This is a genomic window from uncultured Arthrobacter sp. (genome assembly GCF_964021775.1).
Taxonomy (GTDB): domain Bacteria; phylum Actinomycetota; class Actinomycetes; order Actinomycetales; family Micrococcaceae; genus Arthrobacter.
Genome location: NZ_CAXHZI010000007.1, coordinates 1 through 57,671, shown reverse-complemented (window position 1 = coordinate 57,671; position 57,671 = coordinate 1). Strand labels below are relative to the sequence as shown.

Annotated in this window: 46 protein-coding genes and 1 tRNA gene (1 of these 47 running past the window's edge); 25 read left to right on the top strand and 22 right to left on the bottom strand. The window is 66.3% G+C overall.

Translation table 11 applies throughout. From position 1 onward, the window contains the following. A protein-coding gene (locus ABIN76_RS08975; protein ID WP_346959365.1) for a Na+/H+ antiporter subunit A crosses the window boundary here: on the bottom strand, positions 1 to 1,193 show its 5' end (the start). The gene continues 1,843 nt to the left of window position 1, outside the view; the window shows 1,193 of its 3,036 coding nt (coding positions 1-1,193); it begins with the start codon at positions 1,191 to 1,193; its stop codon lies beyond the left edge, outside the window. A 157-nt stretch (positions 1,194 to 1,350) separates the two neighbouring features. Between ABIN76_RS08975 and ABIN76_RS08970 the strand changes: the two genes are divergently transcribed. Genes ABIN76_RS08970 through ABIN76_RS08960 form a run of 3 tightly spaced genes read left to right on the top strand, consistent with a single transcriptional unit; the run spans position 1,351 to position 4,476 of the window. Continuing rightward, positions 1,351 to 2,751, top strand: a complete 1,401-nt coding sequence (locus ABIN76_RS08970; RefSeq protein ID WP_346959364.1) for an MFS transporter — start codon at positions 1,351 to 1,353, stop codon at positions 2,749 to 2,751. Between the two features lie 40 nt (positions 2,752 to 2,791). After that, entirely contained in the window at positions 2,792 to 3,274 is a 483-nt protein-coding gene (locus ABIN76_RS08965) for a cation:proton antiporter regulatory subunit (RefSeq protein WP_346959363.1), read from the top strand. A 5-nt stretch (positions 3,275 to 3,279) separates the two neighbouring features. Beyond that, positions 3,280 to 4,476 carry a cation:proton antiporter gene (locus tag ABIN76_RS08960; protein WP_346959362.1) on the top strand — a complete coding sequence of 399 codons (1,197 nt, stop codon included), beginning with the start codon at positions 3,280 to 3,282 and terminating at the stop codon, positions 4,474 to 4,476. A gap of 19 nt (positions 4,477 to 4,495) precedes the next feature. On the opposite strand, the gene dcd is transcribed toward ABIN76_RS08960, so the two are convergent. From dcd to ABIN76_RS08935, 5 genes are all read right to left on the bottom strand, one after another. Then, the gene (gene dcd / locus ABIN76_RS08955) at positions 4,496 to 5,071 is read right to left on the bottom strand and encodes a dCTP deaminase (protein ID WP_346959361.1); all 576 of its coding nucleotides are present in this window, start codon (positions 5,069 to 5,071) and stop codon (positions 4,496 to 4,498) included. Positions 5,072 to 5,137: 66 nt separating this feature from the next. After that, positions 5,138 to 5,584 carry an SRPBCC family protein gene (locus ABIN76_RS08950; protein ID WP_346959360.1) on the bottom strand — a complete coding sequence of 149 codons (447 nt, stop codon included), beginning with the start codon at positions 5,582 to 5,584 and terminating at the stop codon, positions 5,138 to 5,140. 166 nt (positions 5,585 to 5,750) lie between these two features. Next, a complete protein-coding gene (locus ABIN76_RS08945; protein ID WP_346959359.1) occupies positions 5,751 to 7,199 on the bottom strand; it encodes a polysaccharide biosynthesis tyrosine autokinase in 1,449 nt (482 codons plus the stop codon). A gap of 54 nt (positions 7,200 to 7,253) precedes the next feature. Further along, complete coding sequence (locus ABIN76_RS08940; protein WP_346959358.1) at positions 7,254 to 7,979, bottom strand: hypothetical protein; 726 nt, start codon at positions 7,977 to 7,979, stop codon at positions 7,254 to 7,256. 31 nt (positions 7,980 to 8,010) lie between these two features. Continuing rightward, positions 8,011 to 10,935, bottom strand: a complete 2,925-nt coding sequence (locus ABIN76_RS08935; protein ID WP_346959357.1) for a LamG-like jellyroll fold domain-containing protein — start codon at positions 10,933 to 10,935, stop codon at positions 8,011 to 8,013. Between the two features lie 438 nt (positions 10,936 to 11,373). Between ABIN76_RS08935 and ABIN76_RS08930 the strand changes: the two genes are divergently transcribed. Next, positions 11,374 to 11,826 carry an adenylyltransferase/cytidyltransferase family protein gene (locus tag ABIN76_RS08930; RefSeq protein ID WP_346959356.1) on the top strand — a complete coding sequence of 151 codons (453 nt, stop codon included), beginning with the start codon at positions 11,374 to 11,376 and terminating at the stop codon, positions 11,824 to 11,826. 49 nt (positions 11,827 to 11,875) lie between these two features. After that, positions 11,876 to 13,309, top strand: a complete 1,434-nt coding sequence (locus tag ABIN76_RS08925; protein WP_346959355.1) for a glycerophosphodiester phosphodiesterase family protein — start codon at positions 11,876 to 11,878, stop codon at positions 13,307 to 13,309. 78 nt (positions 13,310 to 13,387) lie between these two features. Here the strand turns inward: ABIN76_RS08925 and ABIN76_RS08920 are convergent, their stop codons facing one another. The 5 genes from ABIN76_RS08920 to ABIN76_RS08900 are packed head-to-tail and all read right to left on the bottom strand — an operon-like array spanning position 13,388 to position 18,851. After that, positions 13,388 to 14,674, bottom strand: coding sequence for a hypothetical protein (locus ABIN76_RS08920; protein WP_346959354.1), 1,287 nt, complete (start codon positions 14,672 to 14,674; stop codon positions 13,388 to 13,390). Beyond that, complete coding sequence (locus ABIN76_RS08915) at positions 14,675 to 15,433, bottom strand: CDP-alcohol phosphatidyltransferase family protein (RefSeq protein ID WP_346959353.1); 759 nt, start codon at positions 15,431 to 15,433, stop codon at positions 14,675 to 14,677. Continuing rightward, positions 15,430 to 16,872, bottom strand: a complete 1,443-nt coding sequence (locus ABIN76_RS08910; protein ID WP_346959352.1) for an O-antigen polymerase — start codon at positions 16,870 to 16,872, stop codon at positions 15,430 to 15,432. Before ABIN76_RS08910 ends, ABIN76_RS08915 begins: the two co-directional genes overlap by 4 nt. Further along, the gene (locus ABIN76_RS08905) at positions 16,856 to 18,010 is read right to left on the bottom strand and encodes a glycosyltransferase family 4 protein (protein WP_346959351.1); all 1,155 of its coding nucleotides are present in this window, start codon (positions 18,008 to 18,010) and stop codon (positions 16,856 to 16,858) included. The genes ABIN76_RS08910 and ABIN76_RS08905 overlap by 17 nt, the downstream gene beginning before the upstream one ends. Further along, positions 18,003 to 18,851 (bottom strand): glycosyltransferase family 2 protein, encoded by an 849-nt coding sequence (locus tag ABIN76_RS08900; protein WP_346959350.1) that lies wholly within the window; start codon positions 18,849 to 18,851, stop codon positions 18,003 to 18,005. Before ABIN76_RS08900 ends, ABIN76_RS08905 begins: the two co-directional genes overlap by 8 nt. A gap of 41 nt (positions 18,852 to 18,892) precedes the next feature. On the opposite strand from ABIN76_RS08900, the gene ABIN76_RS08895 reads away from it, so the two are divergent. After that, on the top strand, positions 18,893 to 19,675 hold the full coding sequence (locus ABIN76_RS08895) for an SGNH/GDSL hydrolase family protein (protein WP_346959349.1): 783 nt from the start codon (positions 18,893 to 18,895) through the stop codon (positions 19,673 to 19,675). Positions 19,676 to 19,689: 14 nt separating this feature from the next. On the opposite strand, the gene ABIN76_RS08890 is transcribed toward ABIN76_RS08895, so the two are convergent. From ABIN76_RS08890 to ABIN76_RS08880, 3 genes are all read right to left on the bottom strand, one after another. Then, complete coding sequence (locus ABIN76_RS08890) at positions 19,690 to 20,247, bottom strand: acetyltransferase (protein ID WP_346959348.1); 558 nt, start codon at positions 20,245 to 20,247, stop codon at positions 19,690 to 19,692. Positions 20,248 to 20,444: 197 nt separating this feature from the next. Further along, complete coding sequence (locus ABIN76_RS08885; protein ID WP_346959347.1) at positions 20,445 to 22,064, bottom strand: sugar transferase; 1,620 nt, start codon at positions 22,062 to 22,064, stop codon at positions 20,445 to 20,447. 313 nt (positions 22,065 to 22,377) lie between these two features. Further along, positions 22,378 to 23,859 (bottom strand): GMC oxidoreductase, encoded by a 1,482-nt coding sequence (locus tag ABIN76_RS08880; RefSeq protein ID WP_346959346.1) that lies wholly within the window; start codon positions 23,857 to 23,859, stop codon positions 22,378 to 22,380. Positions 23,860 to 24,053: 194 nt separating this feature from the next. On the opposite strand from ABIN76_RS08880, the gene ABIN76_RS08875 reads away from it, so the two are divergent. The 3 genes from ABIN76_RS08875 (at position 24,054) to ABIN76_RS08865 (ending at position 25,542) form a co-directional block, all read left to right on the top strand. Then, positions 24,054 to 24,127, top strand: a tRNA-Gly gene (locus tag ABIN76_RS08875). Between the two features lie 108 nt (positions 24,128 to 24,235). After that, on the top strand, positions 24,236 to 24,385 hold the full coding sequence (locus tag ABIN76_RS08870; RefSeq protein WP_186372181.1) for a hypothetical protein: 150 nt from the start codon (positions 24,236 to 24,238) through the stop codon (positions 24,383 to 24,385). After that, positions 24,382 to 25,542, top strand: coding sequence for a N(5)-(carboxyethyl)ornithine synthase (locus ABIN76_RS08865; RefSeq protein ID WP_346959345.1), 1,161 nt, complete (start codon positions 24,382 to 24,384; stop codon positions 25,540 to 25,542). Before ABIN76_RS08870 ends, ABIN76_RS08865 begins: the two co-directional genes overlap by 4 nt. Before the next feature lie 109 nt (positions 25,543 to 25,651). Here ABIN76_RS08865 and ABIN76_RS08860 read toward each other — a convergent pair whose 3' ends face one another. Further along, positions 25,652 to 26,932 carry an MFS transporter gene (locus ABIN76_RS08860; protein WP_346959431.1) on the bottom strand — a complete coding sequence of 427 codons (1,281 nt, stop codon included), beginning with the start codon at positions 26,930 to 26,932 and terminating at the stop codon, positions 25,652 to 25,654. Between the two features lie 242 nt (positions 26,933 to 27,174). On the opposite strand from ABIN76_RS08860, the gene ABIN76_RS08855 reads away from it, so the two are divergent. After that, positions 27,175 to 28,029: a LysR substrate-binding domain-containing protein gene (locus ABIN76_RS08855; protein ID WP_346959344.1), complete on the top strand. Its 855-nt coding sequence runs from the start codon at positions 27,175 to 27,177 to the stop codon at positions 28,027 to 28,029. Between the two features lie 219 nt (positions 28,030 to 28,248). Beyond that, a complete protein-coding gene (locus tag ABIN76_RS08850) occupies positions 28,249 to 28,605 on the top strand; it encodes a hypothetical protein (RefSeq protein ID WP_346959343.1) in 357 nt (118 codons plus the stop codon). 164 nt (positions 28,606 to 28,769) lie between these two features. Here the strand turns inward: ABIN76_RS08850 and ABIN76_RS08845 are convergent, their stop codons facing one another. Both ABIN76_RS08845 and ABIN76_RS08840 read right to left on the bottom strand, forming a co-directional pair. Further along, complete coding sequence (locus tag ABIN76_RS08845) at positions 28,770 to 32,327, bottom strand: bifunctional proline dehydrogenase/L-glutamate gamma-semialdehyde dehydrogenase (protein ID WP_346959342.1); 3,558 nt, start codon at positions 32,325 to 32,327, stop codon at positions 28,770 to 28,772. Positions 32,328 to 32,640: 313 nt separating this feature from the next. Beyond that, the gene (locus tag ABIN76_RS08840; RefSeq protein ID WP_346959430.1) at positions 32,641 to 34,104 is read right to left on the bottom strand and encodes an amino acid permease; all 1,464 of its coding nucleotides are present in this window, start codon (positions 34,102 to 34,104) and stop codon (positions 32,641 to 32,643) included. A gap of 142 nt (positions 34,105 to 34,246) precedes the next feature. Here ABIN76_RS08840 and ABIN76_RS08835 point away from each other — a divergent pair, with 142 nt between their 5' ends. The 3 genes from ABIN76_RS08835 (at position 34,247) to ABIN76_RS08825 (ending at position 36,719) form a co-directional block, all read left to right on the top strand. Then, positions 34,247 to 35,155: a LysR substrate-binding domain-containing protein gene (locus tag ABIN76_RS08835; RefSeq protein ID WP_346959341.1), complete on the top strand. Its 909-nt coding sequence runs from the start codon at positions 34,247 to 34,249 to the stop codon at positions 35,153 to 35,155. Between the two features lie 65 nt (positions 35,156 to 35,220). Next, positions 35,221 to 35,649, top strand: a complete 429-nt coding sequence (gene panD, locus ABIN76_RS08830; RefSeq protein ID WP_346959340.1) for an aspartate 1-decarboxylase — start codon at positions 35,221 to 35,223, stop codon at positions 35,647 to 35,649. A gap of 143 nt (positions 35,650 to 35,792) precedes the next feature. Continuing rightward, positions 35,793 to 36,719 (top strand): AEC family transporter, encoded by a 927-nt coding sequence (locus tag ABIN76_RS08825; protein ID WP_346959339.1) that lies wholly within the window; start codon positions 35,793 to 35,795, stop codon positions 36,717 to 36,719. A 57-nt stretch (positions 36,720 to 36,776) separates the two neighbouring features. Here ABIN76_RS08825 and ABIN76_RS08820 read toward each other — a convergent pair whose 3' ends face one another. Further along, entirely contained in the window at positions 36,777 to 38,990 is a 2,214-nt protein-coding gene (locus tag ABIN76_RS08820; protein ID WP_346959338.1) for a discoidin domain-containing protein, read from the bottom strand. Positions 38,991 to 39,299: 309 nt separating this feature from the next. Here ABIN76_RS08820 and ABIN76_RS08815 point away from each other — a divergent pair, with 309 nt between their 5' ends. After that, a complete protein-coding gene (locus ABIN76_RS08815; protein ID WP_346959337.1) occupies positions 39,300 to 40,328 on the top strand; it encodes a DUF1524 domain-containing protein in 1,029 nt (342 codons plus the stop codon). A 12-nt stretch (positions 40,329 to 40,340) separates the two neighbouring features. On the opposite strand, the gene ABIN76_RS08810 is transcribed toward ABIN76_RS08815, so the two are convergent. Next, positions 40,341 to 41,330 (bottom strand): LLM class flavin-dependent oxidoreductase, encoded by a 990-nt coding sequence (locus tag ABIN76_RS08810; protein WP_346959336.1) that lies wholly within the window; start codon positions 41,328 to 41,330, stop codon positions 40,341 to 40,343. Between the two features lie 180 nt (positions 41,331 to 41,510). Here ABIN76_RS08810 and ABIN76_RS08805 point away from each other — a divergent pair, with 180 nt between their 5' ends. From ABIN76_RS08805 to ABIN76_RS08760, 10 genes are all read left to right on the top strand, one after another. Then, entirely contained in the window at positions 41,511 to 42,380 is an 870-nt protein-coding gene (locus ABIN76_RS08805; RefSeq protein ID WP_346959335.1) for an aldo/keto reductase, read from the top strand. A 59-nt stretch (positions 42,381 to 42,439) separates the two neighbouring features. Continuing rightward, positions 42,440 to 43,141 carry a type 1 glutamine amidotransferase domain-containing protein gene (locus tag ABIN76_RS08800; protein WP_346959334.1) on the top strand — a complete coding sequence of 234 codons (702 nt, stop codon included), beginning with the start codon at positions 42,440 to 42,442 and terminating at the stop codon, positions 43,139 to 43,141. 86 nt (positions 43,142 to 43,227) lie between these two features. Next, complete coding sequence (locus tag ABIN76_RS08795) at positions 43,228 to 44,925, top strand: helicase HerA-like domain-containing protein (RefSeq protein WP_346959333.1); 1,698 nt, start codon at positions 43,228 to 43,230, stop codon at positions 44,923 to 44,925. Between the two features lie 129 nt (positions 44,926 to 45,054). Continuing rightward, complete coding sequence (locus ABIN76_RS08790) at positions 45,055 to 46,047, top strand: hypothetical protein (protein ID WP_346959332.1); 993 nt, start codon at positions 45,055 to 45,057, stop codon at positions 46,045 to 46,047. A gap of 340 nt (positions 46,048 to 46,387) precedes the next feature. Continuing rightward, positions 46,388 to 47,872: a fumarylacetoacetate hydrolase family protein gene (locus ABIN76_RS08785; RefSeq protein ID WP_346959331.1), complete on the top strand. Its 1,485-nt coding sequence runs from the start codon at positions 46,388 to 46,390 to the stop codon at positions 47,870 to 47,872. After that, positions 47,869 to 48,549: a GntR family transcriptional regulator gene (locus ABIN76_RS08780; RefSeq protein WP_346959330.1), complete on the top strand. Its 681-nt coding sequence runs from the start codon at positions 47,869 to 47,871 to the stop codon at positions 48,547 to 48,549. The genes ABIN76_RS08785 and ABIN76_RS08780 overlap by 4 nt, the downstream gene beginning before the upstream one ends. Before the next feature lie 10 nt (positions 48,550 to 48,559). After that, positions 48,560 to 50,074 carry a 5-carboxymethyl-2-hydroxymuconate semialdehyde dehydrogenase gene (gene hpaE / locus ABIN76_RS08775; RefSeq protein WP_346959329.1) on the top strand — a complete coding sequence of 505 codons (1,515 nt, stop codon included), beginning with the start codon at positions 48,560 to 48,562 and terminating at the stop codon, positions 50,072 to 50,074. 35 nt (positions 50,075 to 50,109) lie between these two features. Beyond that, positions 50,110 to 51,216, top strand: a complete 1,107-nt coding sequence (hpaD, locus tag ABIN76_RS08770; RefSeq protein WP_346959328.1) for a 3,4-dihydroxyphenylacetate 2,3-dioxygenase — start codon at positions 50,110 to 50,112, stop codon at positions 51,214 to 51,216. Between the two features lie 2 nt (positions 51,217 to 51,218). Beyond that, on the top strand, positions 51,219 to 52,004 hold the full coding sequence (gene hpaH, locus ABIN76_RS08765; protein WP_346959327.1) for a 2-oxo-hept-4-ene-1,7-dioate hydratase: 786 nt from the start codon (positions 51,219 to 51,221) through the stop codon (positions 52,002 to 52,004). Beyond that, positions 51,989 to 52,810: an HpcH/HpaI aldolase/citrate lyase family protein gene (locus ABIN76_RS08760; protein WP_346959326.1), complete on the top strand. Its 822-nt coding sequence runs from the start codon at positions 51,989 to 51,991 to the stop codon at positions 52,808 to 52,810. The genes hpaH and ABIN76_RS08760 overlap by 16 nt, the downstream gene beginning before the upstream one ends. Positions 52,811 to 52,839: 29 nt before the next feature. Here the strand turns inward: ABIN76_RS08760 and ABIN76_RS08755 are convergent, their stop codons facing one another. The 3 genes from ABIN76_RS08755 to ABIN76_RS08745 all read right to left on the bottom strand — a co-directional run bounded on the left by ABIN76_RS08755 (position 52,840) and on the right by ABIN76_RS08745 (position 57,373). Further along, positions 52,840 to 54,822, bottom strand: a complete 1,983-nt coding sequence (locus tag ABIN76_RS08755; RefSeq protein WP_346959325.1) for an NHL domain-containing thioredoxin family protein — start codon at positions 54,820 to 54,822, stop codon at positions 52,840 to 52,842. Continuing rightward, positions 54,822 to 56,831, bottom strand: coding sequence for a cytochrome c oxidase assembly protein (locus ABIN76_RS08750; RefSeq protein ID WP_346959429.1), 2,010 nt, complete (start codon positions 56,829 to 56,831; stop codon positions 54,822 to 54,824). Before ABIN76_RS08750 ends, ABIN76_RS08755 begins: the two co-directional genes overlap by 1 nt. Before the next feature lie 254 nt (positions 56,832 to 57,085). Then, positions 57,086 to 57,373, bottom strand: coding sequence for an HU family DNA-binding protein (locus ABIN76_RS08745; RefSeq protein WP_011776355.1), 288 nt, complete (start codon positions 57,371 to 57,373; stop codon positions 57,086 to 57,088). Positions 57,374 to 57,671: the final 298 nt, after the last annotated feature.

Sequence of the window (57,671 nt, the reverse complement as noted above, 5' to 3'; positions counted from 1 at the left end):
AAGACCGACTCCTTCGCCACGAAGCCTGCCAGCGGGGGGACCCCGGCCATCGACGCCGCCCCGATCGCCGCCACCACGGCGAGGGCCCGAGAGGACCGGTACACGCCGGAGAGCTTGCGGATGTCGCGGGTCCCCGCCTGGTGGTCGATGATGCCGACCACCAGGAACAGCGTGGCTTTGAAGAGACCGTGGGCCAGCAGCAGCGCGAGGCCGGCGAGCGCGGCGTCCGGCTTGCCGAGCCCCACCACCATGGTCAGGAAGCCCAGCTGGCTGACCGTGCCGTAGGCGAGGATGAGCTTGATGTCGGTCTGGCGCAGGGCCCGGTACCCGCCCACCAGCATGGTGGCCAGGCCCAGGCCCAGCACCACCGGGAGCCAGAACGCCGTCTCGGCGAAGCCGGGGGCGAGCCGCGCCACGAGGTAGATGCCGGCCTTCACCATGGCGGCGGCGTGCAGGTAGGCGCTCACCGGCGTCGGGGCGGCCATCGCCCCGGGGAGCCAGAAATGGAACGGGACCAGGGCTGACTTGGTGATCGCCCCCACCAGGACCAGCACGACGGCGGCCGCCACCGAGTCCGCGGCCGGCCCGGCCACCAGCTCCGGCGCCCGCTGCAGGAGGGACGAGATCCGGTAGGTTCCCGCCGTGGAGCCGAGCATAATCAGCCCCACCAGCATGGCGAGGCCGCCGGCCGTGGTGACAATAAGCGCCTGCAGCGCCGAACGCCGGGCGGACAAGCGGGTGCGGGCGTAGCCGATCAGCAGGTAGGACAGCACCGTGGTCAGTTCCCAGAAAATGAACATCAGGAGCAGGTCATCGGCGGTGACCAGGCCGAACATGGCGCCGGCGAAGGCCAGCAGCTGCGCGCCGAAGCCGCCCAGGTAGCTGTCCTTGTTCTTGAAGTAGCGGGCGCAGTAGACCAGGACCAGCGCTCCGACCCCCAGGACCAGCAGCGACATGACCCAGGCCAGGGCATCCATCCGGAACGCCAGCTCAAGGCCAAGGTCCGGGATCCACGGCAGGGTCACCGCGGTGGAACCGGGGTCCGAATAGACCGCGCCGTGCTGCAGGAGCAGCCAGATGAACGATCCTGCCGGCACCGCGGCCAGTGCGAAGAACGCGTTCCTGCCCAGCCTGCGGAAGAGGAACGGCGCCACAGCAGCCACCGCGAAGTGCACGGCAAGGACTGTGATCACTGGAATCTCCGCAACGTTAGGAATTCGATTATCAAGAGTTGGAGCAGGCGGCGCATTGGTTAGGTTCGGTCCGGACAGTTTACCAAGCGTGCACAAATTGTTTTTGGCGGAACCGTTTCTTCGTCGGCTGCGCGCCGCGGACGGATAACATCAGGCTATGAATTCCGCCACCGCCGCCGAGGCCATGCGCCCGGGCTCCGAACTTGAGTCCGGCAACCATGCCACCGGCAAGGGCCGCATCCTGGCCTGGGCCGCCTGGGACTGGGGTTCCGCAGCCTTCAACGCGGTCATGACCACGTTCGTCTTTACCGTGTACCTGACCTCCCAGGCCTTCGGCGGGGAAGATGCAGCCTCCGCGGTCCTCGGCTCCGCGCTGGCCATCGCCGGGGCCGCCATCGCATTGCTGGCGCCGGTCACGGGTCAGCGCTCGGACACGGGAGGCCGGCGCAAACTCTGGCTGGGGGTCAACACCGCCGCCGTCGCGCTCCTGACCGGCCTGTGCTTCTTCGTCTTCCCCCGGCCGGAGTTCCTGCTCCTCGGGGTGACGCTGATCGCGCTGGGCAACGTGTTCTTCGAATTCGCCGGCGTCAACTACAACGCCATGCTGGCCCAGATTTCCACCCCCGCGAACATCGGAAAAATCAGCGGGTTCGGCTGGGCCGCGGGCTATCTCGGCGGCATCGTGGCGCTGCTGATCGTGCTGCAGCTCTTCGTCCAGCCCAGCATCGACTGGTTCGGCGCCTCCACCGAGGACAGCCTGAACATCCGCCTCGTGGCGGTCTTCTCCGCACTGTGGTTCCTGGTGTTTGCGCTTCCGGTGATGTTCGCCGTCCCGGAAGTGCCCAAGGCCCGGCAGTCCGGGCTGGGGTTCTTCGCGTCCTACGGCCTGCTGGTCCGCCGCATCCGGGCGATCTACCGGACCAGCCCGCACACCATTTACTTCCTGCTGGCCAGCGCCATCTTCCGTGACGGGCTCGCCGCGGTGTTTACCTTCGGCGGGATCATCGCCGCCGGCACCTTCGGCTTCGAACTCAAGCAGGTGATCTTCTTCGCCATCTTCGGCAACGTCGTCGCCGCCGTCGGCGCCCTGCTCGGCGGTTTCCTGGACGACAGGATCGGACCGAAGGCGGTCATTATCGGCTCACTGATCGGTCTGCTCGGCGCTGGAACCGTGCTCCTGGTCCTGGGAAACGGTAATTATTCCTTCTTCGGCATGCAGTGGGCGGGCAGCACGACGTTCTGGGTGTTCGGCCTGTTCCTGTGCCTCTTTGTGGGCCCGGCGCAGTCCTCGTCCCGCGCCTATCTGGCCCGGCTGGCCCCGCACGGCGAATCGGGCGAGCTTTTCGGCCTCTACGCGACCACGGGCCGGGCCGTCAGTTTCTTGGCACCGGCGCTTTTCACCTTGTGCATCACGGTCGCGACTCCCCTTGTGGCCGCCGGCGAAGCGCAGCGCTGGGGCATCCTTGGCATCATGGTTGTCCTGCTGGCCGGGCTGCTGGTGATGCTGCCCGTCAAACCGCCGGGAAAGACGGAAATCGCCGTGGTTCCCGAGGCCTGAACCTGCCCCCAAAATCCGGCCAGCCCACTAGGCTGGAGGCATGAACGTGGATGAGACAGACCTTCCCGGCCTGGGCCGACGTAAGGACTTCATGACCGCCTCGGGACGCCGGATCGGCGTCGTCGAGTACCGCGAAGGCCAGACCGAGCTGATCGTCTCGACCTGGGACGATCCGGACACCTGTCAGGCCTCCATCCCGCTGACCGCCGACGAGGCTGCGGCCCTTGGCAACCTGCTTGGCGGGCAGCGCCTGGCCATGCAGCTCTCCGAAGCGCACCGGGAAGTGCCCGGAATCGTCACCCGGCAGTTCTCCATAGCCCCGGATTCGCCCTTCCAGAACCAGCCCATGGGCAAGGCCTGCATCCGGACCCGCAGCGGCGCCTCGATCGTGGCCATTATGCGGGAGGGTGAGGTGCTTCCCTCCCCGGGGCCCGACGTCGTCCTGCACCCGGGGGACCTCCTCGTTGCGGTAGGCACGCAAGAAGGCCTGGACACGGCAGCCAGCATCCTGCGCAACGGATAAGCCGCATGGATCCGCTCGCCCTGACCCTCATCGAACTGGGGGCCGTCGTGTTCTGCCTTGGCCTGCTGGCCAGGCTGGCCGGGCGGATCGGCATGTCCCCCATCCCGCTATACCTGATCGGCGGCTTGTTCTTCGGCGCGGGCGGGCTGGTCAAGCTCGAGGGCATGCACGAGTTCGCACATCTCTCCAGTGAGATCGGCGTCATCCTCCTCCTACTTATGCTCGGGTTGGAATATACGGCGGCCGAACTCGTCACCGGCCTGCGCCGCTCCTGGCAGGCCGGCGTCTTGGATCTCGTGCTGAACTTCGTGCCGGGCGCGGCCCTGGCGCTGATGCTGGGCTGGGGCGTTGTGGGGGCGATGGTCATGGGCGGGGTCACCTACATCTCTTCCTCCGGGATCGCCGCGAAGGTCATCACCGACCTGGGCCGGATCGGCAACCGGGAGACTCCGGTGATCCTGTCCATCCTGGTGTTCGAGGACCTGGCTATGGCGGTGTACCTGCCCGTCCTGACGGCCACCCTCGCCGGAGTCAGCTTCCTGGTGGGGCTGCAGACGGTGGGGATTTCCCTGGCCGTCGTGACGCTTGTGCTCGTGGTGGCGCTGCGCCACGGCCACCACGTGTCCAAGGCCGTGCACAGCGAAAATTCAGAGGTGTTCCTGCTGAACCTGCTGGGCGCGGCGCTGCTGGTCGCCGGGCTGGCGGCCGCCATGCAGGTTTCCGCGGCCGTCGGCGCGTTTATGCTCGGGATCGCGATCTCCGGCGCCACCGCCCACAGCGCGACGCGGATCCTTGAACCCCTGCGCGACCTTTTCGCCGCGATCTTCTTCGTGGTCTTCGGCCTCAACACCGATCCATCGTCCATCCCGCCGGTACTTGGCTGGGCCCTGGTCCTGGCCGTACTGACAGCCGCCACCAAGATGATCACCGGAATCTGGGCCGCCAAGCGGGCCGGGATCGCGCTGCCCGGACGCTTCCGCGCCGGCGCGGCACTGATTGCCCGCGGCGAATTCTCCATTGTGATCGCCGGGCTCGCGGTGGCGTCAGGCGTGGTGCCCCGCGATCTCGCCGCGCTGGCCACCGCCTATGTGCTGATCATGGCTGTCATGGGTCCGCTGGCGGCCCGCTTTGTGGAGCCCATCGTGCGAATGCTCCGCCGCCCGGCCCGGCGGACCGCGCTCCCGGTCCGGCCGGTCGGCTAGGCCCCCGCCACCTGCCGGGCTAAACCTCGGTGCGGTGGAAGTTCAGGTGGCTGCGGCTCGCCGTCGGGCCGCGCTGGCCCTGGTAGCGGTTGCCGTACTCGCCGGACCCGTAAGGGTGCTCGGCCGCGGACGTCAGGCGGAAAAAGCACAACTGCCCGATCTTCATGCCCGGCCACAGCTTGATCGGCAGGGTGGCCATGTTGGAGAGTTCCAGCGTGACGTGGCCGGAGAATCCCGGATCGATGAAACCCGCCGTCGAATGCGTCAGCAGGCCCAGCCGGCCCAGCGAGGACTTCCCCTCCAGCCGCGCCGCGATGTCGTCCGGCAGCGTCACGGTTTCGTAGGTGGAGCCCAGCACGAACTCGCCCGGGTGCAGGATGAACGGCTCGCCGGCGTCGACCTCCACCAGGCGGGTCAGCTCGGGCTGGTCCTCGGACGGGTCGATATGGGCGTACTTGTGGTTGTCGAAAAGCCGGAAGAATCGGTCAATCCGGACGTCCACCGACGACGGCTGAACCATGTCAGGGTCGAACGGCTCCAGCACAATGCGCCGGGAATCGATTTCGGTACGAATGTCGCGGTCAGAGATCAGCACAGCATCAAAAATACCCCAGTAATGGCCGGCCGGTACGCCTGGGCCCAGTGTTACTGCCGCAACGCCCTAAGCTGCCGCCAGCCGGTGCTCCAGGACGGACTTGAGACGCTCCAGCTGGGCGACCTGCGCCTTCATCGCCCGGCGCACCTTGGGATAGGCCAGGAGCGCGGCACCTGCAGGCCGGTACCGGAGGGCAAAACGGACGCGGGTACTGCAGCCCTCCGTGCTGAGGTAGTAACCGCCGTGCGGGCGGGCCGGGCCGGTAATGACCTGGAATTGGATCTCGGCTCCGGGCCGTGCCGCGGTGAGTTCGAAGTCCGCATCCGCCGGCCGCCGCCCTGACCCGGCAAACAGCGGGCGGTAGACGGCCCCCATGGAGCAGGCAACCCCGGAGACCAGTTCGACGCCGCGGACTCCGTCCCGCCAGGACGGCAGGTTCCCCGGGTCCAGCAGGAAATTGTAGACACTCAACGCGTCGCGGTGAATCACGACTTCGTACTCTGCAAAGGCCACGGAAATCCTCGCTTGGCGGACGGCTGATGGACGTAGCCCGTTCCCCGGAGACTGCAGCTAACCACTTCAGGGTATCCAGCAAGGCCCGCCACACGTCCCTGTGTGGCGGGCCTTTACCGAAGAGTTACCGACGCCGGCTGCGGCGGCCGTCTTCTTTGGGGCCTCCTTAGATTTCCACACTGACGACGTCGCCCCGGCGGACGTGCGCGGGCCGCCCGGATCCCTCCGCGTCGCGGGTGCGCACGGGCGGAATGGTTTCGGGATGCTGGGCGCCGTAGCCGGCAACGTACGCCGTATTGGCATCCGGACCCCGCCGCGGGATCCTGTTCTGGACCACCCCAAGGATGTTGGCATCGACGAAATTCAGCTGGTCGATGGCCTTGGCCAGGCTGTGCTGGCTCACCCTCTTCGTTCCGACTACCAGCAGTACGCTGTCGGTGCTTCTCGTCAGCACACTGGCGTCGGTGACCGGGAGGATTGGCGGGGCGTCCACGATGATGAGGTCGAACTTCAGCTGCAGCTCCTCCAGGAGACGGCTCATGGCTGCCGAGCCGAGCAGTTCGCTGGGGTTGGGAGGCAGCGGTCCCGAGGCGAGGAGCGCCAGGCCGTCGTCGGACCAGTACTGGATGCTGTCGTCGAGGCTGGAGGAACCGACCAGCACCGTAGTGAGGCCGACTCCCCCCTCGATGCCGGTCGCCGCGGCCACCGAGGGAAGACGCAGGTCGGCGTCCACCAGAATGACCTTTTGGCCACCTTTGGCAACCGTTACAGCAAGGTTCAGGGCAACCGTGCTCTTCCCCTCGCCGGCCGACGCCGACGTCACAACGATTGAGCGCATCGGCCGGTTGACACCGGCGAACTGCAGGTTGGTCCGGAGTTTCCGGAACGCTTCCGCTCCCGTGCCGGCCAATACGGACGGTGCAGCACCCGGCAGACGGCCAGCAGCCTGCTCAGTGATCCCGGCAAGAAGCGGCAGGTCGGTCATCTTGCGCAGATCCGATTCGGTCCTGATGTTGCGATCCAGGACATGTCGCAGCACCGCCGCCCCGATGCCCGCAGCCAGCCCGTACAGCAGGCCCAGCGCCAGGTCCAGCTTCACGTTGGGGCTGGACGGCTCGGTCGGCGTGCTGGCGTGATCCACCGGGCTAAGCCGCACCGGGGTCGGCGTTCCATTGGTCGGCCGTTCCAGGTCCGCCACCGCCGTCATGAGGCTTGCCGCGACGGCGTTGGCAATTTCCGCGCTCCGCTGGGCGGACCTGTCGCGGGCTTCGATGTCGATGATTACGGTGTTGCGCGCCGTTGACGCCTTGATCTTGGCGGCCAGGGCCTCCGGTGTCGTGCCGAGATTAAGCTTGTCGATGACCGGCTGGAGAACGGTCGGTTTCGAAGTGACGTCAACGTACGACTGGACGCGGGCCAGCGCGAAGACGCTGCCCTGCTGAAGTTCCGCCGACGTTGCCGAGTTCTGCGTCGAGACAAAAAGACTGGTCGACGCCGTGTAGGACGTGGGAGTCAGCAAAGAGGCCGTGCCCGCGACTATGGTTCCCAGCAGCGCCAGGACTGTGATCAGACGCCAGCTGCGGCGCAGTATGAGCAGTTGTTCACGGACGTCCATTGCGGGTCCTTCCCCAGGTGGCGGTCGCTGCAGTCATCACGAATCGGCGCGGTTTCATGCCGCCAGCCAGGTGTAACAGCCATCCGATAGCACCCGGACCGCGCCGGCGGGAACGGTCACGGCAGAGCCTCCGTTGGACTCCGCGATGGTATTGCCCGCGGCGTCATAGGCAGCCAGCGTACAGCTGGGGGACGGGTTCCAGGCCTCGTACTTGCCTACGGAAATCGACCCGCCGCCTTCCTTGGGCGCCGGGGCGCCGATGGTGAAACTGCCGTCGGTGAAACCACGACGCGCGGCCTCGAGTTGAGGCTGAAGGCCGGGGCAAAGCTCGGCAATCGCGTCCACCTCCTCGCTGTCCTGCTCCTCGATCAGGTGGGAAACCACGGCCTTCGGGTCCTTGACCTTTACCGTTTCAAGTTGGGCGCAGCGCTCCTGACCGACCTGCAGGACAGCGTTCGGATCTGTGCCCTTGGGGACCCTGGAGGCGAGATAGCGTTTCTCCGCCGGGGCGAAGGTGGGCGCGGGCGCTGCCTGCGCAGCACCGGACGGCGCGGCCGGAGCGGCAGGGGCCGCTGTCTTGGCGGCTCCGGCCGCGGGACCCGGGGCGGAGGAGCCCTTCGGACCAGCACCCGAAGGCTCCGCAGCCGGGGCCGACGACGCCGGAGCACCGGCGGACGAGGAGAGGGGACGTGGACTTTCCGGGGCGGTGCAACCGGCGGCCGCGAAAACCGCGGCCGCCAGAAGCACCATTCCCAGGGGTTTTGAGAGACCGTTATTCATGGGATGTTTTCTTTCGAGAGCTTTTTCTGGATTAGGCGTTGGGCTCGAACTTCAAGACCAGTGCCGGACGCTTGGCCACCGAGGCTTCCCGCGAGAAGAACCACATGTTGTCTGTTCCCTGGCTCTGCATCGAGAAGTTGATGTCCCCGGCGAGGGCTGCCGAGATGGCGTTCGGGTCGAGGTCGATTGAGTAAGACGCGTTCGGGAGGGTCGGACCGCTGAGTGTCCCCAGCAGGGTGCTGCTGGTTTGCGGGCGGTTGTTGTAGGTTGTCGTCGCCTCTGACCAGTCTCCAGCCATCGCTACCGTCTGCTGCGGATCGGTGGAGCCGGCAAACGAATCAGAGGTGGTGGAGAACTTCAGCGACGCCGACACCAGATGCTGGCCCGCGGGGACCTCCGCCGTCGCGTTGAACCTCATGTAGGTGATATAGGCCAAGGTGCCCCTCGTCGCCAGGGTCGTGTAGGACCCCGCCGTCGTATTAGGAGCGCCCGCATTGACGTAGGTATCCGCGGTCGGGGTCAATGTAAGCGTTACTGGCTCCGGCGCCGGAACCACCGTTGCAGAGGCTTCGTTGGACGGACCGCTGACGTTGCCGGCCGCGTCGGCTGCGAGCACCTGGTAGTAGGACGTTCCGGCCGGTCGGCCGGCGTCAGTCCAGCTCAGCGTGCTCCCGTCCACGGTCGCGACGAGGGTGCCTGCTGATGCCGTGAAGCCGCTGGTGCCGGAACGGTGGACCTGATATCCGGTCACCCCGACGTTGTCGGTGGTCGCGTTCCAGGAAACCGCCACGTCGCTTGCGGCGGCAGTGGCCGATACCCCGGTGACGGCCGCCGGCGCCTGCGTGTCGGGAACCGGCTGTCCGATCCCCTTCCCGAGCTCGTAGTGGTCGGTGACCTGCGTTGCCGACAGCACCGTCGGGTAGACAGCGAATTCATCGATGGAGCCTGCAAAGTAGTTGCTCCGAGGCCGCAGCGGCCAGGAGTTCAACTGGTCGCCGCCGACCTTCCACGAGCCCCAGTAGCTCTGGGCCGTCGTCTGGTTGGGCAACACCCCGATCTGGCTGCCATCAACGTAGAGTCGCATTCCGTCGCTTCCCTGGGTCGCCACCGCGTGGTGCCAGGCGTTGTCGTTGTAGGGCAGCGCTGTGGTGACGGTCTTGGTTCCGTTGGTGTAAACCCCGAAGATCAGCGTGCCCGCGTTGGTCATATACAGGTTGCGGTCATAGCTTGAGCTGAGCCCGGGATTGGTGCCGTGCCGGTTCGGCTGGCCATTGCCAAAGCCGAAGATCTTCCCGCCCTGGGTAGTGTTCGTCTTGAACCACACTTCGGCGCTGTAAACTTCCGGAGCGTTTCCACGGAGCTGGCCGTAGGCGAAGGCGCTCGTGCCATTGAAGGTCGTCGACTTGCTGGTGTCATTCACGATTGCTCCGGAGTCGCCGGCGAAGACCGGTCCCCCGTAGCTCAGTTCCAGGTTGTTCCCCGGTGAGCTGTCGGCACCAACTGTTGGGCCGGCATTGTCCAACCGCCAGAACGTGGTGGCCCCTGCCCCCAGCACGGCTGCCGGGTACGCAGCGTTGCTTCGGGCCGTCGTCACGGAAACTGACGCCGAGAGCGGGCCGGTATTGGTGCCGTCTGTTGCCCGGATGCGGTAGCTGTACTGCGTTCCCGGGACTGCCGTCTTGTCGGTGAAGGACACCTGGCCGGTGGACCACCAGAGCGAACTGCCTGGCACCGTACCAAGCGGGGCCGATGAGCCGTTGCGGTAGACGCTGTAGGTGAGCTCGGAGTCGTCGTTGTCCAGGCTGGCACGCCACCGGATCTGGTTTTCGCCGGTCGCCAGGCTCGCCGCGCTGACGTTGCTGGGCGCCGAGGGTGCCACTGTTCCCGGGCCGGGGCCGAACCTCGTCAGGCCCTGCTGGGCCTTTCCGTTGGTCGTGGTGAACTCACCGGCAACCCACAGCACGTCGCCCGAACCCTTGGTCGTGTGGACCAGCGCGCGCGGGCCGATGCCTTCACCGATTCCCTCGTTGGTATCCGGGCTCCAGCCCAGCTGGGGGGCCGGGTTGTCCACGCTCTGAGCTGTCAGATGCTGCCGCTCACCGTCAGCCATCTCGTTCATGGAGGAGCAGTCGTGCTGGTGGTTCGCAGCATACAGAACACGGTTGTAGACGTCGACGGCCTGCGTGGCGCCGAGGCAGGTGTCCCGCCAGACCTGGTCATAGGTATCCAGGCTGAACCGGGCCCGGCCGTCGAAGACGCCGCCGCCCGTGCCCTCATTGCCGATATAGAAGCTTTGTCCGTCGTCAACGATGGATTTGGTGAATGACGTGCGGTAGATGAAATTGCTACCGTACGTCCGTACATTTGCCCCGCTGGTCGCATCCACGACCGCGATCGACTGGGACGCGACACCGTTAACGTTCGCGAAATCGCCGCCGAGAATGGCGACGTTGCGGCCCGCCGGAACGTCCAGGGCGCGGGCTGACGCGTCAACGGCAGGCGCCCAGGGAAGGAGCGCACCGTTGCGGTCCATCGCCGCGTAACGGGTGCGGGCCTCGGAGCCCACGGACTGGAAGTCCCCGCCAAAGTAGACGGCGGAGTCGGTGGCCGCGATGGTCCGGACCGTGGCCGAAACGACAGCCGGCCGGAAAGTCGTGTCTACGGTGCAGTCCGGAAGCCTGACGGCGGCAATGCGGGTGGTGTTAACCCCGTTGATCGCCCCGAAGAGCCCGCCCACATAGAGTCGGCTGCCGTCCGGCGTGACAGCCAGGGCACGGACGGTTGTTCCGCTGCCGCCGGTGACGGATAACGCGCAGGAGGTCGGGTCGCCCGTGTAGGCGTCGAAAGCCGCGAAGTTCACGGCGTTCCGGGACTGGGTGCTCCCGGCGGCGGTGCCGGGGGGCCGGATCTGGGTGAAGGTGCCGCCGGCGTAGACGACGCCGTTTGACTCTGCCATGGTCCAGGCGACGCCGTTGGTCTGCCAGGTCGGAAGGTCGTTGGCGGAAAAGGCGACTCCGGGGGAAAGAGCGAGTGCGGAGCTGCCGGTTGCTATGAGTGGGGCCGCAGCGAGAGCAATGCCCGCTAGGACGGCTGGAATTTTTTGACGCATGGAGGTCCCCCGTACGTAATCATGAGCTTCAGAGCTGAAACTACAAAGATCAAATCAGCTAAGCCCAAGTGCTGGAACGGTTGCTCCTACTAGGTTTTCCGGCCTCCCTACCTGTCTTACTAAGCCTGCTACCTGCTTTGTCCGATCGCCTACGCGTTTCTCCCTCAAAAGCTTTCCGTTGGGCAATAACACCTCCAGCATGGAAATCGGGGGGACCAGCCCAGCGCCTTGACGGCCGGCAGGTGCCTGTCACCTATTCGGCATCCGTGAAGAATCGAGCCCGTCATGACTGTTCGCATTGGCTACGCATCAGGGGTCTACGACCTTTTCCACGTCGGGCATCTCAACTTGCTCAAACACGCACGGTTACACTGCGACTTTCTGATCGCCGGGGTGGCCTCTACGGAGACCACGCTCCTCATGAAGAACCGGGAGCCCGTCGTTCCTCTGCATGAGCGCCTGGAAATTGTCCGGAATATCCGTATTGTCGATGAGGTAGTCGTAGACAATTACATGGACAAAACAGATGCGTGGCGTGCCGTTGGCTTCAACGTGATTTTCAAGGGCGACGATTGGCGCGGAACCGAAAAGGGGAACCGGCTGGAGGCCGGCATGCGGTCGCTCGGGGTGGAGGTCGTGTATTTTCCGTACACCGTGCACACGTCCAGCACCTTGCTGCGCCGGGCCCTGAACCTCCTTGAAAATGGCCTTGAGGACAACGAGTCCTTGAAGGCGTGAGATGCGCTCACTTAGATCCCCGGGTCCGGCGGGACATTCCTTGGAGAGCATGACGGAGTATTCCGGAGTCCTTTCCCGCCGCAACGCCCTCATCCTGGGCGCTTCAGGGTTGTTCCTTGCAGGCTGCACCCCTGCCCGACCGGCTGCAGAGGCTCCCCCGGTTCACACTGTGGCCAGTCTTTTTGCCCAGGACCGGTTCCTCGTTGCCCACCGGGGCTCGGGCGATAACTGGCCGGAACACACAATGCAGGCGTATGCGCAGTCGGCACAACTCGGCGTCTCCGCGCTGGAGGTCTCGGTGAACTCGACACGGGACGGGGTGCTTGTCTGCCATCACGACCAGGGCACGCTGCGGTCTACCGGGCTGGACAGGAAGATCGCAGAGCTGGACTATGCCGAGCTGGGCGGTCTTCGTGTTGATGCCCGCGCTTGGCTGGGCCCGGCAACGCCCCTGGAGCCTATTCCAAAGCTACGGGAAGTCCTCGACCGCTTTGCCGCCTCGCATGTCATTTTCATCGAGGATAAACAAGGCACCAACACCGACTCGTTGCTCGACCTTATGGACAGCTACCCGGATTCAACCGAGCATTTTGTGTGGAAACAGCCAGCGTCGGCCCTTCAGGTCAAGGCAGCTGCCAAACGCGGCTACAAGACGTGGGGGTATTTCATGCCCGACGCCATACCCCGGCTGGCCGAACTGGCCGACAGGTTCGACTATCTGGGCGTCTTCTACACGTCGGACGACGCGACCATCAGCCGGGTGGTGGCCTACGGCAAACCGGTCCTTTGCTGGGAGATCCACACCCGCGCGGCACGCGACCGTGTTACCGGTCTTGGCGTCCAGGGCCTGATGTGCTCGAATGTGCCCTACCTTATGTCCTCCGAGGCCGCCGAAACCCGCGACCGGTTCTCGACCGGCACTCGGGCTGCAGGTGACCTGCCGTGGACCATCGAAAAGGGCTGGAATGCCCAGCCGGTCATCGATGCTGCATCCGCTTCCGTGCTGCTGGCCTCAGACCAAAACTTTAGCTACCGGCTGGGATCAATGGGTCCCATCAAAAGGGAAGTCCACACCCTGGCCTTTGAAATGTGCTGGCCAACAGAGCTCCCGTCGGACCAGCTTCACGCCGGAATTGCCTTCGGGCAGCAGGATGACACTCCTTATCGCGTCCTGGTGCCGAGTACCGTCGGTGGCTATCATCTGATCATTCGGCCCGGCGGGGAGCTGGTCCTCTACCGCCGCGACCCTGGAACTCCGGCGGGGACCCGTCTTCAGTCGATCATGACGGCTCCTGTCCGCGCCGGGGAGTGGATACGGTTTGCGGTGGAGGTAACTCCGGCGTCCGTCCGGTTCTCCCGGCTAGATGGGGCCGGTTGGTCCGGAATGACGATGGACCGAGAATACCGCGGAGGCTACTTCAGCCTATGCAAGGATTACCCGGATCCTGTTCCGGTGCAGTTCCGGAACATCCGGGTCAGTTGAAGGGTCACTGCGGGGTCAAAAGCGCACCGTTCCTCGCCCCGCCCGGCAGCCAGAAAGCTGGCCGGAAGTCAGTGAGCGTCAGCGGCGGGCCGCAGCTCCGGCTCCGCGCAGGGGGGTCTCGGCGGGCCGCGCGGAGGACGAACCCGGCTGCTCCGGCGTCTCTGTCCGGGTCTTACGCGTCCACACGGCCGTGGCAACCACGCCGGCCACCGCGGCGACGGCAACCGCAAGGGTGAATGCCCACGCAGCTGCGCGGGTCCCGCCGGCATACGCGAGAGCCAATGGCAGCGCCAGGGTCAGAAGGGCCAGGGCCGCGCGCATGAACGTGGAGAGCCGGTTGGCTTGCACGGACCGGTAGTAGGCGAGCAAGACGGTATAGGGAACCATGGCCACGTATTGCAAGAAGTACGGCAGCCGGAGTTCCGAGGCAGAGTGCCAGGTGTCGCCCAACAGGAGGGATCCGACGGGGGCCGGCAAGAGCATCACCACTACACCCCAGATGCCAGCCAATGCCGCCACCACCATCAAAGTTTCGATCAGCCGCCGCCGGAACAACGTTGTGCCCCTGGAGCGGACCAGTTCAGGAATGACGGCCATCTTGATCGCGGAGAAGGCGGTATTAAGCGGCGAGAAGAGCAATTGCGCAGCCCGAAGCGCGCCCACACCTGCGGCCCCCAGTGGGATCGCCAGTAAGTACAGCACAACAAGGTTCGACGCGTTGAGGGCGGAGAACTCGCCCAAGTAGCGCCACCCGGGGTTGCGGTTTGCCCTCAACCAGCTCCGCCCGGCTCGGGGCGAGGGCAGGGCACCCGCCAGGAGGAGGCCCACAGCCAATGCGAAGGCCGCCCCGCCGCCCCAGCACAGCACCACAGCCCACACCGACCCGGTGTTAAGGGCCACGATCCCCATCGACGCGATCGACACGACGGCCCAGACGCCGTCGATCCACAAGGCCTGCCAAGGGCGGCCCTCGCAGATAAACAGGTACCTGAGGGTGTCCTGGACGAGCACGAACGGGAGGCAGCCGGCGATCATGAGCCAGAGGAGCTTGGAACTTTCGTCTGCCAGAACGGCGCCCACGAGCAACAACGGCAGGAGGGCGGCGGCTGTCAGCACGCTGGCACCTAAGACTGCGCTCCGCCCCTTGGAATCGAGAACGCCGGCGGTCGAATATCTGACCAGCAGCGTCTCTCCAATGAGTGCGCGCTGGGCGCCGAGGAACAGGAGCAAACCGGCGTAGCCAAGGGAGAAGTGGCCGAACTCGCCAGCGGTCGCCACGTTGGCCGTAATGGCCACCGCAACGAAGTTTGAAATACTGGATACGGCCTGATCGCCGATGGCTACGTATCTACCGAACCGTCCCATCTAGCCCATCCTCGCGAGGGTGCGGTAGAACTTTGCCATGTAGGCTGCGGCGAACAGGCAGTGACACAGCGCCAAGGCCGCGTAGCATGGCAGGAAGATGGCCGTCCACGGCGCCGCGATCATCACTAGACAGGTCGTGCCGTAGTCGACAGGCAACGTCAGGACTGACCGCACCAGCGTCTTCCGGCTGCCCGGCCTGCCGCCCGGCCGGCTCGGCGTCGACTGACGGTTCAATTGGTCAAAGAGCGCGCCCGCGAAGAAGATGGCGGAATTTGCGAACAGGAAACTCCCGCACAGAACGGCCAACGCCAGGGGCAGGATCTCCGTAGCGCGAAGAAGAAAACAAAATACGGCTCCGTGGAGCAGGACTATGCGCCCGCTGTCGAGCACATGATCCAGCCACTCGCCCAGCTTGGAACTGCGCCCCTGAAGCCGGGCTAGCTGGCCGTCCGCTGAGTCGAGGATGAAGCCTCCGGCGAGAGCGACCCCAGCCAAGGCGAACTCCGCTCCGGATCCGGCGCCGAAGGCAAGCCATAGCAGAGCACCATAGGTGAGGGCCGCACCGGCGAATGTTACATGGTTCGGCCGGAACGGAGTGTTCCTCAGAGCAGCGGCGATGACCCGCCCCGCGGGCCGGTTGATGTAAAGGGTGTACAGCGGCACGCCCTTTTTGGTCTTCTGCGCCAGCCTCAACTCCCGGAAGGACTGCGCGAAATCCAGCTTCCCCGGGCTCGCATTTTCCAGCTTGTTCGCGGTCATGTGCTTTCACCAGGCTTTCGTTTGACGGTCCCGCTGAGGTAGGCGATGGCTAGGGCAAGGATCATGAGCCGGCCCATCGACTGCAGCAGGGAGCCCCGCAGCAGGATGAACATGTAACCGGAGAAGATCGAGACGCCGAGGTAGCCAACCGATCCGGCGGACAACGCCTTCGCTCCGAAGCCGGAGTCGAGTCGTCTGCATAACAGCCCCAGGGCAACGAAGGTGACAACCACCCCGGCCACTCCGAAATTGATCCACGCCTCAGCCCACAGGGGGGAGGACAGATTAACGTTTACGCTACTCATCCACATGCCTACTTCGACCCCGCTGTCCAGCGGCTTGGACGGCCAGATGACCCGTGGCACCCAAAACAGCAAGGCCCCCAAGAACTGGTTTCCCCAGGTAAGCCCTTCGTCCCGGACAAACCCGATGGTATTGGCAAGCATGCTGAATTGGTCATAGTCCTTGGTGGAAATCATTCGCCAAACGGAGTCGCTTTGCACCATGGCACCAGCACCGGCCGCTCGACGGGTGATGTCACTCAAGGGGAAAAGAAAAATCGCCGCCACAATCCCACCGATCACCGCGAGGTTGAAGAGGGACTTGCGGGACGCGATCAGAGGCATAACCAGGCCGAAGATTACCGCCAGGGACCAGTACCGCGAGTTGGAGATCGGGTTGTTGATAACCAGATTGACCACAACCAGCGCCACTATCAGGGCAGCGTCGAGCAGGTTCAGGGAGCTGCGAAGCACCCGTAATGCATGGACGTAGAAAACGAGGCCCACGAGGCAGGTCACTGACCCGAACGCGGAGACGATGGCACGGACGGCCTGCCCGCTGTCCGGGCTCAACTGATCGAGGGCTTGGCCAGCTTCCTGGCGGCTGGTGAAGAAAACGCCAATACCGCCCACCTGAGCGACATAGGCCAACCCTCCTACGAGGGCCGCCGAGGCAAAAATCCGCAGGGCGTCCATGCTGCGCAGGTTGCGCAGTTGAAGCGGACGCCCGATATCCCGGGAGATCCTCAGATGGTATGCCAAGTCGAAACTGAGGCAGCCGAGTAGGACCACCGCGGTCGTGGTGTGCAACGTGGCGTCGTCGACTTGGACGGCCAGAATGTTGGACGCCCCGGTGGACAGTTGAGCGAGCGGGACCACGCCGAGACAGATATACACGAACATCCAAAAGACGCCGGCCACCGGACGCACCGGATCCTTCCAGAGGATTGCGCTTATCCGGAAGGCCGAGTACAGCAGCGTGGTATACCGGATCAGGAACTCGGCATCGCTGTAGCGAGCTTCGGACGTGGCACGGAGGACCAGCGGAATGGCGACGGCGAAGCACAGGAACGCTACGATGGCGAGCCCTGCCCGGGTGCCTGTCCTCGTTCCAGCCGGTAGCTGGACGCCGCTCCGGAGGTCAGCTCCGGCCGGCATCGATTGCCTCCGCGTAAAAGTCGATGAGGCGTTCGGCGAGGGATTCCGCCGACCACAGGCGCGAATGCAGTTCGCGCGCCCGTTTGCTCAAGCCGTGCCGTAGCCCGGCATCTGCCTCTACTGCAGCCATGGCCGACTTGAACTCCGATACCACAGGCTCGGCGATAACGGCAGCTTCTGCCTGCGCGAGGCTCGCGGAAAGGCCGCATTCGGATGTGAGGATGATGGGCGTTCCAACGCCCGCGGCCTCGATGATGACCATCGGGTAGGGTTCGTGGCGCGCCGGGAGGACGACGGCCGTGGCCCGGGCCAGCGCCTTCCGAACCTCGGACTCGGTCAGTTCACCCGGGAGCTCGAACCGGTCCTTGAACCCGGAGGCATCGATCAAGGCCCGCACGGCACCCAGCTCGCCCTGGTCGGGCCCCGCGACCACAAAACGCGCCTGCGATCCTTCCCGCAGGAGTGCAATAGCCGCCGCTACGAAAACCGTGGGCTGTTTCCGTGGCGCGAGCCTCGATACGAACAAGAATGTTGCTTCCTCCGGGTCCTCCCACTCCGCACCAGGGTTTCCCGTGGCGTTCACCACCCGGCGCATCCTCGTCCGTGGCACACCCAGGGATTCCAGGTTCCGTTCTTCCGCCTCAGTTAAGGTCAGCCACAACCGCGGCGCCCTGATTGCCCGGCTGAAAATGAGCGAGTCGAATAGGCGCAGACTGCGCGAAGCGGGGGCCGCAAGCATGCCGTGCGCCTGCGCGATGACAGGAACAGCGGCCCGGCCGAGAAGGACTGCACTTAGGGTGGTGATGAAATCGCGGCAGAGGTGAAGCTGGACGATGTCCGCCTGCCGGCCCTGGTTCCAGACATACCTGACCATGCCCACCCCGATTGGAAGCTTGAGGCGGGCACCTCGGTAGGGCCGGCGCACTCGAAAGATCTTTTCGCATGATTCGGGGCGCGCCGCTGGGGGAATCCCATACCAACCCCCAACGAGTTCTACGGTCGCGCCGAGGCGGGCAAGCGCGGCACTTTGCATCCGCGCAACTGCCCAGACTCCGCCCGCCAGGGCTCCGGGGCCCGCGAGGCCGCCGACCTGGAGCACGTTCAAGGGCAAGCGCGCTGGCGCTGACAGCTCAGACATTGTCAGCCAACCGCCAACCGCTTCGCTTGAGCTCTCGCGTCTTCAGTCCGATCTGCCAGTAATAAGTGGCAAGCGCGATGGCATAATCGAACCCCGCTCGTCCGTCCAGGAAACCCCGCCGGACGATGTAGCTGTAGAGCCAGAACGCCACCGGCTTGAAGGGTACAACGTCAAAGCGCTGGCCCTGCCCACTCTTGAAGGAGCGGACAGTGCGCATCATCTCCGGGTCCGCGTGGATGTACGCCTCCCAATCGGAGTACTTGTTGTGCCGGTCGAACCAGGTGCGCACGGGATCCAAATCATGGTGGGCGAGCAGGCCCACGGTCCGGCCGACCTCCCCGTCAGAAGCGGGCTGATAGTGCACTTCCAATTCCGTGATCACCGGAAGTTTCATCAATCCGGTGTCCTTGTATTCGTTGTAGCCCCGTTTCAACAACGTGCGCTTCACAACTTGGTGGCCGTGCCTCAGCTCCCGGCCGGCAAAATGGTAGGAAATCGGAATGTCGAAGGCCACCCGCTGCTCAGACGGATCCGAGACGATTGCGGCAATTTCAGCAATCAGCTCCTCGCTCGGGTACTCGTCCGCATCCAGGAAGAGTATCCACGGATTGCGGGTCGGTGCGTGCTCAAGCTGCCACTGCTTCTTCTGCGGAAACTCACCGTTCCAGCTGAAGTTGATCACCGTCGCCCCGCTGGCCCGGGCAAGCTCCGCCGTACGGTCGCTGCTGTTGGAGTCAACGACGATGACCTCGTCGAAGCCGCTGAGCGCCGCCACGCACTTCTCAATGCTCGCTTCTTCATTTTTCGTCTGAATCAGGACCGAAACTGGTATCTTCTGCATGCACTTCCCCCTCAGGAGTGGATTGCCCGTAGTATTTGGAAATGGATTTTCTGAAGCGCAGAAACCGGAACAGAACGTCCTTCCCATTTCGTTACGCGAAGGAATTGGGCTTTGGTCTGCTGGCTCTGGCGGCGATTGTCATTGTCGTTCTCGCGCTGACCCAGCGAGACAAGGCCGCAAGCGCGCCCCCGGTGCCTTCCGTGTCCGCCCCACAGGCCAGCCGCGGCACGGTGCCGAACATCGACATCATCGGCGACTCGTACGTGGCAGGTTCCGACCAGGGTGGCTACGGTGCCGCCAACTGGACCAAGATCGTCGGCTCCCGCTTTTATGCCGAAGCCCGTCCCGTCGACATGAATGTGATCGCCCATGCCGGAGCCGGTTACATCGTCAGGGGACCTGAGAAAGTCACCTTTACCGAAGCAGCGACGACCAGCCTCCGCTCGACAGCCGATTTGGTGGTCGTCTTTGGGAGCAGGAACGACGGCAGACAGGACCCGGCCAACATGAAGGCAGCGGCCACCGAGCTTTTCAGCGAGATCCGTGACCGCGCCCCGCAGGCGAAGTTGATTGTGGTGGGCCCGGCGTGGGTGGATGACAAGGTGCCAGATTTCATCGTTGCAGATAGCCAGGCCCTCGCTGGTGCCGCTGCTGCGGCTGGCGTGCCGTTCGTGAATCCGTTGAGCGAGGGCTGGTTTTTCGGCGCCGACGCCAAGTACATCGGCGCCGACGGCGTTCAGCCCACCGACGCCGGCCACGAGTACCTCGCCGGAAAGATGTACAAATTGATTTCCGCGAACCTGGCCGCCATGGCTGCCCCCTAGGGTGGATTGCGCCATCACCAGGCGTCGTCTTCCCGGAATCGCTCCCTGGTTACGGCGGGTCGCGTCTGTTGTCCATAAACGGCGTTCGCAGGAACCGCTCCCCGGACGACCGTCAGGGGCTCAACCACGGCCGACCGGCCGATGTGGGCGCCGCCCAGGACCATGCAGCGTGAGGTCACCCACGCGCCGTCGTCGATATGCACCGGGCTCGTGATCAGACCCATATCTGTACGCGCCCGGTGGCTACCTGTGGTGATGAAGCACTCCTGCGAAACCACAACATCGGAGCCAATGAAAACATCGTCCTGGTTGTGGAACCAGACTCCTTCGCCGATCCAGCACCCGGAGCCGATGTGCAGCTTCCACGGAAGGCAGACGCGGGTGCGGGGCCGGAAAGTGACGCCCGGGCCGATCTCCGCCCCGAACGCGCGCAGCGCCGCGACCCTGAGCCTCGAACTTATCTGCCAGGGATTGCTGACAAGCAGCAGTTCACAGGCTCGCCACGCATAGACCACCGCTCGGGGCCTGTCCCAGGCCTCGCCCGCCCCCGGTGCCTGGGCCAGGTCGATCACAGGTGGTTGCCTTCGGCTGGTGCCGGGAACCGGAGATGGACGGGCAGTCATCAGGCCACCCCCTCCGGCGTCCGGGGCAGCCTCTGCCCAGCGGCGGCGGCCTGCGCCGCCCAATCCCCGGGAAACCCACTAGCCCCCGAAACAAGTGTGGTCATTGTCTTGCCTCTCGCATTCGTGTATCAGAGACCTTCAAATTTTTAGTAGGCACCCACGGGTTTGAAGAGCATCTTGGCGGTACGCCAGATGATGATCAGGTCCCCGGCCAGGGACCAGTTCTCGACGTAGTACAAGTCCAAGCGGACACTGTCCTGCCAGTCCAGCTCGGACCGGCCGTTAATCTGCCACATGCCCGTCAGCCCCGGCTTGATGTAGAGCCGCCGGAGGGCCCTGTTCTGGTATTTGTCGACCTCCCGCTGCAGGGGAGGCCGTGGACCGACTAGGCTCATGTCGCCCTTGAGGACGTTCCAGAACTGCGGCAGTTCGTCCAGGGAGTGCTTGCGCATCCACCGGCCGACATTGGTGACCCGCGGATCGTTCTGCATCTTGAACAGCACCCCCGCGCCCTCATTCTGTTCCAATAACCCCGCCAAATCGTCTTCCGCTGTCTCAACCATTGACCGGAACTTCAGCATGAGGAACTTTTGACCGCCGCGGCCCACCCGTTCCTGCCGGAAGATCACGGGGCCGGGGCTGTCCCGTTTGATCAGGACCCCGAGGAAAACGAACACCGGGAGTAGTGCCACCAAGGCGGCAGCCGCCATGACGACGTCGAATATTCTTTTCAAGGCATGTTTCGCACCGGAGTATTGCGGCAGCTCCACGTGCATGAGCGGAAGCCCCTCGACGGGCCGGGAATGGATTCGCGGGCCGGCCACGTTCGTGAGGCCGGTGGTCAAGATCAGCTGGGTGGAAGACTGCTCCAGCTTCCACCCCAGCCGTTGGATATAACGGCCGCCGCCCTTCATGGGCCCGGCAACGACGACTGCGTCGGCATCCACCGCGGCAACTGCCGCGACGACGCTCCGTTCGTCGCCAACCACCTCGAACACCTTTCCGCCCTGGGCGAAGCCGCCGGGACCGCGCGCGCCGGCAAGCGCGACGCCGACCACCTTGTAGGCGGCACCCGACTTTTTTTCAATCTGGCTGACGACGTAACGGACGTCGTTCGGCTTACCGAGCACGATTACGCGGGAAAGATAGTGCCCGTGGAGCCGTTGCTGGGTCAACCACTGCCGCAGGATCCAGCGTGCCGCCAGCAGTCCAAACAGCCCGGTGGGGAGGGCCAAAGCAAAGAATCCCCGGGCAACGTCGATGTCCAGAACAAAGCAAAGCAATGCGATGAGTCCCAGCAGCATTGCACTGGCGCTCACGACGCGCTTGTATTCGTCGATGCCTATGCCCACGATCCGCGTATCCCGGCTCTTATACAGGCCCAGTACAAGCATCCAAGCTGCAGCGATGGCTGCGGAAATGTGGAGGTACTCGAGTCGGAACCCGCCCAGCTCCACCACGCTCGGCGCCTTTAAGCCGAACCGCGTGAGGTGCGCTGCCGTTGTCACAGCGGTTATCACCAGGGCGTCTGCGATGAGAAGCAGCCGCCGGTAGCGGTTTGCCCAGCGCACGCCCTCCCGTCGTGAACTGCCTTCCAAGCGCCGTAGCCTGGCCGCTTTGAAATCGGGAAACGAATATATGGGCGAGGGCAATGCCAAGGTGCCCGCGGCAGAACCGCGCGTCAGCTGCTGGCGACCGGGAATGCTGCCGGCCCCCGGGGAACTAAAGACTGAGTGGACCTCGGAGCGTTTTGTGAGCTCACGCATGCTCGCCGCCCCGGCACAAGAATGGACCGTTCGCTCCGTATTGTTCCGACTCACGGTGCCGGCGAAGCGCATCCGTTGGCGATAAGGCCGGGAACACCATCAACTTCTGGTCATACATAGCGAGACCTTCTAGTGGCTGGGTTGGCTGTGGTCTCCCCTAGTAAATTAGATGCCCCCTGGGTGCACACGAGTGTGCTCTACCCCTATTCGCTTACTGAACCACTCGACGTACTTGCCGGATTCAGGCGCACTACTGGTCCCGATTACCTGTAACCAAGACCGGACTACCCATTCAGCCTGTTTTCGAGCGGCTTTATCGACTTATCCGGTCGCCGATTCTTGCGGTCAAAGCGAGGGCCGTGAAGGTAGGGTTCGCCATACCTCCGCTGGGAAAAACGGATGCACCTGCAACAAAGACGTTGGTCGTGCCAAAAACCTTGCAGTCCCGGTCCACCACTCCTTCGGCCGGCGTCGCCGCCATCCTGGTTCCGCCCATCATGTGAAAAATGTCCTCGAACGCACCACCAGCCGGCAGTGCGTGCACCGCGGCACCTACATTGAGGGAATTGAGAAAGTCCACGAGCCGGTGGGTGATCGCCTGCGCCGTCGCCGATTCCTCGCTGCCAGTCCGCCAGGAAAGCGACATGCTGGGATAGTCGGGCGCGGCTTCGTTTTCCGACCATTCAAGTTGAACATCGTTCCGGCTCGGCTGCTGGACGTCGAGTCGCAAATACGGCTGGCTTGACTTCGGCACCGGCCGCTCGCGGTGCCTCACGCCTCGCGCAAGGGCCTCGGCCAACTCACCGGATTCTCCACGCAGATTGGACAAAGTCGCGGCAACGGGCGGCCGCGGTTCGCCTGTTTGGCCGGCCCTGAGCAGGGCCCGCAGCGACGCCACCGCCCCGCTGCGCGGCGACTCGAATTCCCAGTGCGCGTAGCAGGGCAAAAGCTGATGGTGGTTGAGGAAGTCCAGTCCCGGCACAATGCGCGGCGAAGCCAGCACGCCGCGGACGCTTTTTGGCGCGAAAAATCCGCGGAACCTGTTCCAGTCGAGGACATCCACGCGGGCGATTCGTTTGGACACGTGGTCCAGATATCCGCGCCCCAGGGCCGGCAGATCGTGCGAGACTTCGGAGTTCCGAAGGATTCGGGCGTTGCCCAGCGTTCCAGCGGCGAGCACTACATTTTTGGCTGGTATTTGGGACAGCGCGCCGGCGTCATCGCGGAGCTCGATTTCGGTTGCACCGGAGGCGATTTCCCTGATCCGGTTCACTACAACGCCCTCAAGGACAGTGGCGCTGCGCAGCCGGGAACGAATGGCGGGGTTCTTTCTGAAATTTCTGCGGGAACGATCGATCCACGACGAGTACCTGAGGGAGTAATCGCTATCGGGCAAGGCGGGCAGCCTGCGCGCAGACCCGGAGCGACCGTGTATCTGCGCGTGTGTGGCCGGAAGGGCCAACACCTGTAGCACGCGCTCGTAGTAGGGCTTAATCTCGCCGAAGCCGAGGGGCCACGCACTAATATCTCTGTCCCTCAGCCCGGAAAATTCCCAGTCCTGCCACGGCCACAGCTGACCGCCCCAGAGCTGGCTGGTACCGCCAAGCCCGGTAGTCCATGCCTCCTCCGAGCCTCGGTGCAAACCGCGGATCGGACGCGGGCCCAGGAGGCGCTCCTTATTTTCACCGCGGCTTCGTCCTGCTTCCAGCAAGATGACGCTCTTCCCGCTGGCGACCTGCTCGGCGGCCAGAAACAAGCCCATGGTTCCACCACCGACGATGCAGACGTCAAACATTTCGACTCTTAAACTGCAGTTTTGCGTCAATCATTTTTCCCCCGTCGATGCCGACTCTGCGCTTCTCGGGGCGTGCCAAGCACGCCTGCGGTCATTGTTGCAGGCACAGCCCCAGTTGGCCACGATTGGGCTTGTCCGGCGAAACCCTCGCGCTGCTGTAAGCTGGTTTCCGCGGCGCTGGAACGCGCAGCACTGCGGCTGTAGCTCAATGGTAGAGCGCTAGCTTCCCAAGCTTGATACGCGGGTTCGATTCCCGTCAGCCGCTCCAATTCGTCGCACGCCCCGGCCCCGCAGCCCTGCCGCCCCGGAGCCGGTTAGGTGGCTACCTGTATCGTCAGGAGTCAGGAACCTTCCCGGTTCCGCTACAGGAGCAATCATGGCTGACAAATCCCCCCGTCAAGCAGCATCCAAAAAATCCGCCAAGTCCATCAAGGAAAAGCGCGCTGATAAAAGGGCCGCCGCCGCGCCGCCCAGCTCCCTGGACAAAGTGACCGCCGCCAAGACGGCGAGCCCCAAAAAGAAGTGACCGGTTCCTCGAACCATCTCACCCTCGGCGTCCTCGCAGCCACACGCAAACCGGACGAACGCCGCCTTCCCATCCATCCCCGCCACTTCGAACGCATCGCCCCGGAGCTCAGGAAGCAACTGATCCTGGAAGCGGGCTACGGGGAGCGCTTCGGCGTCCCGGACGCCCAGCTGGCCGGCCTGGTGGGCCGGATCGCGCCGCGGGCGCAGCTCCTGGCCGAGGCCGACGTCGTACTCTTGCCCAAGCCGCAGCCGGCGGACCTCGCCGAACTGCGCGACGGGCAGGTCCTCTGGGGCTGGCCGCACTGCGTCCAGGACGCGGCCATCACGCAGCTGGCGATCGACAAGAAACTCACGCTCATCGCATTCGAGGCGATGAACCACTGGGCCAGCGACGGCGGTTTCGGCCTGCACGTTTTCCACAAGAACAATGAGCTGGCCGGTTACTGCTCGGTGCTGCACGCCCTGGCCCTGACCGGAACCACCGGCGATTACGGCCGCCGGCTGAGCGCCGTCGTCATCGGATTCGGCGCCACCGCCCGCGGCGCCGTGACCGCCTTGAACGCCCACGGCATCCACGATGTGCAAGTGCTGACCAACCGCGGGGTCGCGGCCGTGGGCTCCCCCATCCACTCGGTGCGGATCGCGCAGTTCGACCACGACAACGAGGCGCCGTTCCTGAGCGAAGTCATCACCGAACGGGGCCGGGTGCCGCTGGCGCCCTTCCTCGCCGAGAGCGACATCGTGGTCAACTGCACCCTGCAGGACCCGAACGCGCCGTTGACGTACCTGCGCACCGGGGACCTGGGCGCCTTCCGGCCCGGCAGCCTGATCGTGGACGTGTCCTGCGACGAGGGCATGGGATTCAGCTGGGCGAAGACCACCACCTTCGCCGAGCCCATGTTCACGGTGGGCGACCACATCGACTACTACGCGGTGGACCACAGCCCGTCGTACCTGTGGAACTCCGCCAGCTCCGAGATCAGCGAGGCACTGCTGCCGTTCCTGGAGACGGTGATTTCCGGCCCTGCGGCCTGGGACAGCAACGACACCATCCGCCGTGCCATCGAAATCCGCGACGGCGTGGTGCTCAATCCGGATGTCCTGGAGTTCCAGCAGCGGCAGCCGGGCTACCCGCACCTCCCGCTGGCCGGCTAGCATTTTCGCGCCGCGTCCGGGTTTCCGCGGCGGTTCCGGACAGCCGCTACGCCGACCCGCGTAGCGGCTGTCCGTTATCGGCGCGGAAAGCTGTATCCGGCGCCGAAAGCTAGGCCCGGACGATCCGCAGCAGCCGCCGCCGGTCCGTCAGGTCCACCCTGAGCGTCAGCTCGCCACGCCTGGCCAGTACGACGGCGACCACCGCCGCTGCGAGCGCCGGCACCCCGCCGGAGACGAGGATCGCCGTGCGGGGATCCAGGTGCTCTGCCAGCGCCCCCATCAGCGGTCCGCCGATCGCCTGCCCGCCGATGAGCACCATGATGTACAGGCTCATGACCCGGCCGCGGATCCCCATGTTGGCGCTGACCTGGACCAGCTGGTTGGCGGCGGTAAGGAACATCAGACACCAGAAACCGGCCAGCACCATGGCCGCCCCGAACAGGGCCATCGAGGGCGCCCCGGCCGCCAGGCAGAGCATCAGCCCGTACATTCCGGCGCCGAGCACCACCGAGCGCAGCCTGAGCTGCCGCCGCCGCGCGGAGGTAATGGCCCCGGCGAGCGCGCCGAGCGCCACCAGGGAGTTGAACAGTCCATAGCCGCCCGCCCCGGCGTCGTAGACGTGGTCGGCGAAGGCCGCCAGCAGCACCGGCAGGCTCATCGCGAACACCGCGACGAAGCCGGCCATCAGCCACGGCCAGTAGATTGTGGGTTTGGCCAGCGCGTACCGCAGCCCCTCCCTGAGCATGCCCTTGCGTTTGGCGGCTGGCGCCGTGAGGTGCAGTTCGTCCTTGCGCAGGATCAGGAGCATCGCCAGCGTGGAACAGCAGGCCAGCGCGTTGGCGGCGAATGCCCAGCCCGCCCCCACCGCGCTGAGCAGGATGCCCGCAACGGCTGGGCCGATCAGGCCGCCGAGCTGGAAGATCGTGGAATTCACGCTGATGGCATTGCGCAGGTAGGCCGGTCCCACGAGTTCATTCACAAAGACCTGCCGGGCCGGCTGGTCCAGCACCGTGACCAGGCCCAGCGTCAGGGCAAGCGCGTACACGTGCCAGACCTCGATCCGCTGCGAGAGGGCCAGGGCAGCAAGGCTTGCGGCCAGGACCGCGGCCACGCCTTGGCACAGCATCAGGATTTTCCGTTTGGCGAAGCGGTCCGCCATCATGCCGCCCCACGGGCCGAGAAGCAGCGAGGGCAGGAACTGCAGCGCCACCGTGACGCCCACGGCGGTGACGGAGCCGGAGAGCTGGAGCACCAGCCAGTCCTGGGCAATACGCTGCATCCACAGCGCCACCACAGCTACGAAGTGTCCGGCCGCGAAAATCCGGAAGTTGCGGACCCGCAGCGAAATGAAAGTGTGCCGCCACGGCAGCCGCTCACTGACGACGCCGATCGGTTCGGTGACGGGTTGCCGGCAGGACTGCCGGAGAGGCTCCTGCTGCGCTGCGGCGGCCTGGAGGGGCGGAGGGGGTGGCACGGCAAGTCCTCAGGGAAGGGAGTTTACGGGGGCTGCCTTAACGCTAAGCTGGCGCCAATCGATAATGGAAGGTTATTCTGCGCATAACTAGCATCACGAACTGCAATGTATTGGAGCCGGAGTGAATCGAGTGCGGGATCCGCTGACCGGGGGCGGGCATGTTTGAACCTGCCCAGCTCCGCTCTTTCCTGGCGGTGGCCGAGACGCTCAGCTTCACGCGGGCCGCGGAACGCCTCGGGCTGGCGCAGCCGACGGTCAGCCAGCACGTCAGGAAGCTTGAAGCCGCGGCCAGGCGCACCCTGGTCACCCGTGACACCCGCGATGTGCGTCTGACGGACAACGGCGACGCCATGGCCGGCTTCGCGCGCAGTATCCTCGCCGCCCACGATTCCGCCGCCCGCTATTTTTCTGGCTCCGCCATGCGCGGCCGGCTGCGCTTTGGCACAGCGGACGACCTTGCCATCACGGGACTCCCCCGGATCCTGCGCGAGTTCCGGCAGATCTACCCGCAGATCAACCTGGAGCTCACGGTGGGCCAAAGCGACCAGCTCTACAAGCGGCTCAACGCCGGCCAGCTGGACCTCGTTTTCGTCAAGTGGGTGGCCGGGGCCAAGGACGGCACCGTGGTGCAGCAGGATTCCTTTTCCTGGGTGGGCCTCGAGCAGACTGTGCTGGACCCGGGGGACCCGGTGCCGCTGATCGCCTACCCCGCGCCCAGCCTGAGCCGGAAACTGGCCATCGACGCCCTCGAAGCCAGCGGCCGGACCTGGCGCATCACCTGCACCACCCGTCAGATCAGCGGCGTGCTGGCCGCCGTCCGGGCCGGAATCGGCGTCGCCGTGATGCCGTCCTCGCTGGTCCCGGAGGACCTGAAAGTCATTACCCGGCGCTTCGACCTGCCCGCCGTGGGCGACGTCGACTTCACCCTGATCCGCAATCCGCTCGCCAACACCGAGGTGATTGAAGCCCTCACCCAGACCATCGTCGGCCGCGCCCTGAACCGCTCGGCCTGACCCCCGTACCCGTGTACCTACTCGGCCGGGCCCGGTACCTACCCGCAAAATACCCGACCGAACGGGGTCAGTACGCACCCATTGAACACACGTGGTACTTGCCCTATCCTGACCTTGTTGAAGGTCAAGCAGAGGCCCGCCACCACTATTCGACAAACGAACGCTCGTCCTTGTTGCTGCCCGGCGGCGACGGCACCCGGCGTTCGGGATAGGCCAGCAATGACGCCAGCCATAAACCGCCCCCGCCCAACGGTCAGGTCCGCCCGGCCCTTGAAGGCCGCCCGGCCGCTCGCGGGATCGCCCCGCCTCGAGGGCGTGCCGCACGCCGCCCTCGGCCGGCTTGATGCACACCCCGCCCCCGCCCGGACTGACGATGACTTCGTCGGCATCCCCTACTGCGAGCGCTGCGGGACGGACGAGTTCGTTTACCTGGAGACGTTCGTACCCGCCAAACACCGCCGGGATGGGACCGTGAGTCGGCTGGGCGAGGTCACCTACTTCTGCTCGGGATGCGAAGACTTCTCCGCGCACGCCGTTCCGGCGTCCTGGGCGCCGCCGGGCTGGTACCTCGGCTAAGAGCCGCGGCCCGCACCGCACTTGATCCAACGGCAATCGCCGCCGTGCCCGCTCTTTAGCGCGGACACGGCGGCGATGCTGTTTGCCCTGGAACTGCCGGAGACCGGCCCCGGGATCCCCGGGGCCGGCCCGGCGCCCGAAGCTGCTAGAGGCGCCCGAAGCAGCTAGATCAGGCCGTCCGAGAGGTGGTTGGCGGTGCCGAACCGGTGTGCCGTGATGCTGACGGCCTGCTCGTGCAGGAACGGCAGCAGCTCCACCCGCCCGGCCTCCGTGACCGGATGGGCGTAGACGGCCAGGTCGGGTCGGCCCCCGGTGGCCTCTGCCAGCGCCGTCGCGTCCCCGCCGATCAGGCGGATCCGCGTCACGGACAGCTTCGCGGCCCCGGCGAGCCGGGCTGCGGCCGCCAGCCAGTCGGCGTCGTCCTCCACGGTGACCGCGATCCCCAGGCCGGACAGCACTGCGCGCAGTTGCGCGGGCAGTTCGACCGCGCTGGACACCGTGAGCTGCGATCCCGCCTGGACGCCGGCGGCAACAACCCGGACCAGTTCGCCGAGCGGATTTCCGGCGGCGAGCCGCACCGTGACCGGCAGCGGGCGGTAGCGGAAGACGTTGCGTTCGGCGCTCAGCCCGGAGACGTCCTTGGCGGTGCCGAACTCCTCGGCCCATGCCCGGGCGTCGGAGGCCAGCGAGCGCTGCAGCGGGGCCAGTTCCTCTGCGGTCAGGAAACCCTTGGCCGCGTCCTCGATCCGGCGCACGCCGGAGTGCAGCGGCGCCGGGGCCTGCCCGGCTTCGGCGGCGGTGCTGGGCTTGCTGGCCCAGTCGCCGAGTCCCGCGAGGTAGTTGGGGCCGCCGGCCTTGGTCCCGGCACCCACGGCGGACTTCTTCCAGCCGCCGAAGGGCTGGCGCTGCACGATCGCGCCGGTGATGCCCCGGTTGACGTACAGGTTGCCGGCCTGGACGGTGTCCAGCCAGAGTGCCAGTTCATCCGAGTCGAGCGAGTGCAGGCCGGAGGTCAGGCCGTACTCGATCTGGTTCTGGATCGCGATGGCCTCCTCCAGGGTGGCGGCAGTCATCACGCCGAGGACCGGGCCGAAGAACTCGGTGAGGTGAAAGTAGGACCCGCGCCGGACGCCGTGGCGCACGCCGGGGCTCCAAAGCCTGCCGGATTCGTCCAGCTGCTTAGGTTCCACGGCCCAGGCCTCGCCCTCGCCGAGGGTGGTCAGCGCGTTGAGCAGCTTGCCGCCGGCCGGTTCGATGATCGGGCCCATCTGGCTGGCCGGGTCCTCCGGGTAGCCGACCTTAAGCGAGGTGACGGCGTCGATCAGCTGGTTGTGGAACCGCTTGGACGTTGCAACGGACCCCACCAGGATCACCAGCGAAGCCGCGGAGCACTTCTGGCCGGCGTGGCCGAAGGCGGAGTACGCCACGTCCTTCGCCGCCAGGTCCAGGTCGGCACTCGGGGTGACAATGATGGCGTTTTTGCCGCTGGTTTCGGCCAGCAGGGGCAGGTCCTTGCGGAAGGAACGGAACAGTTCGGCCGTCTCGTAGCCGCCGGTGAGGATGACGCGGTCCACGGCGGGGTGGGAGATCAGCTGCTGGCCGAGTTCCCGCTCGCCCAGCTGCACCATGGTGAGCACGTCGCGCGGTACCCCGGCTTCCCAGAGCGCCTCGATCATCACGGCGCCGCTGCGCCGTGCCTGCTTGGCGGGCTTGATCACGACGGCGGAGCCCGCGGCGAGGGCCGCGAGGGTGGAGCCGGCCGGGATGGCCACCGGGAAATTCCACGGCGGCGTCACCACGGTGAGCCTGGCCGGCACGAAGGTGGCGCCGTCGACGTCGTCGAGCTTGCGGGCCAATTCGGCGTAGTAGTGCGCGAAGTCGACAGCCTCGCTGACCTCGGGGTCCCCCTGGTCGATGGTCTTGCCGGTTTCGCTGGCCATCACCTCGAGGAGGTCGGCCCGGCGTGATTCGAGCACGTCGCCGGCGCGGTGCAGGATCGCGGCACGCTCGGCGCCGGAGAGCGCGCCCCACGCCTTGCCCTTCTCCACGGCGGTGTCGATGACGGCGTTGAGGGTGGCCTCGTCGTCGATGGTGGCGGCCTCGACCGCGGCGTTGCCCAAGGTGGACGTCGCCACCCGGCCCAGGATGGCGCGGCCCCAGTCGCGGTTGGCCGGCAGCGACGGGTCGGTGTCCGGGGTGTTCTCGAAGGAGTCGTGCGGCAACGGCGCGGCCGGGAGGGCGCGGTTCTGCCGGCGGTTCGGGGCCGGGACCTCGTCGTCGAGCTTGGCGAGGGAGGCGAGGAAACGCTGCTTCTCGCGCTCGAAGAGGGTTTCGTTGTCGCTGAGTTCGAAGACGGCGGACATGAAGTTGTCCTGGCTGGCGCCCTCTTCGAGCCGGCGGATCAGGTAGGCGATCGCGACGTCGAACTCGGCCGGGTGGACCACCGGAGTGTAGAGCAGGAGCGAGCCGACGTCCTGCTTGACGGCCTCGGCCTGGCCCTGCGCCATGCCCAGCAGCATCTCGAACTCGATGCCCTGCTGGGCGGTATCCGCGATGCCGCGCTGCTTGGCCAGCAGCCAGGCGAAGGCGATGTCGAAGAGGTTGTGGCCGGCGACGCCGATCCGGATGTTGCGGATCCGGTCGCGGTGCAGCGCGTAGTTGATGACGCGCTTGTAGTTGGTGTCCGAGTCCTGCTTGGTGCCCCAGGTGGCAAGAGGCCAGTCGTGCAGGGAGGCTTCGACCTGTTCCATCGGCAGGTTGGCGCCCTTGACCACGCGGACCTTGATCGCAGCGCCGCCGTCGGCGCGGCGGGCCGCGGCCCACTCCTGCAGGCGGATCATCGCGGCCAGGGCATCCGGGAGGTAGGCCTGCAGCACGATGCCGGCCTCAAGGTCCTTGAACTCCGGCTTGTCCAGGATCCGGGTGAAGACCGCAATGGTCATATCCAGGTCCTTGTACTCCTCCATGTCCAGGTTGATGAACTTGGCCTTCTGTCCGCCGGCGGCAAACGCGGCAGCGCGGGCGAAGAGCGGGGTGAGCTTTTCGACCACGTGCTCCACGGCCTCGTCGAAGGCCCAGGCGGAGTGTGGGGCCACGGTGGAGGAAACCTTGATCGAGACGTAGTCCACGTCGGGCCGGGCGAGCAGGGTGTGCGTGCCCTCGAGCCGGCGGGAGGCCTCGTGTTCGCCGAGCACGGCTTCGCCGAGGAGGTTGACGTTCAGCTTGATGCCGTCCTTGCGGATCTTTGCAATCGCGGGACCAAGCTTGGCATCAGTGGCGTCGACGATGAGGTGGCCGACCATTTCGCGCAGCACGCGGCGGGCAACCGGGATGACCACCTGCGGCAGTACCGGGGCCACGGCGCCGCCAACGCGGACGGCGCTGCGCATGTACCACGGCAGGAAGGCCGGGACCTTGGGGGCCAGGGCGGCGAGGTTGCGGGCGGCGACCCGGAGGTCCTCTGGGCGTACGACGCCGTCGACGAATCCGACGGTGAAGTCCAGGCCGTTAGGGTCCTTCAAAACACCGGCGAGCTGCGCGGCGGACGCGTCAACGGGGACCTGGGCTGCCGCGGTGAGCCAGCGGCGGACCAGCGCGATGGTCTCCTCGGCGAGGGCTGCAGCCTCAAGCACGGGCGAGCCTTCCGAAACGGCGGCGTGCGTGGCTTCCTTGCCCGCGTACGCGCCGGTGTTCAGGCCGGATTCCGTTGAGGTGTTGGTCATGGTGGCACTCGTTCTTTCTCAATATATGGACCGTTCTTGAATCAGTATGCGACTGGATTTTCATAAGATAAAGCGATGTTTTCTGAGCAATACTGGTTAGGAAAATCGCATCTTTCGGCGAGCCTCCCGCACTTCCGGCCCCTACCGGTGCGACCCTCCCTCAGCCCCTGCCGCAAAACGGCGAACCCTCCCCCACGAGGTGAGGGAGGGTTCGCCGAAATAGGGCCGGACCTGAGGGAGGGTTCGCCGAAATAGGGCCGGACCTGAGGGAGCGTCCGGAGAATGGCTGCTAAAAGTGAGGGAGCGTGGGGAGTTAGCCGACGTGGCGGTGCAGTTCCACGGCCTCTTCGTGCCGCGGGCTGTCCGGGTTCATCAACGAGTGCTTGCGGCCGTAACCGAAGTAGATGACCAGCCCCACCACCAGCCAGACGCCGAAACGGACCCACGTCTCCCAGTGCAGCTGGAACATGAGGAACGCCGAGGCGAGCATGCCGAAAAGTGGAACCACCGGCATGAAGGGCAGCCGGAAGGTGCGCGGCGCGTCGGGCTTCTTGTAGCGGAAGATGATCACGGAGAGGCAAACGACGACGAACGCGGCCAGGATACCGATGTTCGTCAGGTCCGCGACGGCCTTGATCGGAAAGACTCCGGCCAGCACCGCCGAGGCCACGCCCGCGATCCAGGTGACGCGCTGCGGGGTGCCGTGGCGGTCGGTCTTGGCGAACCAGCCCGGCAGCAATCCGTCGCGGCTCATCGAGAACCAGACCCGGGTGACACCCAGCAGGAAGGTCAGCATGACCGTCAGGATGGACAGCACGGCGAAGACGGAGATGATCGTGGCGATCACCGGCAGGCCCACCCCGTTGAAGGCGGAGGCGAAGCCGGCCTTGGGATCGATGTCCTGGTAGTTCTGCATGCCGGTCAGCACCAGGGTCGCTGCTACGTACAGGAGCATGGCCACAATCAGGGACAGGATGATCGCCTTCGGCATGTGCTTCTTGCCGTCCGTGGCTTCCTCCGCCGCGGTACTCATCGCGTCATAGCCGAACACGGCAAAGAACACGGTCGCGGAACCGGCCAGCACCGGGCCGAAGCCGCTGGGCATAAACGGGTTGTAGTTATTGGTGTTGATGTAGAAGATGCCCAGCCCGATGATGAACAGGATCAGGACGACCTTGATGGCGACGGCCACGAGCTCGAAGCGCCCGAACGTCTTGGTGCCGCGGGAGAGGATCCAGGTCACGAGCAGGCAGACGGCAATGGCGGGGATGTTGACGACACCACCCTTGCCTTCATCGAACGTCGACGTCATCCAGACGGGCATGTGGATGCCGATGCCGGAGAGGAACGCGTCGAAGTACCCGGAAATGCCGATGGCCACCACGGCGACAATGGCAATGTATTCCAGCAGCAGGTCCCAGCCGATGAACCAGCCAATCACCTCCCCCAGCGCCACGTACCCGTAGGTGTAGGCCGAACCGGCCCGGGGAATCATGCCCGCGAACTCTGCGTAGGACAGGGCCGCGGCCGCGGAAGCAAGGCCGGCGATCAGGAACGAGAACAGCACGGCGGGGCCGACGCCGGGTTCGCTCTCGCTTCCGTGGGCCACCAGCCCGGCCAGCGAGAAGATGCCGACGCCGATAATGCCGCCGACGCCGATGGCCGTCAGCTGCCACAGCCCCAGGCTCTTAAAGAGGCCGCTGTGCTTGTTTTCTTCCTCAATGTCATCGATGGGCTTGCGCCGCATGATCGACTTGGTTAAATCTTTGGTGCTCATCAGGGTCTCCTGGTCAGAAGTGGCGCCCATCAATCCACCCTGTGATGGGGGTAACTCGGTGACAACAGTATGCAAGCCGGATTGCATTAGATAAAGTGAATTCTCCTAATCAATAACCATTAGAATTCACAAAGGAATAGCGATGCTCGACGTCCGGCGGCTGCGTCTGTTGCGCGAACTCAAAATCCGGGGCACGCTCGCCGAGGTCGCCGAGGCACTGCAGTACAGCCCCTCCTCCGTCTCCCAGCAGCTGGCGCTGCTGGAAAAGGAAGCCGGCGTGCCACTGCTGCGGAAGACGGGCCGCCGGGTGCAGCTCACTCCGCAGGCCGAGGTGCTGGTGGCCCATACCGCCCAGCTATTGGAGACCCTGGAGCAGGCGGAGGCCGACCTCGCGGCCTCAATGACCACCGTGACCGGGACGGTGCGGATCGCCGTTTTCCAGTCCGCCGCACTGGCCCTGATGCCCGACGCCCTGACCCGGATGTCCTCCAGCTACCCGGAGGTCCGGATCGAGATGATCCAGCGGGAGCCTGAAACGGCCCTCCATGAGACCTGGGCCCGTGATTTCGACCTGGTCATCGCGGAACAGTATCCGGGCCATGCGGCACCCCGCTACGCCGAGCTGGACCGGCTCCGCCTGACCGGCGATGCGATCCGGCTGGCGGTCCCGCCCGCGTCCCCGGACCGTCCCGCCGTCACTTCCCTCGCCGACACCGCAGGGCTGGCCTGGGTGATGGAGCCCCGGGGTGCGGCATCCCGGCACTGGGCCGAACAGGCCTGCCGCAGTGCCGGCTTCGAGCCGGATGTGCGCTTTGAGACCGCCGATCTGCAGGCGCAGATCCGGCTGATCGAATCGGGCAACGCGGTAGCGCTGATGCCGGACTTGGTCTGGACCGGCCGGGGCACCACGGCGCAGCTGATTGACCTCCCGGGCAACCCCCACCGCACCGTCTTCACGTCCGTGCGCCGTTCCAGCGCGAAACGCCCGGCGATCGTCGCGGCCCGCGAAATCCTCGCCGAGACCGCCGCGTCCATCGCTCCCGCCGCCTGAAGTCCGTCGCCGGTGTTTCCTGGCTCACAGCGCGGCTCCGCTGCCGGCGCTAGACTGAATAAATTATGAATCGCACAATGTTCAAGTCCAAAATCCACCGCGCCACGGTCACCCACGCGGACCTCCACTATGTCGGCTCGGTCACCGTGGACCTGGACCTGCTCGAGGCCGCCGACATCCTGCCCGGTGAACTCGTCGCGATCGTCGACGTCACCAACGGGGCCCGGCTCGAGACGTACACCATCGCCGGCGAGCGCGGCTCCGGCGTCATTGGCATCAACGGCGCTGCCGCGCACCTGATGCACGAAAACGACATCGTCATCCTGATTACCTACGCCCAGATGACCACGGAAGAGGCCCAGTCCTACACCCCCAAGGTGGTCCATGTGGACAAGGACAACAAGGTGGTCCAGATCGGGAGCGACCCCGCAGAGGGCCACACCGCCGGACTGCTCCGGCCGCCGCACGCGCTGAACAACGCCACCCTGAACTGACACCTGCGCCCCCGGGGCGCCCCCGGCATGCCTGAGCAATCATGTCGTCCCGCTGCCAGCCCTGACGGGGTAGCGGAAAAATCTGATTATTGTGGGACGGTGTCCGTCATCCTTCCCCCGCCCGCGCTGCCCCGGACAGCCGCGTGCTAGGCGTCCTGGCCGGTTTTTTCGTTGTCTGGTGCATCATCCTGGTCGGCATGTTCGTTGGCCGGCGAAACATCCTGGGCGACAACGCCCGCTCCGTCCTCAGCGCGCTGACGTTCTTCGTGGCCAGCCCGGCCCTGCTGTTCGAGACGCTCAGCAAAGCCAGGCTCGGTGACGTCTTTGCCGCGCCGTTGCTGGTGACCGCAGTGGGTGCCATCGCCACCGCTGCCCTCTACTTCGGTGTGGTGCGTCTGCTGCTCAAGCGCCCGCTGCCGGAAGCCCTGGTGTCCGCCATGAGCGCGTCGCTGGCCAACTCCGCCAACCTCGGCATTCCGATCGCCGTGTTTGTGCTGGGCGACGCCAGCTATGTGGCACCCCTGCTGATCTTCCAGCTGGCCTTCTTTACCCCCTTGTTCCTCATGGTCCTGGACGCCACCACCAGCGCCCACCGGACAACGCCGCTCAGTTTTGTCCTGATGATCCTCCGGAACCCGATGATTGTGGGCTCCGGGCTGGGCCTGCTGGTGGCCGGGACGGGCTGGCAGATTCCTGAATTGGTACTGCAGCCCATCCACCTGATCGGCGGCGCCGCGATACCGGCCATGCTGCTGTCCTTCGGCATGAGCCTGAACGGGTCGCGCCCGCTGCACGCCTCGGCCCGGCGCCGGACCGACACCCTGCTGGCCTGCGCTTTCAAGCTCATCGTCCACCCGGCGCTGGCGTACCTCTTTGCCCGGTTCGCGCTCGGCCTGCAGGACCAGGCTCTTTTCGCCGTGGTCGTCACGTCCGCGTTGCCCACCGCGCAGAACGTCTTTGTGGTGGCCAACCGCTACCGCACCGGGCTCGTTGTCGCCAAGGACACCGTGTTGATCACCACGGTGGTGGCCGTCCCCGCCATGATCGGGGTGGCGCTGCTCCTCGCCTGAGGCCGGGTCCCGCCGGAGAACGGCCCGACGCCGGCGGCCGGCGGGTTCGGCCGCCGCTCAGCCCGGGGCTGTTGCCACGGAGATGCTGTAGGGCGGCAGCGTGATGGTGGCATGCCTGTCCGTGCCGATGGTGGTGCTCACCGGCGGGTCATTGGGGTCCGGGTGTCCCCCGTTGCCCCGGCCGTGGGACGGGTTCCACTTGTACTGCTCAGCGGAATACTGGTCCAGCTCAAGCTTGCCCTCAACCGGCTGGGATTCACCGCCGCCGTCCTGCATCAGCCGGACCGTGATGGCCCGCTTGGGGTCCTTGTTGAACAGGATCACGCTGAGCTTGCCGTCGGGCCGGCGGAGCGTATAGGCGGTGACCAGTTCCTGGCCCTTGGCGTTGCGCACATCGCTGGTGGTCTTGTACATCGTGTGGCTGCCCGTGCCGGCCTCCAGCCAGGTGTGGTTCACCAGCCTGGCTGCCTGGTAGCCGGCCACGGGCCGGATTTTCCATTCGTCGTAGAACTGGAAAATCATGAGGTTGCCCCGGGTGTCGCATTTTTCGCCCACCTCGTCCTGGAAGACCCAGTTCGGCTCTATTCCGTAGAAATAGCTGCTCTCTCCGCCCATCGCCAGGAACATGGCGGCCGTTTCCGCGTTGACCATGGCGCCGGGCAACTCCAGCTCTACCTGCCCAACAAACGAGGAATAGCCATACTCGGTGATGACTTTGGGCACCTCGGCCGGCAGGCCGGCATCCGCCTGGCGTTTGAGGAGCTGCCTCAGCAGCTCCGGGTTCTGGGGCAGGGTCCCGGCGGGATTGGCGCAGACGTCGTCGAAGGGGTACCACTCGAAGGAAAAGAAATCGAAGTCCGCCATCGCCCCGCGGTGCCGCAGGTAGGAGACAAAGCGGCCGGTCCAGGACCGGACCCCCTTGTCGTCCGGCCAGTGCACCCAGTCCGGCAGCGTGGTCTGGTAACCCGGGCCGCCGAACTCCAGCGACGGGTTCACGGCCTTCATGGCGGCGGCCATCTGGACGTACAGCGCCCCGTAATGCTCCGGTTGGGCGAGCTGACCGTCAGGTTCCTCGCCGATCTCAATCCGTTGAACGGGGTAGCCGCGTTTGCCGAGGTAACGGGCCAGCGCGGCGGCGTCCTCGGGCGTTCCGTACAGGGCGGGAACCGGGACCATCATGGGCTCGCCTTTGGTAATCCCGCTGGCGAAAAGCCGCTCAAAGCTGGCGTGCTCATAGTCTTTGTCGATGTCATCCTTGCTGTGCCACGGGTCCGTCGACGAGGTCCACATGACCGTCTGCCGATGCGACTTCCGGTGCCGGACGTGGTCGACGAACGCACCCGCCTGCTGCTGCCCGATGTAGAGTTCGCGAACGGCGACCCCGAGCCGGTCGCGGATGTCGCGGGACCCGGCAGGGGCGGTGTCCGAGTCCGCCGTGAAAAGGATGCGCACGTACTGGGCGCTGACCGGCTTGGACGCGATCCGCACCGTCTGGGACCCCCCGGTCCCCCGCTGCGCGGCCTGCGGGAAATCCCGCCAATTGCCGTTGTCCACGGGGAAGCGTGCATCCCGGCCGACCCAGTACTGCACCTTGAAGCTGGTGGCATACGGCGTACCCCAGTCGAGGCGGACGGTGTCCATCGGCAAAGCCTGCGGGAATTCGACCATGATCCACTGCGGATGGAGGCTGTCGGGTTCACCGGTGAAGTGGGAATCCAAATAGGGGTTGGACTTCCAGAATGTCTCGACGTCACCGTCGTTGAGACGGGAGTGGCCGCTGTTCTTTCCTTGATCGATAGTGTTGCCGCGCCGGGGAAGGCGGTAGCCGTATGAGACCCCGTAGTCCTCCACAGGTTCGGAGGAGGACGTCCAGTACCCCTGTTGCTTGTCCGGCTGGCTCCAGGTCCCCCGCGGGTTCCAATGCCACGCCTTGACGCCCAATTCGGTGCGCAGGCGGTAACTCACCGGCCCGAACCCGGCCGACTTCATGGCTTCCACATTCCGGGCCGACCAGACCCGGTCGATTTCGTTTTCTTCGAGGCCGTCGACGCCGACCCCCATGGCACGGTGGCCGTCAAACTTGTTCACCGGGTTGTCCGTCTCGATGCTGATGATGCCGTCAGCGTGCGGAAGCGGCCCCGGCGGCGCACCGCGCAACGCGACGGTCGAACCGAGCCAGATGCCCACTGCCGCGAGGCCCGCGACGGACATCAGGACGACGCGCCGGGAGGGTCGAAGGGCCGGTCTTTTCCGCTCAGTATGAGGTGTCATGGAGATCCTCGGGTCCGCAGTTGTCCGAACAGGGCATGGGAACTAAACCGGGCGGCTCTGAGCCAGCCACCCGCAACGGCAACGCCGTCGAGACGATCAAGTCCCAGTGTGCCGGGCCTTGCCGTAAATTTCTACGGCCCGGAGGCCCCCAATGTGCTCCGCGGATGGGCCGCCCCGGCGCTGCCCGGCCGCGCAGGGGCGGCCCGGTGCCGGCCCAACGGCGTGGCAGGACGGCCCGGGCAGCGGCCGGCCCTAAGCTGGGAAAGGCCAAAAAGGGTCCGGAAACCAGGCAGGCAGCGGGGGGAAGAATTGCGCAAGAAGGGCTCGCTCGGCGGCGCCGTCGACTGGATTGCCTGCGGTGTTGCCGGACTGCTGCTGGCGGCTTCGACCTCTTGCGCCGTCCCGGCAGGCAGCGGAATGGCGACGTCCCCCACGGGCCCCGCCGGCGCGGCCACCGCACCCCCCACTGCCGCATCCAACGCGGCGGCCGCCAAAGCTGCGACTGCCCCCGCCCAAACTACGGCGCCGGCGCACCGGCAACCGGCCTTCGCGGGCAAGGCCCTCGACGTGCTGTCGACGCTCCCGGTCAAGGGCAGGGCACCCAAGACCGGTTACTCCCGTGACCAGTTCGGCCAGGCCTGGGCCGACGTCGACCGCAACGGCTGCGACACCCGCAACGACGTGCTCCGGCGCGACGTGACGGCGGAAGCGCTCAAACCCGGGACCCGGGGCTGCGTGGTGCTCTCCGGCGTTCTGAAGGACCCCTACACCGGGAAGCTCATCGCCTTCCTTCGCGGCGCGAGCACCAGCAGCGCCGTCCAGATTGACCATGTCGTGGCGCTCAGTGACGCCTGGCAGAAGGGCGCGCAGCGGCTGAGCCCGGCCCGGCGGCTCGCCTTCGCCAACGATCCGCTCAATCTTCTGGCGGTGGACGGCCCGGCGAACCTGCGAAAGAGCGACGGCGATGCCGCCACCTGGCTGCCGCCGAACAAGGCCTACCGCTGCGACTACGTGGCACGCCAGATCTCGGTCAAGGCCAGCTACGCACTCTGGGTCACCGCGGCCGAGCATGACGCCATGGCACGGATCCTGGGCGACTGCCCGGCTGCCGTGGTCCCCGCCAGCCAGCAACCGGCCGCCCCGGCGCCGGCACCGGCGGCTCCGCCTGCGCCGAAAGCCCCGGCCACGCTCCCGGCACGGCCGGCGCCTGCGCCTGCCGCGGTGCACTACGCAAACTGCACCGCGGTGCGGGCTGCCGGCGCCGCCCCCATCCGGCAGGGGCAGCCCGGTTTCAGCAGCAAATTCGACGGCGACGGCGACGGGGTCGGCTGCGAGTAGCCGCCCTCCGGTTCAGACGCGGGCGAGCCCGGCGACCTCCGCGAGGAGCTCCACCGAACGCAGCCTGTCCTCGACGCCGGCGCTCTGGTGCGCGACGATCAGCTCGTCGGCGTCGGCGTGTGCGGTGAATTCCGCCAGGTAGTCCAGCACGGCGGCCGGGGTGCCCACGGCGGAGTACTTCATCATCTGCGCCATGTGCTGGCCCTGCGGCGAGTCCAGGATCATGTCCGCCTCGTCGTCGCTGAAGACGCGGCCGTTGCCGAAGAACAGCGACACCCGGGCGCGCTTGGTGGCCTGGAACATCTCCTGGGCGTCGGCGGCGGAATCCGCGGCGATCACGTTGACGCCGGCGATCACGTGCGGGGCGTCCAGCTGCTCGGAGGGCCGGAATTCGCGGCGGTAGAGGGCCACCGCGTCCTGCAGGGCGTTGGGCGCGAAGTGCGAGGCGAACGCGTAGGGCAGGCCCAGCTGGGCGGCCAGCTTCGCCCCGAACAGCGAGGAACCCAGGATGTAGAGCGGGATATTGGTGCCCTTGCCTGGGGTTGCCTCCACGCCGGGAATGCGGGTGGGGCCGGTCAGGTAGCCCTGCAGTTCCAGGACATCCTGCGGGAAGCTGTCCGCGCTCATCGGATCCCGGCGCAGGGCCCGCATGGTGTTCTGGTCGCTGCCGGGGGCGCGGCCCAGGCCCAGGTCGATCCGCCCCGGGTGCAGGGTCTCAAGCGTGCCAAACTGCTCGGCGATGGTCAGCGGCGCGTGGTTGGGCAGCATCACGCCGCCGGCCCCGAGCCGGATGCTCTTGGTGTGGGCCGCGACATGGGCGATCAGAACACTTGTGGCGGAGGACGCGATGGACGACATGTTGTGGTGCTCGGCGTACCAGATGCGGCGGTAGCCCAGCTCCTCGGCGCGTTGCGCCATGGCCACGCTTCCGGCGAAGCTTTCTGCCGCCGTCTGGCCCTTGCCGATGATTGCGAGGTCAAGGATGGAAAGCGGAACAGTCACGGAAAAGCCGGCCTTTCGTAGCGGAGCATGGTGTCTGGAAAATTCGTTTGCCGCGCCGGACTCCGGCCGGCGCACACTGGTGCCAACGGCGCCGGGGCCCGGCTTATTTCTGCGCGGCCGGAATCACCGGCAAGACTGCCCGGCAGGAATACTCAGCACCCTTAGTGGGTTGCCGCCCTTATGAGCCACGACAACTCGCAGCATCCGGAATCATCCGCAACGATCGATTTGAAGGACCTGGGAACAGTCCACCGGCTGGGCTTCGGCGCCATGCGCATCGTCGGCGACGGCGTCTGGGGCGAACCGGCCGACCGGGACGCGGCCATCGCCGTCGTCCGGCGGGCCGTCGAACTGGGCGTCGACTTCATCGACACCGCAGACTCGTACGGACCCAACATCAGCGAGGAGATCCTCGCCGAGGCCCTGTATCCCTACAAGGACGGCCTGAAGATCGCCACCAAGGTCGGCTTCACCCGCACCGGCCCCGATGAATGGGTGCCGGTGGGCCGCGCCGAATACCTGCGCCAGCAGACGGAGTTGAGCCTGCGCAAGCTCAAGGTCGAGGCCCTGGACCTGCTGCAGCTGCACCGGATTGACCCCAAGGTCGACCCGGAAGAGCAGTTCAGCGTGCTCCGCGACCTGCAGAAGGAGGGCAAGGTCAAGGCCCTTGGCCTGTCCCAGGTCAGCGTGGCGGAGCTTGAGCAGGCCGGCCGGTACTTCACCGTCTCCACGGTGCAGAACCGCTACAACCTGACGGACCGCAGCTCCGAAGATGTCCTTAACTACGCTGAAGAGCACGGCATCGGCTTCATCCCGTGGGCCCCCATCTCTGCCGGCGAATTTGCCCGCCCGGGCGGCCCGCTGGACGAGGCAGCCAAGCGGCTGGGCGCCACCACCTCCCAGGTGGCTCTCGCCTGGCTGCTGCGCCGCTCCCCCGTGATGATGCCGATCCCGGGCACCGGTTCGGTCAAGCACCTCGAAGAGAACCTGGCCGCCGCCGGCGTCGTCCTCGATGACGCCACCTTTGCCGGGCTCGAAGCCGCACGCTAGCAAACCAACCATCCCCACCCCATGGCCGGCCCTGTGGCCGGCAGAACAGGAGCAAGAACATGGCTAACATCCTGATGGTCGTATCCGCCGCCGATTCCCTCACCATGCGCGACGGCAGCAAGCACCCCACCGGCTACTGGGCCGAGGAACTCGTGGTCTCGCACCAGACCCTGCAGGGCGCCGGACACAGCGTCAGCATCGCCACCCCGGGCGGCGCCAAGCCCACGGTGGACGAGGTCAGCCTGGCGGCAGAGTCCGCCGGCGGCGAGGACCGCGCCGACGGCTTCCGCAAGTACCTGGCCGACATCGACGCCGAGCTGTCCGCCCCGCTGGTGCTGGCCGACGTCGACCTTTCCGGGTACGACGCCATCGTGATGCCCGGCGGCCACGGCCCCATGGCCGACCTGTTCGAGGACGCGGACCTCGGCCGGCTGCTGGTCGAGGCCAACACGGCAGGCAAGGTCATCGCCCCCTTCTGCCACGGTCCCGCCGGCCTGCTGAGCGCCGTCGACGACGCCGGAACCTTCGCCTTCGCGGGGCGCCGCCTCACCGTGTTCACCAACGAGGAGGAGCTCGGCGGCGGCACCGGCGAGAACACGCCGTGGTTCGTTGAGGACGTGCTCAAGGAGAAGGGCTCGGTCATTGAAAACGGGGCCGCCTGGAGCTCCAACGTGGTCCGCGACGGCAACCTCATCACCGGCCAGAACCCGCAGTCCAGCGAGGACGTGGCGAAGGAAGTGCTCAAGGCCCTCGCCGAATAGCGGCGCCCGCCAGGCCTACAAATGAACCGCAAATAAACACTGGCCGATGCCGGGTCCGCGCTGGCGGACCCGGCTAAGCTAGCGGCATGGCCATCAAATCCACTGCAGATAAAGTCGCCACCATCCAGAAGGGCTACACCCTGGAGGGACCCACGATCGAGCTGGGGGCCGCGATCGTCGACGGCGAACTCCGCAAGGACGCGCCCGTCCGGCTGCCGCTGGCGATGATGAACCGGCATGGCCTGGTGGCCGGCGCCACCGGTACCGGCAAGACCGTGACCCTGCACATGATGGCCGAGCAGCTCTCCACCGCCGGTGTCCCGGTCTTCCTCGCGGACATCAAGGGCGACCTTTCCGGCCTCGCCACGGCCGCCGCCGGCTCGGACAAACTCAAGGCCCGCACCGACAGCATCGGCCAGGCCTGGTCCGGGAAGACGTTCCCGGTGGAGTTCCTGGCCCTCGGCGGCGACGGGGCCGGCATCCCGGTGCGGTCCACAATCACCTCCTTTGGCCCCATCCTGCTGTCGCGGGTGATGGAGCTCAACGAGACCCAGGAGTCCAGCCTGCAGCTGGTCTTCCACTTTGCGGACAAGAACAACCTTGAACTGATCGACCTGAAAGACCTCCGCGCGGTCATCCAGTTCCTCACCTCGGCGGAGGGCAAGGACGAGCTGGAGAACCTTGGCGGCCTATCAAAGTCGACCGCCGGCGTCATCCTCCGCGAACTCATCACGCTTGAGGCGCAGGGCATGGAGAAGTTCTTTGGCGAGCCGGAGTTCGACACCGCTGAACTGCTGCGGACCGCCCCCGACGGCCGCGGCGTCGTAACCTGCCTGGAGCTGCCTACCCTGCAGACCAAGCCCATGTTGTTCTCCACCTTCCTGATGTGGCTGCTCGCCGACCTGTTCGAGGACCTTCCGGAAGCCGGCGATCTGGACAAACCGAAGCTCGTGTTCTTCCTCGACGAGGCGCACCTGCTGTTCAACGGCGCCTCCAAGGCCTTCCTCGACGCGATCACCACCACGGTCCGGCTGATTCGCTCCAAGGGCGTGGGGATCTTCTTCGTGACGCAGACGCCCAAGGATGTCCCGGCGGATGTCCTGGGCCAGTTGGCCAACAGGGTCCAGCACGCCCTGCGGGCTTTTACCCCCGAGGACGCCAAAGCGCTCAAGGCGACGGTGTCGACCTTTCCGGTCAGCGACTACGACCTCGAAGAGACGCTCACCTCGGCCGGAATCGGCGAGGCCGTCATCACAGTTATGAATGAGAAGGGCGCTCCCACCCCGGTGGCCCTGACCCGGCTGCGGGCGCCGGAGTCCGTGATGGGCCCCAGCGACGATGCGCTGATTTCCAGCACCGTGGCCGGCTCCGCCCTGCTCGCCAAGTACGGCACGGCCGTGGACAACGTCTCCGCCTACGAAAAGCTCGCGGGCCGGGCGGCAGCACCGACCGGCCCCGCGGCGGGCGGCTCCCCCACCGGTCCGGAACCCGGAACCGGACTGGACCCCGACGCCGTCGATGCGGACGCCCGCCGGATCGAGGAAGAGATCCTGGGCCGCCCCAGCAGCCGGTCGGCGCCGATGCCCGAACCGGACCGTGCCCCGCAGCGTCGAGCCCCGCAGCCGCAAGAAGACGGCGGCGGCATGGCCGGAGACCTCGCCGGCGCGCTGGGCGGGGCGCTGGGCGGCGGGCTCAAGAGCATGGCCCGTTCGCTGGGTACCCAGATTGGCCGGGAGCTGCTCCGCGGCGTCTTCGGTACCTCTTCCCGGCGGCGCAGACGCTAGCCGCACCGCCGCCCCGCACACCCGCCCGGCCGTCCGCCGTCCGCCGTCCGCCGGTAATGGTGCACGTCACAGCAGGCGCCCCGGAGACCGGTAATCAACGGGCGTGCAGGTAACGTAAGGTACGTGCAGATGAGTCAGGCGTTGGTCAGGATTGCAGCCGTGTGGCTGTTGGGCCTGATGCTCGCCGTGGCCGGCGCCGTCGTCGCCATCAATCTGGTGAACAATTCGATCGCCAGCCCCCAGCAGCCCGTGCGCGAGTATCTGGACGCGCTGCAGAAGGGCGAAGGCGAGAAGGCCCTCGGCCTGCTGAAAGCCTCCGTGCCGCAAAGCAACCCCGCGATGCTGGACGGCGAGGCGCTGAAGACTGCGGCCGCGGGAATCTCGGATGTGAAATTTGGCAACGCGGAGGACCGGGGCGGCAACCAGGTAATGGTTCCGATTGATTACACCCTCGGCGGGAGCCGGCTGCACACCGAGTTCCTGCTCCAGCGCTCCGGCACGCAGTGGCTCTTTTTCCACGACTGGTCCTTCGTTCCGGCCGCGCTCCCGGTGCTGGATGTCACCGTCGTAAACTCGAACCAGGCCTCCCTTAACGGCGTTCCGGTGAACATGCCCAACGGCCGGAACACCTTTGCCGTGTTCTACCCCGGTGAGTACGAGGCGTCCTTGAACGGCAAGTTCTTCGCCGCCCCCGCGACCCGGGCAACGGTTTCCAGCCGGGACATGCCCTCGGCTCCGTTGAACCTGCTCACCCAGGCCACCGAGGGGCTCAAGGACGCTGTCACCGCCAAGGTCAAGGAGTTCCTGGATACCTGCGCGGCGCAGGCCGACAAACAGCAGCGGCTTCAGCCGGACTGCCCGTTCTACCACGCCACCAACAACCGGGTGGTGGACGGGACCATCGACTGGAGCATCGCCGACTACCCTGCCGTCAGCATCGAGCCCTTCGGCGGCCGCTGGGTTGTCGCGCCGCTGGACGGCAAGGCCAGGATCAAGGCACGGCAGGTGGACCTCTTCACCGGGGCGGTCACGGAGCTGAACACGGTCCATGATTTCAGCTTCACCACCCGGCTGGACATCGCCGGCGACTCGGTTAAGCTCACTCCGCAGCTGAGCAACTAGGGCCGCTGCCCAAACCGGCCGGCCGTTACGCCCAGCAGTCACACCTCGAAGTGGACTACCCAACGGGAACCTACGACGTCCGCCGTCGAGCCGTGTCACAGGGCGCAGCGCTGCTGCCCAGTTACCCGGCCCGCGACCCCGCCTCCACGCAGGGAACCCGCGGCATTCCGGCGCATCCTGGGTGCGCGAAGAAGGTGCGGTCAGCAGCAACTGGGCAGGAGCGTCAGCACGGGGTGCTTTTGACACCCCGGGTCACCAGTGCTTTTTAAAGGGGTTGACGATCCGCAGCTTCTGCGCCATAGTCATCGTATATGATTTCGTACTCGATGAGGAGATATTCTTGGAACAGGTCACCGACCACACCCTGGCCGCGGCCCGCAAGGTCATCGCGGTACATATCAACTACCCCAGCCGGGCAGCCCAGCGCGGCCGTACGCCGGAACAGCCTTCCTACTTCCTGAAGCCATCGTCCTCCCTGACGGTCGGTTCGGCGCAGGCACCCTCGACGGTGGAGCGTCCCGCCGGCTGCGAACTCCTCGGCTACGAGGGCGAAATCGCTTTGATCATCGGCAAGCCCTCCCGGCGCGTGGGCCTCGAGGACGCCTGGAGCCACGTCCGTTGGGTCACGGCCAGCAACGACCTCGGCGTGTACGACCTCCGCTATGCGGACAAGGGCTCCAACCTCCGGTCCAAGGGCGGTGACGGCTTCACGCCCGTGGGCCCGGGCCTGATCGCTGCGGATGCCGTGGATCCCGCCGCACTGCGGATCCGCACCTGGCACAACGGTGAACTGGTCCAGGACGACACCACCCACGACCTGCTCTTCCCGTTCGCCCGGCTCGTGGCCGACCTCTCCCAGCTGCTCACCCTCGAAGAAGGGGACATCATCCTCACCGGCACCCCGGCCGGGGCCTCGGTCGCCACGCCGGGCGACGTCGTCGAGGTGGAGGTCAGCAGCGCTGACCTGTCCACCGGCCGGCTGGTCACCCGGGTGGAGGAAGGCACGACGCCGTTCGCGGACTTCGGCGCCCGGCCCGAGACGGACGACCTGCAGCGGGAGGAAGCCTACGGTTCCCGCGAAGCGGCAGGGCTTCCTGCTCTGGCACCGGAGGTGCCGGCTCCTGTCCTGTCCCCGGAGCTGAAAGCGAAGCTGGAAAGCGTCTGCACCGCCACCCTGTCCTCCCAGCTGCGCAAGCGCGGACTGAACAACGTCAGCATCGACGGCCTCACCTCCACCCGCCCCGACAAGCGCATTGTCGGCCTGGCCCGGACCCTGCGCTACGTACCCAACCGCGAAGACCTCTTCAAGGCCCACGGCGGCGGTTTCAACGCCCAGAAGAAGGCGATCGACTCCGTCAACGAGGGGGAAATCCTCGTCATGGAGGCCCGCGGCGAAAAGGGCACGGGCACCATCGGCGACATCCTGGCCCTCCGCGCCCAGGTCCGCGGAGCCGCCGCCATCATCACCGACGGCGGCGTACGCGACTTCTCCGCCGTGGCCGCGATGGACATGCCCACCTACTATTCCAACCCGCACCCCGCGGTCCTGGGCCGCCGGCACATCCCATGGGACACGGACATCACCATCGCCTGCGGCGGCACCACCGTGCAGCCAGGGGACATCATCGTGGCGGATTCCGACGGCATCCTGGTGATCCCGCCGGCCCTCGCCGATGAACTCGCGGACGATTCCATCGCGCAGGAGCGTGAGGAAACGTTCATCGCCGAGATGGTGCAGCAGGGCCACAGCGTGGACGGCCTCTACCCGCTGAACGCCACATGGCGCGGCAAGTACGAGGAATGGGAAGCGGGGAAAACCCAATGACCGAGACAGTAACGGCCACGGGCGCAGGCACGCACGCAACCAGCAAATCCGAACGGGCCTACGCCTTCGTCAAAACCCGCATCGTCGAAGGCGCCTACTCCCCCGGCTACCGGCTGGTGCTCGCCAAGATCGCCGAGGACCTGGGCGTCAGCGTGGTGCCGGTGCGCGAGGCCATCCGCCGGCTCGAGGCGGAAGGCCTGGTGAAGTTCGAACGGAACGTCGGTGCCACTGTCGCCGGCATCGACCCCACCGAATTCCTCTACACGATGCAGACGCTGAGCATCATCGAGGGTGCCGCCACGGCCCTTTCGGCTCCGCTGATCGGGCCGGCGGACGCGGCGCGTGCCAGGGCCGTGAACGCCGAGATGCGCGACTGCCTGAAACACTTCGATCCGGTCCGGTTCACGCAGCTGAACCAGGACTTCCACAGCGTCCTGTTCGAGCACTGCCCCAACCCGCACATCCTGGACTTGGTCCACCGGGGCTGGAACCGGCTGGCGTCGCTGCGGTCCTCCACATTCCGGTTCGTTCCCGGACGCGCCCACGAGTCCGTGGACGAACACGAGACGCTCCTGCAACTCATCGAATCCGGCGCCGGAGCGGATGAGATCGAACGGTCCGCCCGCCTGCACCGATCCGCCACCCTGGACGCGTACCTCGCCCAAAGCAACAGTTAGGAAGACAACAATGACGTTCACTGCTCCTGTTACCACCACCCACTACATTCCGCAGGACCTGCCCACCCACATCCAGCACTACATCAACGGCGAGTTCGTTGACTCCGTGGGCGGGGCCACCTTCAACGTCTTGGATCCGGTATCCAACACCAACTACGCCACCGCGGCGGCCGGGCAGAAGGAAGACATCGACCTCGCCGTCTCCGCCGCCCGCGACGCGTTCACCAACGGCCCATGGCCGAAGATGAAGCCCCGCGAACGCGCCCGCGTCCTGAACAAGATCGCCGACGCCGTCGAAGCCCAGGAAGCACGCCTCGCCGAACTCGAAACCTTCGACACCGGCCTGCCCATCACCCAGGCCAAGGGCCAGGCGCTCCGCGCGGCCGAAAACTTCCGCTTCTTCGCGGACCTGATCGTGGCCCAGTTCGACGACGCCATGAAGGTCCCCGGCGCCCAGATCAACTACGTCAACCGCAAGCCGATCGGCGTCGCCGGCCTCATCACCCCCTGGAACACCCCCTTCATGCTGGAGTCCTGGAAGCTCGCCCCCGCGCTGGCCACCGGCAACACCGTGGTGCTCAAGCCGGCCGAGTTCACCCCGCTCTCCGCCTCGCTATGGGCGCAGATCTTCAAGGACGCCGGCCTTCCCGACGGCGTGTTCAATCTGGTCAACGGCCTGGGCGAGGAAGCCGGCGACGCCCTCGTGAAGCACCCGGACGTCCCGCTGATCTCCTTCACCGGCGAGACCACCACGGGGCAGACGATATTCCGCAACGCCGCGGCCAACCTCAAGGGCCTGTCCATGGAACTCGGCGGCAAGTCCCCGTGCGTTGTGTTCGCCGACGCCGACCTCGACGCCGCGATCGATTCCGCTCTCTTCGGGGTCTTTTCACTCAACGGCGAGCGCTGCACAGCGGGCTCCCGGATCCTGGTGGAGCGCGCCGTGTACGAGGAATTCTGCGACAAGTACGCCGCCCGGGCGAAGAACATCGTGGTCGGCGACCCGCACGACCCCAAGACAGAGGTGGGCGCCCTGGTCCACCCGGAGCACTACGCGAAGGTGGCCTCCTACGTGGAGATCGGCAAATCCGAGGGCCGGCTCCTTGCCGGCGGCGGACGTCCGGAGCACTTGCCCGAGGGCAACTACATCGCCCCGACGGTGTTCGCCGACGTCGCCCCGGACGCGCGGATCTTCCAGGAGGAGATCTTCGGCCCCGTCGTTGCCATCACCCCGTTCGACAGCGACGACGAAGCCCTCGCCTTGGCGAACAACACCAAGTACGGGCTGGCCGCCTACATCTGGACGCAGAACCTGACGCGGGCGCACAACTTCTCGCAGAACGTCGAGGCGGGCATGGTCTGGCTCAACAGCCACAACGTCCGGGACCTGCGCACTCCGTTCGGCGGGGTCAAGGCCTCCGGCTTGGGCCACGAGGGTGGCTACCGTTCGATCGATTTCTACACCGACCAGCAGGCTGTGCACATTACCCTCGGCACCGTCCACACCCCCAAGTTCGGCGCCTAACGGCGCTCACCCCCTTTCAACGAAGAGAGATTCCCATGAACAACCAAGTTTCACAGCACAACTTCGTCCCCACCCCCACGGTCCCGGCGCCGGACATCGTCCGCTGCGCCTACATGGAGATCGTGGTCACCGACCTCGCCAAGTCCCGCGAGTTCTACGTGGACCTCCTGGGCCTGCACGTCACCGAAGAGGACGAAAACGCCATCTACCTGCGTTCCTTCGAGGAATTCATCCACCACAACCTGGTACTCCGCAAGGGACCCATCGCCGCCGTCGCGGCCTTCGCGTACCGGGTGAAGTCCCCCGCCGAGGTGGACGCCGCCGAGGCGTACTACAAGGAGCTGGGCTGCCGCACCGAACGCCGCAAGGACGGCTTCACCAAGGGGGTCGGCGACGCCGTCCGGGTGGAGGACCCGCTGGGCTTCCCTTACGAGTTCTTCTACGAGGTGGAGCACGTGGAGCGCCTCACCCAGCGCTACGACCTCTACTCCGCCGGCGAGCTGGTCCGGCTGGACCACTTCAACCAGGTGACCCCCGACGTACCCCGCGGCCGGAAGTACCTGGAGGATCTGGGCTTCCGGGTCTCCGAGGACATCCAGGACTCCGACGGCGTCACCTACGCCGCCTGGATGCACCGCAAGCAGACCGTGCACGACACCGCCCTGACCGGCGGCAACGGCCCGCGCATGCACCACGTCGCGTTCGCCACCCACGAAAAGCACAACATCATCCAGATCTGCGACAAGATGGGCGCCCTGCGCATCAGCGACCGGATCGAACGCGGCCCCGGACGGCACGGCGTCTCCAACGCCTTCTACCTCTACATCCTGGACCCGGACGGGCACCGCGTGGAGATCTACACCCAGGACTACTACACCGGCGACCCGGACAACCCCACCATCACCTGGGACGTCCATGACAACCAGCGCCGCGACTGGTGGGGCAACCCGGTGGTCCCGTCCTGGTACACCGAGGCTTCCCTGGTGCTGGACCTCGACGGCAACCCGCAACCCGTCGTCGTCCGCGAGGAAAAGAGCGAAATGGCCGTGACCGTGGGTGCCGACGGCTTCTCCTACACCCGCAAGGAAGAGGACGGCCACACCGGGGACAAGACCGGCTTCAAGCTCGGCGCGCAGCTGTAGCCATGCTGGACGCCAAGACGATCGAGGCCATCGCCGACGAATTGCTGGAAGCCGGCCGCAGCCGGACACCGGTCGCCCGCCTGACAGCCCGCTACCCGGACATGACCGTGGAGGACTCCTACGCCGTGCAGCAGCTGTGGCGCCGGCGCAACGAGGAGGCCGGCCGGAAGCTGGTGGGCCGCAAGATCGGCCTGACTTCCAAGGCCATGCAGGCGGCCACCGGCATCACCGAACCGGACTACGGCGCCATCTTCGATGACATGGTGCTCGAGACCGGTTGCGCGGTGCAGTGGGACCGGTATACCCACCCCCGCGTGGAAGTGGAGCTGGCTTTTGTGCTGAAGAAGGACTTGTCCGGACCCGGTTGCACCATCTTCGACGTCCTGAACGCCACCGACTACGTGGTGCCGGCCCTCGAGATCCTGGACTCCAGGATCGAAATGGAGGGCCGTACCATCGTGGACACCATCGCCGACAACGCGGCGATGGGCGCCATGGTGGTGGGCGGCACTCCCGTCCGTCCCGACGCCGTGGACCTGCGCTGGGTCTCCGCCATCCTCTACAAGAACCAGACCGTCGAGGAAACCGGCGTGGCGGCAGGGGTCCTGGACCACCCGGCCGCCGGGGTCCACTGGCTCGCAAACAAGATTGCCGCGCACGGTGACGGCATGAGGGCCGGGGACATCATCCTGGCCGGCTCGTTCACCCGGCCCCTGTGGGTTTACCAGGGTGATACCGTCCACGCCGACTATGGACCCCTGGGGAGCATCACGTGCCGTTTCGAGTAGAACCCGGTCCCACCTTCCGGGACGCCCTGCGCGACCAAACGGGCGCTGCCGCCCGCCCCCTGGCGGGGATGTGGGTGTGCTCAGGCAGCCCTCTGGTGGCGGAGATCTGCGCCGGTTCCGGACTGGACTGGCTCCTGATCGACGCCGAGCACAGCCCCAACGGCCTGGAGTCCATCCTCGCCCAGCTCCAAGCCGTGAATGGCTACCCGGTCCAGGTGATGGTCCGCCCTCCGGTGAACGACACCGTGCTGATCAAGCAGTACCTGGACCTCGGCGCCCAAAACCTGCTGATCCCCATGGTGAACTCGGCTGCCGAGGCGCGGGCCGCCGTGGCCGCCACCCGTTACCCGCCCGAAGGAGTCCGCGGCGTGGGCTCCGCGCTGGCCCGCGCATCCCGCTGGAACCGGGTCCCGGGTTATCTGGCCGGGGCTGCCGGCACCGTCAGCGTCACCGTCCAGATTGAATCCGTCGCGGCCGTCGAGGCCGTGGAGGCAATCCTGGCCGTCGCCGGCGTGGACGCCATTTTCCTGGGGCCCTCAGACCTCGCCGCGTCCATGGGTCTGCTGGGACAGCAGGAACACCCCGAAGTGCGGGCCGCCGTCGAACACTGCCTGTCCGCTGCCACGGCGGCCGGCAAGCCGGCAGGCGTCAACGCCTTCAACCCCGACACCGCTCTCCACTACCTCAGCCTCGGCGCCGACTTCATTCTGGTGGGCGCCGACGTCTCCCTTCTCGCAAGAGGTTCCGAAGCCCTCGCCGCCCAATACATCCAGCCCGCTGACGGCGGCTCCCCCGACAGCTACTGATTCGCTTCTCCTCAGCGCAGTCGGGCGCTTTAGTCCATGCCGCGCAGGTCCAGGACCAGCTCGGTGTCACCGTGGGCCTGCAGCACTACGGGGATGCCCCAGTCCTGCTGGTACAGGTGGCACGCCGCGTGGTCCGGGATCTCGCCATCCGCGTCCGCGGGGCCGTCGCAGGCCGCAGCGCGGGCAGTAATGTGCAGCACGCCCTCGGGGACGTCCGAGGCAAGTTCCAGGGTGCGGAGCAGGCCCACGGAGGTCCCGCCGCCGGCCACCAGAAGCTCCGGCGGGGTGGATGAGATCTTCAGTTGCGTCGGGTCGCCCCAGCGGTCGTCCAGCTTCTGCCCGGTCGGGGCGGTGAACCGGACCGTCAGGGACAGCAGCCCGGGAGCCACGGGGCTCTTGGGCCGGTGCGTCTGCGCTGCTCCCTCGTCCACCTGCTGGGCTTCCTTGGGGAGGGGCACGTAGACGAGCTGGTGCTTGTTCGCTTCGACCACCACCAGCAGCGGCTCGGAGCCGGCCACGTGGGTGTGGTCCACGATGACGTCCGAGGGTTCGGACAGCCCGCGCGCGAGCGTGGACACAGTCCCCGAGGCCGGGTCGTAGCGGCGGACCGCACCGTTATAGGTGTCCGCGATCGCCACCGAGCCGTCCGGCAGCACCGTCACGCCCAGCGGGTGCTGCAGCCGGGCCTCGGCGGCCGGGCCGTCGCGGAAACCGAAGTCGAACAGGCCCTTGCCGACGGCCGACTCGACCGTGATGGCGCCGGAGTCGGAGATCACGAGCTTGCGCAGTGCCGACGTCTCCGAGTCCGCGACCCAGATATTGCCGTCCGCGTCTTCGGCGAGGCCTGAGGACTGGGCGAACCAGGCTTCCGCGGCCGGGCCGTCGAGCAGCCCCTCGAGGCCGTTCCCGGCGATGATGGATACGGCTCCGGTGACCGGGTCGAAGCTGAAGATCTGGTGCACGCCGGCCATGGCCACCACGACGGCGTTGAGCTTGCTGGACCAGACGACGTCCCAGGGCGAGCTCAGCGAGACCTGCAGCGGGTCCGCTTCGAGCCGGGTGCCGTAGGCGGCGCCCTCCTCGTCCACGCGGGCCGGACCGGTTTCGAGCAGCCGCTGCACCCCGTTCCCGGCGAGGGTGCTGGCGGTACCGTCCGTGAGGGAGAGCCCGCGCAGCCGGTGGTTAACCGAGTCGGCGATCACGACGTCGTACCCGGCCTTCGCGGCCACATCCGCCGGCAACAGCACCAGGCCTTGCGGTTCGTTGAAGCGGGCGTCCGCGGCGCCGCCGTCGGCGTAGCCCTTCTCCCCCGACCCGTACGTGCCCAAGACGGTCTGGAAGTCGGTGGAGAGCTCCACCAGGCGGTGGTGTCCGGTGTCGGTGACCAGCCAGGAGCCGGCGTCGGACTCCGGCCCGGCGTCTCCCGCAGCGGCGGAACCGCCGCGGCCGGCCGGAAGGTACAGGGCCTTGCCGGGGAACCGCAGCGTGCCCGACGTCGGTTCCGGGGCCACGTAGGGGCCGTCACCGCGGTGCAGGGTGCCCTTCGCCTCGTGCTCGGCAATCAGCTCGGGGATGAGGACGGCCAGGCCGTCCGCGTGGCCTTCGCCGGAGAGGTGCGCGACGATGTAGCCCTCGGGGTCGATGACCACCAGGGTGGGCCACGCGCGGGCGGTGTAGGCCTTCCAGGTGTCCAGTTCCGGGTCGTCCAGCACCGGGTGGTGGATTTCGTACCGCTCCACGGCGGCGGCCAGAGCGACCGGATCCGCCTCGTGCTCGAACTTGGGCGAGTGCACGCCAACCGTCACCAGGACGTCGGAGTACTGCTGCTCCAGCGGGCGCAGTTCGTCCAGGACGTGCAGGCAGTTGATGCAGCAGAAGGTCCAGAAATCCAGCAACACGATCTTGCCGCGGAGGGATTCAAGGTCCAGGGATTTGCCGCCGGTGTTCAGCCAGCCCCGGCCTACGAGTTCGGAGGCCCGGACCCGGTGGTGGGTGCGTACGGTTTCGCTCATCAGCGTCCTTCCAGCTTTGAATTGCGTTCTGCCAGCTTCGCGTCGCGTTGTGCGAGCTGGGCAAACATATCGTTGTAAGCGGTGAGATCGGCGTCGTTATTCCTGTCCGCTGCCCGGTCGGTGCGTTTGGACTCGCGCGCATCGGAGCGGGACCACATCACCGCGACGCCGATCGCCACCAGCAGGGTGGGTACTTCGCCGATCCCCCAGGCCACCGCGCCGCCCATCTGCTGGTCGAGCAGGGCCGACGGGCCCCAGGTCCGGCCCAGATTGCCGAAGTAGTCGGCGGCCAGCAGCCCGGTGCCGCCCATAATGGCGACACCGAAGAAGGCGTGGAAGCCCATGGTGGCCAGCAGGAGCAGCAGCCGCATCGGGTACGGGGCCCGCCGGGGCAACGGGTCGGTGCCGATCATGGTCAGCACGAAGATGTAGCCGGTCAGGGCGAAGTGCAGGTTCATCAGCTCGTGTCCCACGTGGTCGCGCATGGCGTAGCCGAAGGCGTCCGAGTAGTAGAACAGCACAATGGAACCGGCAAAGTTTGCGGCGGCAAACAGCGGGTGCGTGACGAGTTGCGAGAACTTGGAGTGCACAAAGACCAGCAGCCATTCCCGGGGTCCGCGGGAGCTGTCCTGCCGCGGGGTCAGAGCCCGCAGCGCGAGCGTGACCGGCGCGCCCAGGACCAGGAAAATGGGCGCCACCATGGTCAGCGCCATGTGGTCCACCATGTGTGCGGAGAACAGCACCCGGCCGTAGACCGATGGCGGGCCGGACGTCACGTAGGTGAGGACCACCAGTCCGATCACCCAGTTGACGGTGCGGAACCAGGACCAGGAGTCACCGCGCCGGCGCACCTTGCGGATGCCCAGGAAGTAGGACACCAGGCCGAAGACCGCGACGGCGACCCAGAGCCAGTCGAGCCGCCACTCGGTGAGCCAGCGCTGCGGGGTCAGTTCCGGAGGCAGTTCGTAGCCGGAGAGGATGAAGGCCGGCGACGCGTCCGGGGCGAACGTGGTGGGCTGCGGCGGCGCGGAACGGCCCAGCGCGACGGCGATTCCCGACGTCGCGCCCATGATCAGCAGCTCCACGAGTACCAGCTGCCACAGCACCCGGCGTGCGGACAGGCCGGCACCCTTGGCGCCCAGCTGCGGGATCACCCACCGCCGGTGCATCAGACCGATGCCGCCGAGGATCAGTGCCGCTGCCGTCTTGGCCAGGATGAGCTGGCCGTACGGGGACCCGAAAAGGTCGGCCCAGCTGGAGACCCTGATGCTGGCGTTGATCACGCCGGAGGCGAAGACCAAAGCGAAGGCGAAGCCGGCCAGGGACGAGAACCGGCGGAAGGTGGGCTCGGTAATGTCCGGGGCGCCCTTGGCCCCGGGGGCCGGCGCTGCGGCCAGGACACCGGAGAGGAGGGCAAGGACGACGATGCCTCCCACCCAGGCCGAGACGCCCACGAGGTGTAGGCCCAGGGAGTTGATGGCGCCTTCGTGGTCGTTCGAGCTGGCTGAGTGGCCTATCAGCGCCGCCGGCACCAGTCCCGCCATGGCAAGGACCAGGGTGAGGGCAAGCGCTCCCCTCGACCGGACGCCGAACAGGGCGGTGGTGGCTACCGCGGCGATGATGACCACCGCCAGCCAAGCCCGCCCGGTGTCGATGTCGGTCATGAAGTAGACCAGGGACTTGGTGAATTCAGGGTCCCCGGAAACCGCCTGACCCGCAATATCTGAGTAGCTCAGCACCAGCACCGCGACGGCAGAAAGCGTCCAGGTGACGCCCGCGACGGCGGCGATGGCCAGTGCGCGGGTGAACGCGGGATGTTCCGGGGCGTCCTTGTCCTTGGACCGGCGGCCGGAGAGGTTCCGCGGCAGGATTCCGACGGCGAAAATGAGGCCGCCGATCACGGTGGCGAGGGAGACGTTGTGGACAGCCTTGCTGATGGGAAGCCCCCAGCGGACCAGCGCTCCCGGATCCGAGACCGCGCGGGCACCTGCCGCCCCGGAGAAGAGCATCGCAGCCACCAGCCCGAAGAACAACGCAGCCAGCCCGGCCAACTGCCAGGGACGGGAGATTCCCGGCGTTCCGGCACCGGTGCCTAGCGCTCCCCCCGTTGAGGTGGGCGCTGCTGAGGTTCGGGGTTTTGCTGCTGAAGGCACAACTCCATTGTCCGCTACGGCCGCCTGCGCGCCGAATCCGTCCGATGGCGCTTAACGCAAAGGAGCGGCAACCCAACGGGTTGCCGCTCCTTTCAAGCGTGAGAAGAAGACTACTTCTTCTTGGCGACTGCAGCCTTCAGCTTGGAGCCGGCGGTCAGCTTGACGCTGTGGCCAGCGGCAATCTGGATGGTCTCGCCGGTCTGCGGGTTGCGGCCGGTGCGGGCGGCGCGGTCGGTGCGCTCGACAGCGAGCCAGCCCGGGATGGTGATCTTTTCGCCCGCGGCGACAGAGGTCTCGAAAACCTCGAACAGTGCATCGAGCACGGAGTTGACGGCTGCCTGGCTGGTGCCGGCCTTGCCAGCTACCTCTGCAACAAGTTCACTACGGTTCTTAGCCATTTATGTCCTCCTGGACGGTTCTAATTTCTGAAGCCTGTACGCGGCATGCGTACAAGCCACTCTTCGAAAACTTACCAGCTTGGCGGCCTTGAGGCGGCAAATTCCGCGTGTTTTCGCCCTTTTTCGGGAAAAAATCCGGGTTTCGGGGGCTTTCGAGGCCCTTTTCAGCCGTCAGCGGAAGCCCCGATCCTGCGGGGAGCGCCCCGGCCCACGGCAGCGAGCCCGCGCAGCTGCGGGTGCGTCGTTTGGGGGTTAAAGGGGGAGAGCCTCCAACCTGGTGGTTGGAGGCTCTCGACCT

Bases quoted from the DNA above. Each gene is read 5' to 3' on its own strand.
- ABIN76_RS08970 (WP_346959364.1), top strand. From the start codon at position 1,351: ATGAATTCCGCCACCGCCGCCGAGGCCATGCGCCCGGGCTCCGAACTT.
- ABIN76_RS08965 (WP_346959363.1), top strand. From the start codon at position 2,792: ATGAACGTGGATGAGACAGACCTTCCCGGCCTGGGCCGACGTAAGGAC.
- ABIN76_RS08960 (WP_346959362.1), top strand. From the start codon at position 3,280: ATGGATCCGCTCGCCCTGACCCTCATCGAACTGGGGGCCGTCGTGTTC.
- ABIN76_RS08945 (WP_346959359.1), bottom strand. From the start codon at position 7,199: ATGGACGTCCGTGAACAACTGCTCATACTGCGCCGCAGCTGGCGTCTG.
- ABIN76_RS08940 (WP_346959358.1), bottom strand. From the start codon at position 7,979: ATGAATAACGGTCTCTCAAAACCCCTGGGAATGGTGCTTCTGGCGGCC.
- ABIN76_RS08935 (WP_346959357.1), bottom strand. From the start codon at position 10,935: ATGGCAGAGTCAAACGGCGTCGTCTACGCCGGCGGCACCTTCACCCAG.
- ABIN76_RS08930 (WP_346959356.1), top strand. From the start codon at position 11,374: ATGACTGTTCGCATTGGCTACGCATCAGGGGTCTACGACCTTTTCCAC.
- ABIN76_RS08925 (WP_346959355.1), top strand. From the start codon at position 11,876: ATGACGGAGTATTCCGGAGTCCTTTCCCGCCGCAACGCCCTCATCCTG.
- ABIN76_RS08920 (WP_346959354.1), bottom strand. From the start codon at position 14,674: ATGGGACGGTTCGGTAGATACGTAGCCATCGGCGATCAGGCCGTATCC.
- ABIN76_RS08915 (WP_346959353.1), bottom strand. From the start codon at position 15,433: ATGACCGCGAACAAGCTGGAAAATGCGAGCCCGGGGAAGCTGGATTTC.
- ABIN76_RS08910 (WP_346959352.1), bottom strand. From the start codon at position 16,872: ATGCCGGCCGGAGCTGACCTCCGGAGCGGCGTCCAGCTACCGGCTGGA.
- ABIN76_RS08905 (WP_346959351.1), bottom strand. From the start codon at position 18,010: ATGTCTGAGCTGTCAGCGCCAGCGCGCTTGCCCTTGAACGTGCTCCAG.
- ABIN76_RS08900 (WP_346959350.1), bottom strand. From the start codon at position 18,851: ATGCAGAAGATACCAGTTTCGGTCCTGATTCAGACGAAAAATGAAGAA.
- ABIN76_RS08895 (WP_346959349.1), top strand. From the start codon at position 18,893: ATGGATTTTCTGAAGCGCAGAAACCGGAACAGAACGTCCTTCCCATTT.
- ABIN76_RS08885 (WP_346959347.1), bottom strand. From the start codon at position 22,064: ATGCGTGAGCTCACAAAACGCTCCGAGGTCCACTCAGTCTTTAGTTCC.
- ABIN76_RS08880 (WP_346959346.1), bottom strand. From the start codon at position 23,859: ATGTTTGACGTCTGCATCGTCGGTGGTGGAACCATGGGCTTGTTTCTG.
- ABIN76_RS08870 (WP_186372181.1), top strand. From the start codon at position 24,236: ATGGCTGACAAATCCCCCCGTCAAGCAGCATCCAAAAAATCCGCCAAG.
- ABIN76_RS08855 (WP_346959344.1), top strand. From the start codon at position 27,175: ATGTTTGAACCTGCCCAGCTCCGCTCTTTCCTGGCGGTGGCCGAGACG.
- ABIN76_RS08850 (WP_346959343.1), top strand. From the start codon at position 28,249: ATGACGCCAGCCATAAACCGCCCCCGCCCAACGGTCAGGTCCGCCCGG.
- ABIN76_RS08845 (WP_346959342.1), bottom strand. From the start codon at position 32,327: ATGACCAACACCTCAACGGAATCCGGCCTGAACACCGGCGCGTACGCG.
- ABIN76_RS08840 (WP_346959430.1), bottom strand. From the start codon at position 34,104: ATGAGCACCAAAGATTTAACCAAGTCGATCATGCGGCGCAAGCCCATC.
- ABIN76_RS08835 (WP_346959341.1), top strand. From the start codon at position 34,247: ATGCTCGACGTCCGGCGGCTGCGTCTGTTGCGCGAACTCAAAATCCGG.
- panD (WP_346959340.1), top strand. From the start codon at position 35,221: ATGAATCGCACAATGTTCAAGTCCAAAATCCACCGCGCCACGGTCACC.
- ABIN76_RS08820 (WP_346959338.1), bottom strand. From the start codon at position 38,990: ATGACACCTCATACTGAGCGGAAAAGACCGGCCCTTCGACCCTCCCGG.
- ABIN76_RS08805 (WP_346959335.1), top strand. From the start codon at position 41,511: ATGAGCCACGACAACTCGCAGCATCCGGAATCATCCGCAACGATCGAT.
- ABIN76_RS08800 (WP_346959334.1), top strand. From the start codon at position 42,440: ATGGCTAACATCCTGATGGTCGTATCCGCCGCCGATTCCCTCACCATG.
- ABIN76_RS08795 (WP_346959333.1), top strand. From the start codon at position 43,228: ATGGCCATCAAATCCACTGCAGATAAAGTCGCCACCATCCAGAAGGGC.
- ABIN76_RS08790 (WP_346959332.1), top strand. From the start codon at position 45,055: ATGAGTCAGGCGTTGGTCAGGATTGCAGCCGTGTGGCTGTTGGGCCTG.
- ABIN76_RS08780 (WP_346959330.1), top strand. From the start codon at position 47,869: ATGACCGAGACAGTAACGGCCACGGGCGCAGGCACGCACGCAACCAGC.
- hpaE (WP_346959329.1), top strand. From the start codon at position 48,560: ATGACGTTCACTGCTCCTGTTACCACCACCCACTACATTCCGCAGGAC.
- hpaD (WP_346959328.1), top strand. From the start codon at position 50,110: ATGAACAACCAAGTTTCACAGCACAACTTCGTCCCCACCCCCACGGTC.
- hpaH (WP_346959327.1), top strand. From the start codon at position 51,219: ATGCTGGACGCCAAGACGATCGAGGCCATCGCCGACGAATTGCTGGAA.
- ABIN76_RS08755 (WP_346959325.1), bottom strand. From the start codon at position 54,822: ATGAGCGAAACCGTACGCACCCACCACCGGGTCCGGGCCTCCGAACTC.
- ABIN76_RS08750 (WP_346959429.1), bottom strand. From the start codon at position 56,831: ATGCTCTTCTCCGGGGCGGCAGGTGCCCGCGCGGTCTCGGATCCGGGA.
- ABIN76_RS08745 (WP_011776355.1), bottom strand. From the start codon at position 57,373: ATGGCTAAGAACCGTAGTGAACTTGTTGCAGAGGTAGCTGGCAAGGCC.